Here is a 56630-nt window from a genome sequence, read left to right as displayed (position 1 = left end):
CCTGCCAACTTGCGGTTCTGGCCGCACTGGCTGCCCATCTGGCGGTGGTGAAGGGGAAGATGACTCGCGCGGAAGAACACGAGGTCGTCAAACATTTGACCGAAGCGCCCGCTGCGCTCAACGCCGCTCTCGCGCATGATGACGATATCGCTGATATGGCCCATCATATCGCGCCGGCGCGGGACGTTCTCTACCTCGGTCGCGGCCCTGATTATCCGCTGGCGCTGGAAGGTGCGCTCAAGCTCAAGGAAATCAGCTATATTCACGCAGAAGGCTATGCTTCGGGTGAAATGAAACATGGGCCGATCGCCCTGATCGACGAATCCGTGCCGGTGATCGTTCTGGCGCCATCGGGGCCGCTGTTTGAAAAAACCGTCTCCAATATGCAGGAAGTGCGCGCGCGCGGTGGCAAGGTGGTGCTTATTTCCGATGCAGAAGGTCTGGCTGAAGCCGGGGACGGCTGCCTTGCGACTATCGAAATGCCCAAGGTTCATCCACTGATAGCACCATTGGTCTATGCCGTCCCGGTGCAGCTGCTCGCCTATCATGTCGCGGTGGCCAAGGGGACCGATGTCGATCAACCCCGTAATCTCGCCAAATCGGTAACCGTGGAGTAGAATATGGCAAGCAATCCTTCCCTCGTCTCTGTCGAGACGGCCAACGGAAAATTCCAGCAGACGGTCAAGGTCGGCAAACATGTCTTTCTCGCCGATGAACCGGAATCTCTCGGTGGCATGGATAGTGGTCCATCGCCTTATGACCTCCTGCTGGCAGCCTTGGGAAGCTGTACGTCGATGACGATGAAAATGTACGCAGACCGCAAAAATATCCCGTTGGAAGCTGTGCATATTGTGCTGGAACATAGCCGCGAACATGTGGAAGATTGCCACACTTGCAACAATCAGGACAACCGGATTGATGTGATCGACCGGTCGATCGAGTTGCGCGGCGACCTTACCGAGGAGCACCGCAGAAAGCTTCTCGAAATCGCCGAAAAATGCCCTGTCCACCGGACATTGAAGAACCGCATCGATATTCACACGCTGGAAGTCCGCGAATGACGGTTGTTGCGGGTGGGTGCCATTGCGGCGCTGTCCGCTTCGAGGCGAATGTCGAGCCGGCGCCGGAACTGCTCGACTGCAATTGTTCGATGTGCGCTCGGACCGGATTTCTTCATCTGATCGTACCGCACGAAAATTTCACCTTGCAGTCTGGCAAGGACGATTTGCGCAGCTACAGGTTCGGCAGCAGGCGGGCGGAGCACTTGTTCTGTCAATGCTGTGGCGTCAAAAGCTTTTACCAGCCGCGTTCCCATCCAGATTGCTGGAGCATCAATTTCAATTGCCTCGATGGGGATCATGGACTGGAACCGCTGATACGGAAATTTGACGGTCAGAACTGGGAAGCGGCGAAAGCGAAATTGTAATAGGGCGGACGTTGACAGGCGCGATGACATGACCCGTCAGCGTCGCAGTTCGCTTAGTCTATTCTATCACGATTGACCGTCTCCATGAACCATCATATAAGAGCGGCCCAAAGCGAGAGGCGGCCAGTCGGGTCGCCTTTTCTGTTTTCCGCGAAAGGAAGCCGATCATGACGATTACCCCATTGATGCCTGTATACCCGCGTTGTGGTTTTCGTCCGGTCCGAGGCGAGGGGGCCTGGTTGATTTCCGAAGATGGATCGCGAGCGCTGGATTTCGCCAGCGGTATCGCCGTCAATCTGCTCGGCCATGGCCATCCGCATCTGACCAAGGCGATACAGGATCAGGCGGCGACCCTGATGCACGTCTCGAATCTTTACGGCAGCCCGCAGGGTGAAAAATTCGCGCAGCGTCTGGTTGATACGACCTTTGCCGACACCGCTTTCTTTACCAACAGCGGCGCTGAAGCGGTGGAATGCGCGATCAAGGCGGCCCGGGCCTATCATCAATCGGCAGGCAGCGACCGGTATGAGATTATCACGTTCAAAAATGCCTTCCATGGCCGGACGATGGCGACCATCTCCGCTTCCAATCAGGAAAAAATGCACCACGGTTTTTCGCCCTTGCTCGCCGGCTTCAAATATGTTGAATTTGACGATCTGGAAGGGGCCAGGGCCGCGATAAACGACAAGACCGCAGCGTTCATGGTCGAGCCGATTCAGGGTGAAGGCGGCGTACGACCCGCTTCGCAGGAATTTATGACCGGCTTGCGCGAATTGGCCGACGAGCACGGCATATTACTGCTACTCGACGAAGTGCAATGTGGCGTTGCCCGCACTGGCGCGCTTTATGCGCATGAGCTTTATGGGGTTACACCCGATATTATGGCGACGGCGAAGGGTATTGGCGGAGGCTTTCCGCTAGGTGCCTGTCTGGCCACCGAAGAGGCGGCCCGGGGAATGGTAATCGGCACCCACGGCTCGACATACGGCGGCAACCCGCTGGCGATGGCGGCTGGCAATGCGGTGTGGGACGTTGTCGCAAATGACGAATTTCTGGAAAATGTCCGGTCGACCGGCGACAAGTTGCGCGCAGCGATCGAGCAATTTATCGGCAATTATCCCGACCTGTTCCTCGGGGTGCGGGGCAAGGGGTTGATGCTCGGTATCATGATGACGCAGGAGACGCGATCCTTTGTCGCCCATCTTCGCGACAATCATGGACTTCTGACCGTGGCAGCCGGCGACAATACATTGCGGGTGTTGCCGCCCCTGAATATCGATGACAGCCATATCGCGGCATTCATCGAAAAACTGTCCGCCGGGGCGGCTGACTATGAGGCGCCAGAATCATGAGCAGAAATTTTCTCAATCTTTCCGACGCGGGTGGCGATGCGGTTGCCGCGATGATCGCCGATGCCATTGACCGGAAGGCCGCACGCGCTGGCTGGCCTAAAGGCAAGCCGGATGCCGACAGGCCGCTGGCCGATCACATTCTGGCCATGATCTTTGAAAAAAGCAGCACTCGGACCCGTGTCTCCTTCGATATTGCTATCCGTCAGCTGGGTGGGTCGAGTATCGTGATGGATAGCGGATCGACGCAATTGGGGCGCGGAGAATCCGTGGCGGATACCGCCAAGGTTCTGTCCCGGATGTGTGATGCGATCATGATCCGCACCGATGATCATGCGAAAATCGACGATATGGCGGACAATGCCGATGTGCCGGTTATCAACGGTCTCACCGACCTGTCTCACCCCTGTCAGATTGTCGCCGATCTGCTGACCTTGGTCGAGCATGGAAAGACGCTGCCGGGACTGGAAATTGCCTGGCTGGGTGACGGCAATAATGTGCTCAACAGCATTGTCGAAGGCGCTGGCCTGATGAAATACAACGTCCGGATCGGCTGTCCGCAGGGCTATGATCCCGACCCGAGCTTTATAGAAAAGGCGCAGGCCGCTGGGTCCAATATTACGATATATCGCGACGAAAATGAGGCGGTTGCGGATGCGGACGTCGTCGTGGCGGACACCTGGGTGTCGATGGGACAGGAACATGCCGACAACAAGCTTGCTGCGATGATGCCCTATCAGGTCAATGATGTGATCATGGAGCAAGCGAAGAAAGACGCCTTGTTCCTTCATTGCCTGCCAGCCCATCGTGGCGAGGAAGTCATGCCTTCGGTGATCGACGGTCCGCAATCGGTGGTCTGGGATGAAGCGGAAAACCGCATTCATGCACAGAAATCCGTGCTTCGCTGGTGTTTCGGCCAGATTTGATGGCGGAAGCTAAGCCGACCGACAATATATTGTCCTTTGCGATCCCCGCCAAAAATTGTCGGGGGCGGGTTGTCCGGCTTGGCTCTGTCATTGATGACATATTGGCTGCGCACGATTATCCGCTGGTCATCCGCAACGTTCTGACGGAGGCGGTGTGCCTGACTGCCATGTTGGGCGCGCTGCTGAAGGATGAAGACTCCCAATTGACATTACAAGCACAAACCGAGGTCGGAGTGATCAACCTTCTGGCTTGCGATTATAAAGACGGTGCCCTGCGCGGCTATGTTGATTTCGACCGCGAGCGATTGGCGGCCCAGCCGGTGGAACCCGGCCTGATGGCGCTGTTCGGCAAAGGCTATCTCGCGATCACCTTTGACCAGCCCGCGCCGCGGGGCCGCAATCAGGGTATTGTTCCGCTGGAAGGGGCCTGCCTTGCCGAAGCCGTGCAGAATTATTTCTTCCAGTCCGAGCAGATACCGACGCTGATCCGGGTCGCGATTGACGAGACCGGCGGCAAGGTCGTTGCCGGTGGATTGCTGGTGCAGCACCTGCCCGATGGCGAGGAAGGACGGGACCGAATCCATGTCCGGCTCGATCATCCCGAATGGGAGCATGTGGAGATCATGAGCGGGAGCATTCAGCCAGCAGAGCTCACCGCCAGCACGCTACCGCTCGACGAGATTCTATGGCGCCTTTTCAGCGAGAGCGACGAAGTGAGAGTTTTGAGCGGTAAACCGTGCGTTAAGGGCTGCCGGTGTAATGAAGACCATATCCGGGACGTGATTGCGCGTTTTCCGAAAGCAGATAAGAAAGACATGGTCGATGAAGACGGCAATATCGGCATAGATTGCGCCTTTTGCAGCAAGAAATTCCTAATTACGGGCGCCAGTTTGAACAACTGACTTTGGCTGCAAGGCGATGAAATTTAAGACTTTGTCCAATAATTCCTATCGTTTGCCGTAATTCGAAACAATAATTGCCGTAATTGATTTCTATAGTCGGAATCGGCCGAGACCATTAACCCACCCAACCGCACGGAGAAGATCGATGAAAGGCATGAAACTGATCAAAACAATCAGCACATTTGCCGCAATCCTGTCCGGATTTACGATGGCTGCACCCGCACAAACACCACGCTTGACGTTGTTGGACGGGCTGTCGCAGGGTGAATGGACATTGAAAGAACGGGGGTCTTCAGAGGCCGGGCAAAAAATATGTCTGGGTAATCCCGAAGTGTTGCTGCAAATCCAGCACAGCAACATGACCTGTAGACGCTACGTGATCGAAAATAACCCGAAGAAGCTGCGTGTAAGTTACAAATGCGGCAGTGCGGGGCACGGCGTTACCGAAATCAAGCTGGAATCCAGTACGTTGGTGCAGATATACTCTCAAGGCATCCGCAACAATGCGCCCTTTTCCTTCACGATGGAAGGTCGTCGTACGGGTCCCTGCTAGTCGCAACTTGCGCGCAAAACTTGCGCCGCGCGGGCAAGGCGATTAGCGGAGCGCGTTATGGCTTCCGAATCAAAAACAGCAATTATATTATTGTCCGGTGGACTGGACTCGATGGTTTCCGCAGCGATTGCAGCAGAGCAGGGCTATCGGCTGATTGCACTGACGGTAGATTATAACCAGCGGCACAAGATTGAGCTTCAGTCCGCTCAGAAAATTGCCGCCAGGCTGAATGTGGACGAACATATCATCTTGCCGCTTGATCTCAGTCGTTTTGGCGGATCGGCGCTGACCGCCGATATTGAAGTGCCAAAGGACGGTGTGGGTGATGACATTCCTGTCACTTATGTACCTGCGCGCAATCTGATCTTTCTGTCGCTGACCCTCGGGCTGGCCGAAGCAAGGGATGCGCGGGATATATTCATCGGCGTGAATGCGCTGGATTATTCGGGTTATCCGGATTGCCGGCCAGAATTTATAGAGGGATTTGAAAGATTGGCGGATCTCGCTACCAAGGCTGGCGATGAGGGCAAGGATTTTCATATCCGGACACCACTCCAACATATGACCAAGGCAGATATCGCAAGGGAAGCGATCCGGCTTGATCTCGATCCCGCCTGGAGCTGGTCCTGTTATGACCCGTCCCCAGCGGGTCTGGCTTGCGGCCTATGTGATAGCTGCCGTTTGCGGCAGAAGGGTTTCGAAGAAGCCGGGATTGTCGATCCGACGCGATATGTTGCGTCATGAGCTATGCGGTGAAGGAAATATTCCTGACGCTGCAGGGTGAAGGTGTGCACGCCGGTCGACGCGCGGTGTTTGTCCGTTTTGCGGGATGCAATCTCTGGTCTGGGCTGGAACGTGATCGTGCCAAGGCGATCTGCCAGTTTTGCGACACCGACTTTATCGGCATGGATGGGCAGGGCGGCGGACGCTTTGATACCGCTGGCGACCTTGCCCGTGCCGCTGCAGAGACATGGGGCAGCGGCATAGAAGCCCGATTCGTGGTTCTGACCGGTGGCGAGCCAATGCTTCAGGTCGACCAGATTCTGATCGATGCGCTCCACGCCGAAGGATTTTTCATTGCCATAGAATCGAACGGAACGCTCGCGGTGCCGCGCACGATCGACTGGATATGCATCAGCCCGAAAGCGCAAAGCGAGACGGTTCAGCGGTCGGGCGACGAACTGAAACTGGTCTGGCCCCAGAATGATAGCAACTGGCAGGAAATGGAAAGCTGGGCCTTCGCCAATCTGTTGTTGCAGCCGATGGATGCACGCGGCGATAGCGAGGCCAGCCAGTCCCATCTCGAACAGGCCATCGGGTTTGTCCAGGCCCATCCGAAATGGCGTTTATCCTTACAGAATCACAAGATTCTCGGACTGGCTTGATTTCAGTCTGCCGGTTGTTCGGCGGGTTCTGTTCCGGACGCTGTCTCTTCTGTCTTCTCCGCAGAATCGGTTGTTTCCTCGCCGGTAGCATCAACCGCCTGCATCGTGTCGACATCAACCATTTCGTCGCTGATCGTGCCGTCGATGACATCAACATCATCCATTTGGGTTTCGGTGACTTCATCGGGGTCAGGGGCTTCGTTTCCGGAGCAGGCCGAGATGGTCAGCGCAAACGCAGTTGCGGCGGCCAGTCTGGTGAATTTGGTCATGATCTTTTCCTCTCATCATCAATCGGTACACAAATCTAACATAGCCGCGGATCAGGCTCGATCAATTGCTTTCAAAAAGCCTCCAGCGGTTTTTTGTAACGCTTCGTCAAACTCCTGAAGCTTTATCACGATACCCAGTTGGGCAAGGCTTGTGACCGGATATTCGCTGATGCCGCACGGGACGATGCCGCCGAAATGGCTGAGATCGGGATCGATGTTGACCGAAAAGCCGTGCATCGTCACCCATTTGCGGATTCGGATACCGATCGCGCCGATCTTTGCTTCCTGCCCGTCCGGCGTATCGCACCAGATACCGACCCGGCCATCCACCGCCCGCGCTGCGAGGTCAAATTCTGCCAGGGCTGCAATCACCCAGGCTTCCAGAGCATGGACGAATCCGCGCACATCCGCGTTGCGTTTCTTCAGGTTGAGAATGACATAGCCGACTCGCTGGCCCGGTCCGTGATAAGTATGCCGGCCACCGCGGCCGGTGTCATATACCGGAAAGGATTCGGTCAGCAATTCGGCAGGATCGGAACTGGTCCCGGCAGTATAGAGCGGCGGATGTTCCAGCAGCCAGATCAGTTCCTTTGCATCACCAGTCTGAACCGCCGCGTTGCGTCGTTCCATTTCGTTCAAGGCTTCCGGATATGGGACCTTTTCCGGCGAAATACGCCATTCTATATCATCGAGATCATTCATAATATTTTCGTGCACTTTTGCCGACCGGGTGGCAAGGGTTGGTAATCGAGAAATGGATCCGGGAATGAAAATGAAGAAGCTTAACTATATGCAATGCTGGAACGGTGCGATGGCCCTGCTCGGCGCGCATAAAGAGGCAATCATGGCGATTGCAGGTGTATTTCTGTTTCTGCCCACTTTTCTGTTCAGTCAATTTGTCGACCAGCCCGTCATGAACGGTGACGAAGATATAAATGTTTTGATGGCGATTTATTCAGCCTATTTCAGCGAGAATGTTCTTCCGATCATGCTGTCCAATCTGGTCATCAGCTTTGGCGGTCTGGCAATTTATTTTGTTCTGGCACCCTCGCGTAACAACACCGTCGCCGACGATCTTGTCGCAGCGCTGAAAGTTTTTTTAATCTATCTGATCGCGAATTTCCTGACTGGAGTGCTGACTCTGGTCGGTTTTCTCCTGCTGATTATTCCCGGATTATATGTCGCCTGCCGATTCATTCTCGTGCCTGTGGTGATCGTCGATCAAGGCGAACGCAACCCGATTGAAGCACTCAAGGAAAGTTGGTCGCTGACCCGGAATAACGGCTTCGCGATCTTTCTGTTCATATTGATCATTGCGATTGTCGGCACGATAACCATTGGTGCCCTGCAGGCTGTCACCGGTATCGTGACCGGTCTGGCGACAAGTGGCGCTGGCTGGCCATTCATCGAAAATCTGGTGGCTTCACTAACCGGCACGGCCTTCCAGCTTGTGCTCGGTCTGGCTATAGTATCGATTTATATTCAACTGACGGGCAGGACGAGCGATGTCAGGGAAGTGGTCAAGTGAAGATTGGTACATGCGGTGCGGCTGTTTCCGGCAAATGGCCGGACAGGCGCGGATCGGCCATCATATCCAGTTCCTGCTTGAAAATGCGAAAGCCGCATTGCTGGTAAAAGGGCAGGGCGCGCGGGCTATCCTGCGTGCACGTATGTAGCCAGACCCGCTCGATCCCGTCTTTCCATGCGTTCTTCAGTGCCTGATTCATCATCCAGCGACCATGGCCCTTGCCGTTCATCTCGGTTACCAGACCGAAAAAAGCGATTTCACATTGGCCGGTTTTCCGAAAATCCAGTTCGATAAAACCGACGGCCATATTCTCATTGCGGACGATATGGATGTCGATCCCGGGGTGGTGAATAATGGACTGAACATCGTCTTCGCCGATTAACAGCCGCGAGGTCCACAGCCATGGCTCACCGACACTGCGAAACAGGGCCAGATATTCCGCAACCGCCGGGTCAATCCATTTTTCAAGCGAAAGAGCGGAGTTGATTGTAGCGAGAACCGGCCTTTCAAGCATCTCCAGATGGGTGATGACGGTTGGAACATGGCCTTTGGGAACCTCCAGAGGCAGGCCGTCCGGATTTTTTACACCCATTTTGCTTCGGGCGGCAGGCTCATCAAGATCGCGTCGACATTGCCGCCGGTTTTCAAACCGAATGTCGTCCCCCGGTCATAGACCAGATTAAACTCGGCATAACGCCCCCGCCATTCCAGTTGTAGCTGTTTATCTTCGGCGCTCCATTCGGTCGCCATCCGCTTGCGGACAAGTTTGGGGAAAATATCCAGAAAGGCGCGGCCGACATCCTGTGTAAAGGCGAAGTGGCGGTCAAAATCGGTCTCATTATCGAGTTCGATATGATCATAGAAAATGCCGCCGACGCCGCGATGAACCTTGCGGTGCGGGATATAGAAATAATCATCCGCCCATTTTTTGAAGCGCGGATAATATTCCGGATTATGCGGTGCGCAGGCGGAACGGAAGCGGGCGTGAAATTCCTCGGTATCTTCCTCATAGGGAATCGCCGGATTAAGATCTGCTCCGCCGCCAAACCAGCGTTTGGTCGTACACAGGAACCGCGTGTTCATGTGGACATTGGGCACATGGGGATTTGCCATATGGGCAACCAGACTGATTCCCGTGGCGAAAAACCGCGGATCCTCTTCCGCACCATTGATCTGGGCCTGGAATTCCTCGCTGAACACGCCGTCCACCGTCGAGATATTCACACCGACCTTTTCGAAAATCTTGCCCTTCATCAGACCCTGCGTACCGCCGCCGCCGGGGCTACCGTCGGGATTCTGCCGGTCCCACGGAATATATTCGAAGCTGGCATCGCTACCGGCCTCGGTTTCAATCTTTTCAAATTCCGCACAAATCTGGTCACGCAGCTCCTTGAACCAAGTCTGGGCAGTGCGCTGCTGGTCATCCAATCCTGAGGTCATTCCGGAAATTGTCCTGTTTGTCTAAGTGCTTCACCCAAAGCCATGCCAGCCGATACCGCTAGATTCAAGCTGCGCATGCCCGGTTTCATCGGGATAGTGATTCGACTATCACATTGATCATGTATAGTCCGGGGAACTCCTGATCCTTCCGATCCGAACAATAATATATCATTGTCGCGATAGGCGAATCCGTGATGCGGAGTAGTGGCCTTGCTGGAGAGCAGGATAATCCTCGCTTTTTGGGAATCGGTGGTCGCGCGAAATGCTTCCCAATCGGCATGGCGTATATATTCAACATGTTCGAAATAATCCATTCCAGCGCGTTTCAGGCTGCGGTCGCTGAACGGAAATCCACAAGGTTCTATGATATCGACCGCTACGCCAAAGCAGGCACAAGTCCTTAATATTGTTCCTAAATTTCCCGCAATCTCGGGTTGATACAATGCTATCCTCATGGGCCATCCACCATGAGCGGGAAGGGAATGTTAGGTCAATCGAAAATTCACTGTTGGCAAACCCTATCCTTCGCGGCTATCAGGCGCGCAATTCACTGTCTGTTCAAACTGTTGTTGAGCAGTATCGAACATTCGGGCAGTCAGGGGTCACAATTATTCTATAGGGCTTGTTTGCATGGCAACGGTTGAAACAGCTGATACGGCAGTCGCAGAAGAAGGCGGCGTTCGCCGCCGGGATTTTATCAATATAGCAGCAGTGAGCTTTGCTGGTGCCGGGGCAGTCGCTACGGTGATCCCGTTGGTAAACCAGATGAACCCGAGCGCGGATGTTCTCGCTCTTTCATCGATCGAAGTCGATATCTCGGCAATCGAAACCGGTCAGTCGATCAAGACTAGCTGGCGCAAGCAACCGATTTTTATCCGCAATCTGACAGAAGCGGAAATCGCCGAAGCCAAGGCTGTCGACGTGTCCGGTTTGCGCGATCCTGAAACTCTTGCCGATCGGACCACCGCCGGTAAAGAAAATTGGTTGATCACACTGGGCGTTTGCACCCATCTCGGTTGCGTGCCACTCGGTGCTGCACAAGGCGAAATTAAAGGTGAATTTGGCGGCTATTTCTGCCCGTGCCACGGATCGCATTATGATACGGCCGCCCGCATTCGCAAAGGTCCGGCTCCGACCAACCTCGTTGTGCCGGAACATGAATTCCTATCAGATACTGTCGTGAAAATCGGCTAAGGGGCAGAAGAAAAATGAGCTTTCCTTGGGCAAAACAATATACACCAACAACCGAATTCGGTCAGTGGATGGACAAGCAGCTTCCGCTGCCGCGTTTCGTCTATAACAGCGTTGGCGCGGGCTACCCTGCGCCACGCAATCTGAACTATATGTGGAACTTCGGTTCCCTGGCCGGTTTGTTTCTGGTCGTTCAGATCGTTACCGGCATCATCTTGGCCATGCATTATGCGGCCAATGCAAACATCGCCTTTGATTCTGTCGAACATATCATGCGCGACGTGAACAGTGGCTGGATGATCCGCTATGCGCATGCCAATGGTGCAAGCTTCTTCTTCATCGCCATCTATCTTCATATCGGCCGCGGGCTGTTCTACGGCTCCTACAAGGCGCCGCGCGAAATGCTGTGGTTGCTCGGTGTCGTTATCTATCTTCTCGCGATGGCCACCGCGTTCATGGGCTATGTCCTTCCTTGGGGACAGATGAGCTTCTGGGGAGCGAAGGTGATTACTGGCCTGTTCGAAGCCATCCCGCTTGTCGGCAAGCCGATCCAGGAACTGCTGCTCGGTGGTTTCGCTCCGGACAATGCCGCTCTGAACCGCTTTTTCTCGCTCCACTATCTGCTGCCATTTGTCATCGTCGGCGTTGTCATCATGCATATCTGGGCGCTGCACATTCCAGGATCGAACAATCCGACCGGCGTCGATGTGAAGGGGCCACAGGATACGGTTCCATTCCATCCCTATTATACCGCAAAGGACGGCTGGACGATTGGTCTCGCGTTGATTTTCTTCACCGCGCTGATGTTCTTCCTGCCAAATGCGCTGGGCCACGCCGATAACTATATTCCGGCCAACCCGCTGTCGACGCCGGCCCATATCGTTCCGGAATGGTATTTCTGGCCCTGGTATGCGATCCTGCGGGCCTTCACATTCGATTTCCTGTTCATTCCGGCGAAACTGCTTGGTGTGCTGGCGATGTTCTCAGCGATCCTAGTATGGTTCTTCCTGCCGTGGCTGGACAAATCACCAGTTCGTTCGGGCAGCTTCCGTCCCAAGTTCAAGATCTTCTTCGTCATCCTCGTGATTGATGTTCTGGTCCTTGGATATTGTGGCGGTGCACCGGCTGAGGAACCATTCGTGATGATCAGCCAATTGGCCGCAGCTTATTATTTCGCGCATTTCCTGATCATATTGCCGCTATTGTCGAGTTTGGAAAAACCTGAGCCGCTGCCGAACAGCATCACGGAATCGGTAACCGGCAAGCCACTCAAAACTGCCAGCTAAGTATTAGGGACCCGTCGCAATGGTAAGAATTATCGGAATCTTGATTGGCCTGTTTTTTTCAGGCTGGCTCTTGGTCTCATTTGGCATGGGGGCAAAAGAATATATCACGAACCCGCCAGCGGAAACCGCAGAGCATGAGTTCCACAAAGAAGCGAAGGACATATCCTTTACTTCTGATGGTCCGCTCGGCAAATTTGATCGCCAGCAACTGCAGCGTGGTTTTCAGGTCTACAAGGAAGTCTGTGCGGCCTGCCACTCTCTCCGTCACGTTGCTTTTCGCAATCTCGAGGAAATTGGCTATAACGAAGACGAAGTGAAGGCGATCGCTGCAAACTGGGCGATCCAGACACCGGATGTCGACCCGGCGACCGGCGAGATGTCTTCGCGTCCTTCGCTGCCTGCTGACAAATTTCCCAAGCCTTTTGCGAACAATGTCGCAGCGGCTGCCGCGAACAACAATGCAATCCCGCCAGACCTCTCCCTGATTACCAAGGCGCGTGAAGGTGGAGCACCATATGTGTATTCGCTGCTGAGCGGTTATCAGGAACCTCCAGCCAATTTGCCCGAAGCCAATCAGCCCGGACCCGGATTGCATTATAATCCCTATTTCGCGAACCTGAATCTGGCGATGGCACCACCGTTGGCAGCCGAGGATATGGTCAGCTATTCCGATGGGACCAAGGCGACCATTGAGCAGATGGCTGAAGATGTCTCGGCATTCCTGATCTGGACCGCTGAACCAAAGCTGGAAGAGCGGCATCAAACAGGCTGGGCTGTGCTCGCCTTCCTGCTGATCGCGACGATCCTCGCCTATCTGTCCTACCGGACGATCTGGGCCGATGTGAAAGCCGAGAAGAAAAAGAAAACCGCTGACGCCTGATCACGGTTATCAACAGAATATAAAAAGCCCGCTTCATGCGGGCTTTTTTATTGAAGGAGGCTATTGTGCCAGGACGGAATGGATCGCCTTCTGCCACCCGGCAATACGCCGTGTTCTGGTCTCAGGGTCGATATTTGGCACATGCACATCCAGACCCGATATCATTTCCGAAGCCGCTACGAGCGACGGATAGATTCCGCAACCCACCGCCGCGAGCATGGCCGCACCGAGCGCCGTGGTTTCGAAAAAACCCGGTCGTTCGACATTGATATCCAGTATGTCCGCCAAATCCTGGACCATCCAGTCATTCGCCACCATACCGCCATCGATCCGCAGGTTTTGCCAGTCAACACCATCGGCCGAAAATGCAGTTTTCAAATCGAAACACTGATAGGCCATCGATTCAAGCGCAGCGCGGGCAATATGGGCCTTTTTTGACGAAAAACTGAGACCCGAGATGCTCGCTGTCGCGTCCGCCCGCCAATGGGGGGCACCCAGCCCGGACAGGGCGGGAACGAGATAGACTCCGCCATTATCTTCAACCGACCGAGCCAGCTCCTCACTCTCCCCGGCGAATTTCAGCAAGCCGATATCGTCCCGCAGCCACTGCATCAGGCTGCCGGCCACGAAAACCGACCCTTCCAGCGCGTAAATCCGTTCACCCTGATGCTGATAGAGGATCGTGGACAACAAGCGATTCTCTGACCGCGGAGGGGTGTCGCCGCAATTTGTCAGGATGAAGGCACCGGTGCCAAAGGTGGCTTTTGTCTGACCAATTTCAAGACAGGCTTGACCGATGGTTGCCGCCTGTTGATCACCAGCCGCGCCGCAAATAGCGATAGGGCTGCCGAATAATTCCACCGCAGTGGTTCCGAGATGTCCGGCGCAGTCGACAATTTGCGGCAACGTCTTTCTGGGTATGTCGAAGAGCGCCAGAAGGTCATCATCCCAATCATCGCCATCCAGCGCCATCAGCATCGTCCTGCTGGCGTTGCTGGCATCGGTAACATGCTGACCACCGGTCAGGCGGTAAATGAGATAGGATTCAATGGTGCCGAACGCGAGATTGTCACCCGCTGCGCGCACCTCCGGCCAATTTTCCAGCATCCAGCCAATTTTGCTGCCCGAGAAATAAGGATCGAGCAGCAAGCCGGTCTTCGCCTGTACCATGGGCTCGAGCTGCTTGGCCTTCAGAGCTTCGCATTTGTCTGCCGTCCGGCGATCCTGCCAGACGATCGCTCTGGCAAGCGGTGCGCCATTTCTTTTGTCCCAGGCTACCACAGTTTCGCGTTGGTTGGTGATCCCGATCGCGGCAATTTTGTCAGCGCCACCTGCTTTTTCGATCATTTTCTGGCAGCAAGCCAGCGTTTTGTCCCAGATCTCGGCGGCGTCATGCTCGACCAGGCCCGGCGCGGGATAATATTGCGTGAGCGTTTCCTGCTGCGATCCGTGTAATTTGCCATCCATGCCAAACAGCATCGCGCGGGTCGATGTCGTTCCTTCGTCAATGACCAGAATATGCTGTGCAACCATGTCCGCTCCCTTTGCCGTCCACGCTATAAGCTGGCATCCAAAACGCAAGCAAAAGCAGGATATATTGCATTGCAGCATTGCGACATTGCACAAACCGCTGGTTTCTCTATGACTGGTGCGATGTATGATCTGGCCATCATTGGCGGCGGCATAAATGGCGTCGGAATTGCGCGTGATGCAGCGGGCAGGGGATTGAAGGTCCTGCTCGTCGAGCGCGACGATCTCGCCTCGCACACTTCGTCGGCGAGCACGAAGCTGGTCCATGGTGGTTTGCGCTATCTCGAGCATTATGAATTCAACCTTGTCCGGAAGGCGCTGAAAGAGCGCGAAGTCCTGCTTCGTGCAGCGCCGCATATCATCTGGCCGATGCGTTTTGTCCTGCCGGTCGATGAAGGGATGCGGCCCGCCTGGCTGCTCCGTCTTGGCCTGTTTCTCTATGACCATCTCGGCGGGCGTGATATTTTGCCGGGGACCAAAAGTCTCAATCTTCTCAAGGATCATCGCGGAGATCCGCTGCAAAAGCGGCTCAAAAAGGGATTTGCCTATTCCGATTGCTGGGTCGAGGATGCCCGGCTCGTTTCGCTCACCGCCCGCGATGCAGGTGACCGTGGCGCCGATATCCGGACCCGCGCCAATTGCGTCGGACTGGAGCGCGGACGGGAACACTGGACGCTGGAAATCGACCAGAAGGGCGTAAAAAGGAACGAACAGGCAAAGGTTCTGGTCAACGCCGCCGGTCCCTGGGTCGATCCGGTTACGGCTCTTTACGACCGAAGCAATCACGCGGCGAAACTGCGTCTGGTCAAGGGCAGCCATATCGTTGTGAAGCGCAAATATGACGGTGATCACAGCTATATTTTCCAAAATAAAGACGGTCGCATCATTTTTGCCATTCCCTATGAAAGCGATTACACGCTTATCGGAACCACCGACGAGCCGTGGAGCTATGCCGAAGGCCCCGCCAGAATAAGCGATGGAGAAATCGACTATCTGTGCGAGGCGGCGAGCGAATATTTTGAAACACCGGTCGTCCGGGAGGATATCGAATGGACATATTCCGGCGTGCGGCCGCTGTTTGATGATCACAGCCGGACCGCGGCCACGGTCACCCGGGATTTTGTTTTCGACTTTGACAATGATAACGGCGCACCGGTTCTGTCGATTTTTGGCGGCAAGATAACGACCTATCGGGTTCTGGCGCTGCAGGCGATCCGGACGCTCTCGGAGGCGTTAGATGTAGACGGTGATGACTGGACCAAAGAAGCGCATCTCCCTGGCGGCGACTTTCCTCCCAACGGTTTAGACGCACTGGTTGATCAATATGCACAGCGTTGGCCGATTATCGACCGGTCAGTCATTCACCGTCTGGTTCGGGCCTATGGCACCGATACTGCATCGATTCTCGCAGAGTGCAAAAGTCCCGCGGACCTGGGGCAGAAATTTGGTGCGGGTCTGTATGAAATCGAGATTAGGTGGCTGATCGACCGTGAATTTGCATGCACGGCAGAGGATGTTCTTTGGCGACGTTCGAAACTGGGACTGCATATGAACGACGCCGAGCAGCAGGCGGTGGCGCTATGGTTTGAACGAAGCGGTCCGAAGGTTAAGGAAAATCTCGATCTTTCGTGATTGACGCGTCACAAAAGCAATGGCAATAGCGGCGCATCCGGTCCGTCCGGTGTTGCGGGTGTAGCTCAATGGTAGAGCAGAAGCCTTCCAAGCTTACGACGAGGGTTCGATTCCCTTCACCCGCTCCAGCTTCCCGATGTTCAGTCACGACGTCGTCGATGATGGCTATGTCCAAGGCGATTTCGAACAGGTAGTGGCTATTATCGGTTGCTGGACGATTGAGAGCATTGGAGGCGTCGATCATTGTGAAAGGCTTCCATGTTCCGCGCTACCGCTGGGTTTTAGATTACAAAGCTAGACTGAACCGAACCCGTCGCCCGAACAAAGGCGTTGAACATACCATCATGCGTCGAATCTGCATATTGACACAATGAGTTGGTATATTATGTCGGGGCCAACTGCTTCGTATATTAAGAATTTTATTTAACTTCCGCAAATCGTATTATCAAGCCAACAGGAGACACATTTTGATTGCAGTAATTGCGAAATTGACGGCCAAAGACGGGCATGCGAACCAATTGGAAGAGGTTTTGAAGGACAGCGCTGACAAGGTGCTGGCAGGAGAGCCCGGGTGTCTGCTTTATCGCGTTACACGGTCGCAAACCGAAATTGGTGTTTTCAAGCTCATGGAGATTTACGAATCACAGTCGGCGCTTGATGCGCATCCTAATACTCCACATTTCAATGAAATTCGAACAGCGCTCGCTCCACTTTTGGGTGCGGCGCCTGAAGTGGAATATCTGGACGCACTAAATTAAACATTCATCAGGTTGTTGCGGCCTCCGCCTCTACGGACATGCGCGCCAGATCGCGCGCAAAAGCCTTGAATCCCAATGTTAAAATAATCGCGGCAATTGGTAGTGCAATCGTTGCAACAGTTGCGATTGAATATTGCAGGGCGTCATCGTTCTGGAAGAGTTTATCGGTGAGCAGAGCGATGCATATCGGCCCGAAACCCAGCCCGATAAGATTGACGACAAAGAAATAGAGTGCAGTCAGTCGGGCGCGATACTCGTTTGGAGTGATTAATTGAAGCGCAACTCCACCAACTCCATGCATTGTCATTGCCGGGAAAGCGATAGCAAGCATGATAAATGACAGCCATGCATTTGGCATAAGCACTGCGGCGAGCAGGGGTGGGCCGCCGAGAATGATCGATAGCCGCATGACCCGGAAATGAGCGTCGGCCACTCCCTTGCTAAATTGTCGGTCCGCGAGTGAGCCACCGGCAATCAGTCCGATAGTTCCGCCGATTGCCATAATAACGCCAAACCACATCCCAGCATGTGTGATTTCCATATCATAGGTTCGGGTAAAGAAAGTAGGGATCCACGCAATCACGCCATACATCACCAAACCAATCAAAGACATCCCGGCAAAAAGGGCACCGAGCGCCACCTTTTGTGTTAAAAGATGCGCGATGAGACCCGGGGCATCGACGTTAATAGTCGTCTTTTTTTCTGACGTGCGGCCGCGGCGAAACGGCTCGCGTACCGTGAGGAGCAGCAAGCAGATCAGTATCCCTGGTGCGGCTACCCATACGAAAATCAGACGCCAAGCTTCCATCTGACCGATCAAAGGCACTGCTATTATGGGCGCGGTCAGCAGAGCCTCGACAACAAAAGCTCCGAGAATGAGCGCAATACCGGCGCCCAAAGGCACGCCCATTGAATAGACGGCCATAGCTCTTGCCAATTTATGGCGCGGAAAATAGTCGCTGAGCATGGAATATGCGGCGGGCGACAAAGTCGCTTCTCCGACGCCCACCCCCATACGAGCCAGAAATAAGGTCACATAGCTTCCGGCAAGACCGCATCCGGCAGTCATTATGCTCCATGTTGCGACTCCGGCGACAATTAGATTGCGGCGATTATAGCGGTCAGCGATCCACGCAAGCGGCAGGCCGAGTAGCGTATAAAAAAGCGCAAAAGCGAGTCCGATGAGTAGGCTGACCTGCGTATCGGAGATTTCAAATGCAGCCCGAATCGGAGCCACCAGCAACGTGAGTATCATTCGGTCAACGAACGACAGCGTATAGGCGAATAGTAGAACCACGACCACATACCAACTGTAAGCAGGGCGCGGCCAAGGCGGAGTTCCGTCGTTTTCAGGGACATGATCGCTTTTTGTGTGACTCAAAATATGCTCTCCAATTTTTTTGTAGCCACTTGCATAGCGGAAAAAGCCACGATATGACCAAGTCCTTAGGAAACTAATTATAAACGTTAGCAATAGTCAAGCATGTTCAAGCGCATCGATTGCTAACAAACATTTGGGAGAGTGAAATGTCGAAGCGGGAATTGAGTCGGGTAGCGTCCTTGTTGGCCGGGGGAGCTTTGTTGGCAATACCGCAGTTCGCGGTTGCCCAGGAGTCCGACGAGGATTATGGTGAAATCATCGTTACAGCGCAACGACAGGAGCAAAAGCTTCAGGATGTTCCAGTCTCGGTAACCGCATTCAGTACCGAGCAACTGCGGCAGGGAAACATCGAAACAGTGCAGGATATCGCGGTTAGGACACCGGGTTTGAGTGTTAGCGCCGTTGATCCGATAAACACCAATTTTGCGATGCGCGGTATAGGCAGTGCGCCTGGAATTAGTCAGAACGCCGGCGGCGATCCATCGGTCGTGGTGTTTGTCGATGGTGTGTATGCCGGGCGTGGCGGCACCCCCGATCTCGATGCGCTCGATCTGGAAAGAGTCGAGGTGCTGCGCGGTCCGCAAGGAACGTTATTCGGTAAGAATGCCATTGGCGGACTTGTCCAGTTCATCAGTCGAAAGCCTTCCGATGATCCCTCCTTCGCTTTCGAAGGGACGGTAGGCAATTACAGCAAGTTCGGCGTATCAGCGCGCGGCAATATGCCTCTTACAGATAAGATATATCTCTCCGCGGGGCTGGCGATGAAGCGTCGGGACGGTTATGAATTCAATGAAACAACCGGCAATGATGTCAATGATCAACAGCTTATTACCGGCAGGGTCGCGTTGCGTTTCTTGCCGACCGATACGCTCGACATCATTCTGCGTGCAGACGTGTCGGATCAAGATCAAAAGGGCAATCCGCGGCACAATAACTGCGACACCAGCTTTAACGGGGGCGTCCATTGCGTCGGCATCAACCCTGATCCACGTGTTGTTAATGCCTATACCGACGGTTTGATTAAACGTAGAGTTGAGTCCTATTCAGCCGAGGTGAACTTGGACCTGGGCTTCGGCACTCTCACGTCGCTAACTGCCCTACGCAAGGTCGATTTCGAATTTGAAACAGCCTTTTTCAGCAATCCGATCAATCCACCCACCCAGATTGAATCGACGGATTTTGGTCAGGAAGATAACAGTCAGTTCAGTCAGGAATTGCGCCTCGCTTTTGATGCATTTGACGGTCGGCTCAGCGGGCAGACGGGTGTGTATTATCTGAAGGAGAACAATGAACGGATTCAGGGGCAGATTCAGCAATTCCCCAGTCCCGCCATTTCCGGGGTTGGTAGCTATCCACAATCGGTTAATGCGCGTAGCATTGCAGTGTTTGGGCAGTTGGATTTCGAAATAGTTCCGTCGCTCACTGTAACGGCGGGTGGGCGCATGACTTGGGAACGCAAAAGCGGTCGTTTTGCTGGCTTCAAGGTTGATAGCGGACCGGGAGTGCCGCCGCCGCTTGGTTCGGCCGCGGGTTATGATGTGACGGGTCGCGAAGACTGGAAGGCCTTTACTCCGCGCGTCGCACTCAACTGGAAAGCCACCGATGATATTCTGTTCTACGCCTCTGCTGCACGCGGATATAAGAGCGGTGGTTTTCAGGGTCTCTCTGGCACCGCCGCAGGAGCATCAACCCCGTATGATCCTGAATTTGCTTGGGGTTATGAGTTGGGCGCGAAAACCGAATGGCTTGACAGGGCGTTGCGTTTGAACGTGTCGCTTTTTCAGACTGACTACTCGGATTTGCAGATTTCACAACTTGTTCCTCTATGTTGTGTGGTTGTCAGCAATGCCGCCAAGGCCCGGATTCGAGGTGCCGAAGCTGAATTCGTGATACGTCCGGTTCGAGGACTGCAGTTTGACGGCAGCTATGCCTATCTTGACACAAAATTTACAGAATATGCAATTCCCGGACAGGATTACACCGGGAATGAACTGCCTCGTTCGCCAAAAAACAAGTTAAATATCGGTGGCTATTATGAAGTTCCGATCGGCAACCTGTTTGCCAAGCTACGGGTCGATTATAGCTGGGTTGACGACGCCTTTTTTGAAGCCTCCAATATCCCGCAGCAAATTTGGCCCAGCCATGATAATCTGGACGCGCGGTTCTCGATTGCGGGTGAAAACGAACAGTGGGAGCTGTCGGTGTGGGGTAAGAATTTGACCGATGAACTGGTGCCGACCTATGTAACTTATTTTGCTCCGTTCCAGCAGATATTGACGCCCTATGCGCCACCCCGCACCTACGGGATGACGCTGGCCTTCAAAATGTGAAACAAATGCGGCGGGACTCACTTTTCCCGTCGCAATTTTCTATTTGAGCGAAGGATTAAAGATGATTGAACCCGAATTTCGTTATTTATTTTCTTATCGTGCCGCTTTTACAGAACCGCAGCAACAGATCGGTAAAGCGCATTTTGGCCGTAGAATGATCGCCGCGTTGACCGGTGGAGAAGTCGAGGGAGAGCGATTACGAGGACGCGTGATGCCTGGCGGGGGCGACTGGGCAACAATTGATGAAAACGATACTTTGCGTCTCGATGCGCGGGTGACGATAGAAACGCACGATGGGGCATTAATCTTCGTTTCCTATCGTGGCGTGTTGCGACCATTGTCGGTTGCCCATAAACATGCTCGGAACGGCGGTCCGCAAAACGACAAGGAGCGTAGCGAAATCTACTTCCGGACAACGCCGATGTTTGAAACTGGTGATGAGCGTTATGCGTGGTTGAATGACATTGTTGCAGTCGGTTTGGGCGCTTCGGTGGGGGGCGCAGTCCAGTATAATGTATTTGAACTTCTATAATTGAGTAAATGCCAAAAATTTTTCATCCCTTCACTCCCACAACACGGTTGATATGGATGTTACCGGCCGGAATTCTGGCCGAATTCGGTTCGGCGCACGGACAGTGAATTTTGTATCCGGATTACTGCTCCATCCCGATCGGGTTATTTCACAATGAGATATGCTTGAGGTCCCGTTTGAGGTATTTTCCTGATACTGGGCTTCAGGCTTTCTTTGATAGTGACCATGGGAGGAATGGCCGCGCCAGCGCCGACCACGTAATTGTTATGGCACGCGCTAGATGCGCGGTGCTGCCGATTGCACGGACGTGAAGATTTGCTCTGGGCAGGCTCCTGAACCCTATATTGCGTCGATAGAGCGCTGATCAAGACAGGCAACCTGTCGCCTAAATGAACCATTGCTGCCTATTGATACAATTTGCGACAATTTTCGTCTGTTCTGACAAAGTTCAGCGACAAGTGGTCATTAGAACAGCATTCATGGCGGAACGATAAGACCGTTTCCCTGAATAGGAACATGAGGAATATGAAAATGAAAAAAGCAATTATGATCTCGAGCGCAACTGCACTTTTGATGGCTGGCGGAATCGCCGTTGCCGCTCCCGGTGACCGCGGTATGCGGGCCGATACCAATGCTGACGGTGCGATAAGCCGCGCTGAAATGACAGCATCGCTGAACACCCGCTTTACCAAAATGGATGTGAATGGCGATGGCTATCTCTCCAAGGAAGATCGGGACGCCAAACGCGCAGATCGTTCAGCCAAACGCGGCGAACGTTTTGCCAAGGCCGATACCAATGGCGATGGCGAATTGAGCCAGGCCGAAATCGAAGCGGCTCGTGCTGAACGCAAAGCCAGTAAATTTGCCCGCGCCGACAAGGACGGCAATGGCAAGCTCAGTCAGGAAGAAGCTCAGGCAATGATGGGCAAGCGCGGCGGTAAAGGCATGCGCGGCAAAGGCCACAAACGTGGTGGTCAGGGTATGGCGATGATGCGTAATGCTGACACAAATGGTGACCAGAAGATCAGCAAGGCTGAATTCACAACCGCGGCACTTGCTCGCTTCGACCAGGCCGATGCCAATAATGACGGCAAGCTCACCAAGGAAGAGCGTCAGGCTGCCCATAAGGGCCAGCGTGGCGAACGGAATAAAAGAGGCGGTTAATCCCTGAACCACTCTTTTCGCGAACGGATCGTCAGCCATCTCCCCCTTCTCCCCCAAACTGGCTGGCGGTCCGTTCCTTTTTGTTGATCCTGTGATAGAGCTATTTGATGACGAACAAGATTCACATATTGCTGGTTGATGACGAAGCCTCGCTGCGCGAGCCATTGGCAGAATATCTCATCAAGCAGGGCTATAAGGTCCAGCAGGCCAGTGATGCGAGCATCGCCAGATCTCTGCTCAACGCCTATGATTTTGACATAATCCTGCTCGATATCATGATGCCCGGCGAAGATGGGCTGAGCCTGTGCCGCTTCGTCACCGACAAGACCAGCATCCCGGTCATTTTCATCAGCGCGAAGACCGAAGAAACCGAGCGGATCATCGGGCTCGAGCTGGGAGCGGATGATTATATCACCAAACCGTTCAGTCCCCGGGAACTTGTCGCGCGGATCAAGGTCATATTGCGCCGGATTGAAAAAGGCGGCGCGAAACAGATGGAAACCGCGGGCGGGGCGTATCAGTTTTCGGGCTGGACCCTCAAATGTGACAAGCGCAGTCTGATCGATGCAGATGGCGTGAGCGTATCACTGTCCACCGGTGAATATCAGATGCTGCTGGCCTTGGTATCGCGCGCCGGAAAAGTACTCAACCGGGACCAGTTGCTGGATATTACCCAGGGCCGCGAGGCGCATGCGTTTGATCGCGCCGTAGACAATCAGATTAGCCGGCTGCGCCGCAAAATAGAATCAGACCCCAAAAACCCTGAAATCATCAAGACGGTATGGGGTGGCGGATATGTGCTGGCGGGCGAGGTGAAGTCCCTGTGAAACATTTATGGCCTAAGAGCCTGGTCGGACAACTCCTGCTTGTCGTTGCCCTTATGCTATTGCTGGCGCAGGGCATAAACAGTTTCCTGCTCTATCGCGGGGCCCAGAACCAGAATTTGGTAGAAGCGTCGACATCAGCCGTCTCCCGGATTGCTTTCGGTCTGGACAGACAAGCCAATGATCGGTCCGCCCTGCGCCACGGCACGGCGCGGGCCCGGCGCATGGGGCAGCTTCGCTATAGTTCCGATAGCACAGTGACCGCCGATATGCCACGGCTGCCGGAACTTGAAACAAGAGCCGGGCAGGCCTTTGCCAACATGGGTATCGGATTTTCCGAAATTCGGGTGACGTCTCTCAGAAACCTGACGCCAGAAATGACCGGTCACGTAATCGGCGCCAATCGCGGTCAATGGCGTGACAACCCGATAAACAGGTCCATGGGCGTACGGACATCGCCCGACGAAACCACGGGTTTTGTGATAATTTCGGTGAAGCAGATGGGTGGCCCTTGGGTCAGTATCGCTTCTGCCGTACGGGGGCGAACACCCGTATTGGTGCGCACCCTGCTGTTACAAACGATTACCATCTATCTGCTGATGCTGATTCCGCTGATCATTTTCGGGCGCTATATTTCGCGACCGTTGAAATCGCTCACCGCCAAAGCTCAGTTCTTTCAACCCGGCGAGACGGAGATGCTCGAAGAACAGGGTCCCCCCGACACGCGAGAATTGATCAGGGCTTTCAACGACATGAGCGGTCGTGTGAGCAGCATGATCAACGAAAAGGATGTCATGCTGGGGGCGATTGGACACGATCTCCGCACGCCGCTGGCCGCCCTGCGGGTCCGGGTTGAAAATGTGGAAGATGATGATGATCGTGAGCGCATGATCGCCGGCATTGAAGATATAGACCATATGCTAGACGATATCTTGTCGCTCGCTCGGCTTGGTCGATCCCGCGAGCAGACGGATATCGTCGATATCCGTTCGCTGATCGAGACGGTTGTCGATGAATTCACCGATCTGGGGCACGATGTCCGCTATCAGCGAGGCGCGAAACAGATCGCGAATATCCGCGAAACGCTTGTTCGCCGGGCTTTGCGGAATCTGATTGGAAATGCGACCCTTTATGGCGAAGTTGCGGACATCTCTGTGGAAAAGTCTGGCGATATGCTGATGATAAATGTCGATGATGACGGACCTGGAATCCCTGACGAGAAAATAGAGACGATGTTCGAGCCTTTTTTGCGGGGAGAGTCGTCGCGCAATCGTGCAACCGGTGGGTCGGGGCTGGGATTGACACTCGCGCGTGCCATTGCCCGCGAACATGGCGGTGATATTATCCTGAAAAATCGTGAAAATGGTGGATTGCGCGCGACTTTAAGCTTGCCGGTCGGTTGACGATATCCTCTGGCCCTGATGCTGGAAGAGCGCCGACATCAGCTCCGGCGGGCTAATTTTCGGTCATATCCGCATCTGTCACTGCCGCAGGGTCGGGAATACCATCGGCGGCCAGTTCTGCATCGATATCCTCCGCCAGTGCCTTGACCGCTTCATCGGCTGCTTCCTCCAGCGATTTCGCCTCTTCCTCAATCCGGGCTTCCATTTCGGCGATCGCCTCGTCGCCCTTTTCCTCGACCGGGGTTTCGGAACAGGCCGCGAGCAGCAGCGCGGTCAGGACAAGGAATGCGGTTTTTTTCATTGTTTTGCCGGCATGGTGAGGTCCGCATCGCTGTTGGCGATGATCGAAAGCACCGTGCTCCACGCCGCGACATTCTGACGCAATTGTTCCGGATCGACCTTGTCGAGCGTATCATCCGGCGTGTGGTGCAGATCGAAATAGCGTGTGCCGTCCTGCTGCAGATCGATGACCGCGAGATTATTATTGGCGATGATTGACTGCACATCCGCTCCGCCACTGGCTTTCTGCTGTCCGCGTCCGATACCGAGCGGTTGCAGCGCTGTCGCGACCTGATCAGCCAGAGCGGAAGCGCCGTCCGGCAGGTTGAATTCCACCCGCCAGATCCGGTCGGCGCCAAAGTCCGATTCCATCGCCAGCGCATGATTGTCGCCCTTATGCGCCTCGCCATAGGCTTTTCCGCCCCAGATGCCGACTTCCTCGGCTCCGGCCCAAAGCAGCCGGATTGTGCGTCTTGGCTGGCCTCCTGCCATGATATGCTTCGCAGCGGCTGTGGTGATGGCGCAGCCCGAAGCATCGTCAATCGCACCGGTACCGAGGTCCCAGCTGTCGAGATGACAGGCGATCACGATCATGCCGAGCGACGGATCGCTGCCCGGCAGTTCGGCAATCACATTGCCGGATTCCTGCTGCCCGATATTCTGCGGGGTCAATACGAGCTTCAGTTTCACCGCTTTGCCACGGGCAAATATTCTTTCGAGATTTTCCGCATCGGGAATGGACAGCGCACCAGCCGGTATCGGCGTCACGCCCGCCTCGAAATTGGTGTTTCCCGTGTGCGGGTTGCGGTGATGATCGGTTCCGGCCGAACGGATGACGATCGCCGCCGCCCCTTTCTTGGCGGCAATATTGGGTCCGACAAAGCGCGCAGGGCCAAAAGCCCCATAGCTGGACCCGTCCTGTGTTGGTTTCATCTTGTGGCTGACAAAGGCAATCTTGCCCTTCAGGCTGCCATCCGGTGCCGCAATCAGATCAGCCAGCGTCGGAAAATAGACGACTTCCGCAGTCAGTCCCTTGTCGCCGGTACTGCCGCTGTTGCCCAGCGCGGTAATCGCCAGCGCCTGCGGAAAAGGGCTGACAACAGTCGCCGTTTCCTTGCCCCTGATCCAGGTCGGCATCATATAGGATTCGCTGCGGACATTGCTGAACCCCAGCGCTTTCAGCTTGGCGACCGCCCAGATGCGCGCTCTTGCTTCGGCTTCTGTGCCCGCCTGTCGTGGCCCGATCTCGGTGGTCAGTCCTTCGACTATGTCCCAGGCGACATCATCCTGCAGAGCCTTGGCCTGCAGCGCGACCGGATCATGATTGCCCGCGAGAGCGGTGGTGGACAAAAGAAGCGCCGATGCGCCAGCGAGCAGGGTGGCTATTATTCTCATGGCTGCTGACTAACTCGCCTTTTGTGCTTTGCCAATGGTCTCTTGCGGGGGAGGGGCGGAATAGCTACATAAGCCCTGAAAATAATCTGTCATCCGGGCGAAAGCCGGGATCTCCTAAAACCGAGCGCCAAGCCGCCTGAGATTTCAGCATCTGCTGGGATGACGCGCAACATGTGAGAAAGCAAAACAGATGGCCGCCCAATATTCTTTCGTCATGAAGGGTCTGTCGAAGACCTACCAGAACAAACAAAAGCCGGTACTGGAAAATATCAGCCTGCAATTTTATCCCGATGCCAAGATCGGCATCGTCGGACCGAACGGTGTTGGTAAATCGACTCTGATGAAGATCATGGCTGGCAAGGATACAGAATTCACTGGCGAAGCCTGGGCAGGGGACGGGATTACCGTTGGCTATCTGGAGCAGGAGCCGGAGCTGGACGAGAGCAAAACGGTCAAGGAAAACGTGATGGACGGCGTCGGCGAGATTGCTGACCATATCCGCCGTTTCAACGAGATTACCGAAATCATGGGCGATCCGCCGGAAGACGCCGATTTCGACGCGCTGATGGAAGAAATGGGCGTGTTGCAGGAAAAAATCGATGCGGTCGATGGCTGGACGCTCGACAACCAGCTCGAAATCGCGATGGAGGCCTTGCGCTGCCCGCCCGGCGACAGTGCGGTGGACAATCTGTCCGGCGGTGAGAAGCGTCGCGTCGCGCTCTGCCGTCTACTGCTCGAAAAACCCAGCATATTGCTGCTCGATGAGCCGACCAACCATCTTGATGCGGAATCGGTCGCCTGGCTGGAAAACCATCTCCGCGAATATCCCGGCAATGTCATCATGGTCACCCATGATCGCTATTTCCTCGACAATGTCGTCAACTGGATGCTCGAGCTCGATCGCGGGCGCTATTATGTCTATGAGGGCAATTATTCGCTCTATCTGGAGAAGAAAGCCAAGCGCCTCGAACAGGAGGCTCGCGAGGACAAGGGCAAGCAGAAGGCAATCAGCGACGAGCTGGCCTGGATGCGGCAGAATCCCAAGGGTCGCCAGACCAAGTCCAAGGCGCGTATCAAAAGCTTTGATCAGTTGGTCGAGGCACAGGAAAACCGCGATCCCGGCAAGGCCCAGATCCTTATCCAGACCCCGGAACGGCTTGGCGGCAAGGTGATCGAGGTCGATCATATATCAAAAGGTTTTGGCGACAAGCTGCTGATCGACGATCTCAGCTTCACTCTGCCACCCGGCGGCATCGTCGGCGTGATCGGCCCCAACGGCGCCGGCAAATCGACTTTGTTCAAAATGCTGATCGGTCAGGAAGAACCGGACAATGGCAGCGTGTCGATTGGTGAAACAGTCAAGCTCGGCTATGTCGACCAGAGCCGCGACGATCTCGATCCGAACAAGAATGTCTGGGAAGCGATTTCCGACGGTCATGACTATATGACGCTCGGCAAGCATGAAATGTCGACCCGTGCCTATGTCGGCGCGTTCAACTTCAAGGGCACCGACCAGCAGAAAAAGGTCGGCCAGCTATCCGGCGGCGAACGCAACCGGGTGCATATGGCGCGGATGCTGAAAGAGGGCGGCAACGTGCTGCTGCTCGACGAACCGACCAACGATCTTGACGTCGAAACCCTGTCGGCGCTGGAAGAAGCCCTCGAAAGCTTCGCGGGCTGCGCCGTGGTCATCTCGCATGACCGCTTCTTCCTCGATCGGCTCGCGACGCATATCCTGGCGTTTGAAGGCGACAGCCATGTGGAATGGTTTGAAGGGAACTTTGAAGCTTATGAAGAAGACAAGATCCGGCGGCTTGGCGAGGACGCACTGAAGCCGAGCCGGGCGACGTACAAGAAATTGACACGGTAGTTCAAATTTTGACGAATTGAAAATTCGTGATATATATTCACCCTATGTTGAAGACGCTCAAGGATGCGCTTTTGGGTGCTGTTGCGACGGCTTCTGTCGCGGCCGTCGGTTTTTTAATCGTTGACTACGTCGAAGATCACGAATGCAAACAAGTTCAAGAGATTATTATGGATGATCAATGGAATCCTGCATTATCGTCAGCTCAAAAACAGATTATTGCCAAGTATGTTGTTAAGGAGCAAATATCGTGTTTGAACAGATAGAAGTACTTGAAATTATCGTCTTAGTTCTGGCTGTATTGGTAGGTTTTGCTACATTTTTTGTCTTGCAAAATAGAGCCAATTCCGATGATCATCTGTTAGACACATATCTTCATGAGCGAGATATGATGCTTCACAAAATATACTCCAAATCGGCAAACGATGAAGTGGAATTTGGGGAATATGAATCGTCAGTCCCGTCTTTCCGGGAATGGAAGCAAAAACACGACCTATAGTTTGGGGAGCAAGAAAGCGGCATGATTGGCCTATCAGAGGAGGAGTCTGACGCTTTCAAATCGAACCTAATGACCAGTGTCGGGGTTAGTATTTCGATTAGGCATTACAAAGTTTGAAAATTTGCCACTTCAACATTAGCAATCGGGCCATTGCAATCATCCTTGATTGTCTGGCGCATTCCCGATCAAACTAACTCCGACAATCGCCGCCATCGCTGTGACAAAGCCCGGAATAATCTCGTAGACCCCGGGACCACCGAGAAATTCCTTATTCCAACCCAGCGAAATCCACAGAATCACCACGCCAGCGCCAATCACCAGTCCCGCCACCGCGCCAGCCCCGGTCATCCGTTTCCAGGTCAGCGACAGCAGGATCAGCGGCCCGAACGCCGCGCCGAAGCCCGCCCAGGCATTGCTGACCAGTCCCAGAACCTTGCTGTCCGGATCGCGGGCGATATAGATGGCGACCAGCGCGACCAGCGCCACGAACACACGCCCAATATTGACCGTTTCCCGCTCGCTGGCATTCTTGCGCAGAAACAGGCGGTAGAAATCCTCGGTCAGCGAACTGGATGATACCAGTAGTTGCGAGCTGATCGTGCTCATGATCGCGGCTAGCAGGGCGGCTAGCAGGAAGCCGGTGATCAGCGGGTGGAACAATGTGTTGGCCAGCAGGATGAAGATGGTTTCCGGATCATCGAGCACCAGCCCGTTCATCTCGACATAGGCGCGTCCGGTGATGCCGACTCCGATGGCACCGAGCAGGGCCACGCCCATCCAGCTCATGCCGATATTGCGCGCGGTGGCCACCTGCGGCACCGAGCGGATCGCCATGAAGCGCACGATGATATGAGGCTGCCCGAAATAGCCGAGGCCCCATGTCACGGCCGACAAAAAGCCGATGAAGGAAAGGCCGGCGGTGAGGCTGAGGAAATCCGGATCAATCGCGTTGAGCTGGCTGGTGACCGCACTGATGCCGCCATCATTGCTCAATACCACGATCGGCATCAGCACCAGCGCGACGACCATGATGCAGCCTTGGACAAAATCGGTCAGGCTGACAGCAAGGAAGCCGCCAACCATCGTATAGGCGAGGACGACGCCCGCGGTCAGCCAGATGCCGGTCATATAATCGCTCATCCCGGTGTTGCCGAACAGGCCGGCGAAGCTGGTTTCGAACAATTTGCCGCCGCCGACCAGGCCTGCCGCAGTATAGACAGCAAAAAACAATACGATGATGATCGCCGACGTCACCCGCAGCGCGAGCGCCTTATCGGGGAAACGATTGGCGAGAAATTCGGGGATGGTGAGGGCGTTTCCGAGTCTTTCGGTCTGTTCGCGCAGACGCGGGGCGACCACGATCCAGTTGACAAGCGCGCCAAGAAAGAGGCCGATGCCGATCCATACCTCGACCAGCCCGGCAGCATATAGCGCGCCGGGCAGACCGAGCAACAACCAGCCAGACATGTCAGAAGCCCCGGCAGACAGGGCAGCAACCGCGGGGCTGAGTTGTCGCCCTCCAAGGAGATAGCCTTCACTGCTGTCGGTGGATTTGCGCCAGGCATAAAATCCGATGGCCAGCATCAGGATAAAATATAGGGCGAGTGAAAATAAGGCTCCGGTTTGCATCCGACGGTCATAACGATTTTGACCTCGATGTCACCACTTGCCTTTTTGGGAGGTCGTTTCGTCGGGACGGGGACGGGTCTTGTGTACCTTCTTCCTTACGGGAAAAGAAGGTCTCACCGCAGCCTTTTGACAAATAACTGCCCATTCTCATCCCGTTTTGTCTGAAAGTTCGGAACCGCTTCAAACATTTCGGAGAGTCGGGAAAAACCATAGTTGCGGACATCGAAACTCGATCGGTTGCCAGCGATCTTGCCCACTTCGCTAAGGCTGGCATAGCCTTCGGCGTCGCGTTTACTGGCCTGATAGGCGTCGATAAGAAGGTCGAGCAACTCCGGATCAACCTCGCCGTTGCTTTCGCTTGTGCTGCCCGGACCGTCCGATTTGGCTGGTGTCTTGACGTCACTTCTAGGAATGGCCCGATTGCGGCGGTCCGCCTTGATCAGCGCATCGACGTCGATAAACCGGCTGCACGCCTGCTTGAACGCTTCAGGCGTCTTGGCGCTGCCAAAACCGTAGACGGGCAGGCCGTCCTGCCGAATGCGCATCGCTAGCGGCATGAAGTCGCTGTCGCTGCTCATGATCCCGAAGCCGGTGACATTGCCGCGGAACAGCAGGTCCATGGCATCAATCGTCATCTTCATGTCGGTGGCATTCTTGCCCTTGGTCATGTCGAACTGCTGTTGCGGTTCGACGCCATATTTATGGAGGATATCAACCCAGCCCTTGAGCGACTGCTTGCGCCAATTGCCGTAGGCGCGGCGGATATTCACTGTTCCCAGCTCGGCCAGCGCGGTCAGCACCGGGTCGAGGCCATTGTGACTGGCATTATCGGAATCGATCAGCAGAGCGATATTGTCATGATGTTGGTTCATCATGTATAAATGGGCCGTGAGCGCAGGGCGTTCAAGCGGAAAAATGCTGTCCTACAACGGGGCGAATCGATTATGCTGGCCCCGGCTCTTTGACATGTCAGGTTGCAGGATCGCGCGAATCCCATTCGCGCGCACGGTCGTGTCTTGCCGAGGTCGGGCAGAGGCTTTTCATTTTATAACAGTGTAAAGTTTGTAAAGCTCACCTGCGGTAAAAGCCGCGATCCAGATGCAGCAATATCGCATTGATTTTGAAGTTATTTCGTCAATAGGCTGGAATATCGAAGAAACTTGTCACTCAACTGGTGAGAATTGATCCGTCTCGTCGTCCAGCACATGCAATCTGCCCTCGGCGATCGCGAACCATGCACCGATCAGACGAATCGATCCGTCCGCCTCTTTCTCCTGAATGCACGGAAAAGTCCGTAAATTGGCAAGGCTGGTCTTGATCCCTTCATGCTCCATCGCCAGCTGCGCGGCGCGGCTGCTCAAATCTCCATGATCGTGCGCGACTTTGGCCCGCGCATCGTCGAGCAGGGTGATCCAGTCGGCGATAAACCCGCCTTTGCCGGGGGGCATGTCTTTCATCTGCTCGGACAGGGCCGCTGCGCAGCCGCCACAGCTGCCATGACCCATGACCACCACTTCGTCGACGTTGAGAAACTGCACGGCAAATTCCAGTGCAGAGGAAACACCGTGATGACCAGGAGTCGTTTCAAACGGGGGGACCAATGCTGCCACATTGCGGACAACAAAGGTTTCGCCCGGATTGGTGTCGAAAATCTGCGTCGGATCAACCCGGCTGTCGCTGCAGGCGATGATCATGACTTTCGGGCTCTGGCCTTCTTTGAGCTCGTCCCAGCGATCACGCTGCGTCGCCCATTGTTGGGAACGGAAACGGCGATAGCCATCGAGCAGGTCTGAAAAATTTCTCATGTTTCGGTCCATATCACCGGTTTAGGGGGTGGCAAGAGTGGTTTTCTTCCCCTATTTGACAGAAATGAACGAAATCACCAAGATAACTTCGCCCGATGGCCCGCCAGAACGCCAGCGCAAACCCGACTGGATTCGCGTAAAAGCGCCGATGGGTGCCGAATTTGAAAAAACCCGCGCGTTGATGCGGGAGCATAAACTTAACACGGTATGTGAAGAAGCGGCTTGCCCGAATATCGGTGAATGCTGGACCAAGAAACACGCGACGGTCATGATCCTCGGCGACGTCTGCACCCGGGCCTGCGCCTTCTGCAATGTCAAGACGGGCATGCCGATGGCGGTAGACGCTCTGGAGCCGCAGCATACCGCCGATGCCGCAGCAAAGCTGGGGCTCGAACATATTGTGGTGACCTCGGTCGACCGTGACGATCTGCCGGATGGCGGTGCCAGCCAGTTCGTTAAGGTTATCGAGGCCCTGCGTCGGACAACACCACAAACCACGATTGAAATCCTGACGCCGGACTTCCGCAACAAATCGGAAGCGGCTGTGGAGGCGATCGTCACGGCCAGGCCCGATGTCTATAATCACAATCTCGAAACGGTGCCGCGGCTCTACCCGACGATCCGTCCGGGCGCGCGCTATTATGCCTCGCTGCGTCTGTTGGAACAGGTCAAGCGGCACGATCCGTCGATCTTCACCAAGTCGGGTGTGATGCTGGGTCTGAGCGAAGAGCGACTTGAAGTGCATCAGGTGATGGACGACATGCGCAGCGCCGATGTCGATTTCCTGACGATGGGGCAATATCTCCAGCCGACAACGAAACATGTGAAGGTCAGCGAATTCGTCAAGCCACAGGCATTTGACGCTTATGCCTCGGTTGCCCGGGCAAAAGGCTTTCTGCTGGTCGCTTCAAGCCCCTTGACCCGCTCAAGCTATCACGCGGGAGAGGATTTCGCCAAGATGCGCCAGGCACGGGAGGAAAAGCTGGCGCGTTCGGGTGCTCTAGATGCCGGCGCATAGGGAAACCCGCGATCTTCCGTACAGCGCAGGACAGATGTACGCGCTGGTCGCCGATGTCGGGCGCTATCAGGAATTTCTGCCCTGGGTGGTAGGAACGCGAATCAGGGCGGACAGCGAAACCGAGATGCTCGCCGATGTTCTGGTGGGATTCAAGGGTTTGCGGGAGCAATTTGCGTCACGGGTGATCAAGGTACAGAATCAGTCGATAGATGTCGACTATCTTGATGGTCCGCTAAAACAGCTTCACAATGAATGGCGGTTCCGGCCGCGCGATGGCGGCGGATGCCACGTCGATTTCTATGTCGAATTTACCTTCAAGAACCGCATGTTTGAAAAACTCGCGGGGCAGATGTTTGCAAAAGCCTTGCACCGGATGACCAGCGCCTTTGTCGAGCGCGCCGGGGAAATGTATGGCAGCAGCTACGCGCTGCCTTCGGGCAGCAACAGTTCCAGCGCGACGAGTACCGCCTGACAGCGGATATCGGCGCGGCTCTTGTCATCGCCGAACATCTTGCGGTCGGCAACGACATCATCCGTACTCTTGCCTTTTTCGGCTTTGGCAAAGACCACGGTGCCGACCGGCTTTTTCTCTGTGCCGCCGCCTGGTCCAGCAACGCCGGTAATGGCGACAGCGACGTCACACTCGGATCGTTCGAGAGCGCCCTTGGCCATTTCCCATGCCACTGCGATTGAAACCGCGCCGAATGTATCCAGCAAATCGTTGCTGACACCCAGCATTCTCTGCTTGGCCTCATTCGAATAAGTGTTGAAACCGCAATCGAACACGTCGCTGCTGCCCGGCACTTCCGTCAGCGCCGCAGCAACCAAACCGCCGGTGCAGCTTTCGGCAACGGTTATCCGCCGTCCGGCAGCCCGGTTTTTCTCGATGACCGTTGTCGCTAGCGTGACAAGCTCGGGAGGGAGGAGATTTTTCATAGACCGGCGCCGTTAGACCATCATGCCGGTGCTTTGCAAATGGGAATATTCTGTTTCTTGTCTTCCTTTGTCGCGGCCTGAACGATTGTTATCGCCAGACTGGCAAGGTTTGAGGACGGCATCGGTTCAAGATCGCCGTATATCTTGTCAATCAGGCTACAGTCTTTCGGTTTGATTTCCTCGGCAATCAACTGGGTGAACATCGCGTCGGCAATCGGTCGCAACAGTGTATCATCAATGTCCGCAGGCAGCTTCTCGCCCGCCAGTACTGATACAGCGCCCTTGGCTTGCGGCCACGCGCTTTCGGATGCTGCACGATATTTCGCGAGTTGCTCGGAATTTTCTTTCATCAGCGGCGCAGTTGCAGGCAGGGTTGCGGCACATTTGTTGCGGCTGGCCTGCACGGCAGTGGGCAAAATATAGGTGATCAGTGCCTCGGCTTGCGCCACGCTGAGACATTGTTCGACCTGAGCCGCCTGGGCCGATGCGCTGTGGGCGAGGCCCAGTATCGAAAGGCCGGTCATGAGAGTCTTTTTCATCAATTTTCCTCCAGTGAAATCGTAGCAATGGCTTGTGCGGCGATTCCTTCCCTGCGGCCCGCAAAGCCCAGTCCTTCAGTTGTGGTAGCCTTTACACTTATTTGGTCGGGCCCGAGTGACAATATTTCGGCAATATTGTGCCGGATCGCGTCGCGGTGTGGCTTGATTTTGGGAGCTTCGCAGATGATTGTCATGTCGACATTATGGATCACGCCGCCTTTCGCAGCGATGAGCGAGACGGCATGCTCGACAAACCGGGCGGATGCAGCACCGCGCCACTGCGGGTCGGTGGGAGGGAAATGGTCGCCGATATCGCCGGCACCGATCGTGCCGAGCAGTGCATCGGTGAGCGCGTGCAGCAAGACATCCGCATCGCTGTGACCGGAAAGTCCGGTGTCATGATCTATTTTTACGCCGCCCAGCCACAAGTCCTCGCCCGCGGCCAGACGGTGGACATCATAACCCATTCCCGTGCGAATTTCTCTCATATGCTGTTTTCTTTCTCCGCCAAAATCCGCCGGCCATGTGTATTTCTTCAATGCTTCGTCTCCTTCGACAACCGCAACGGCATGGCCTGCGGTCTTGAAAATTTGTGCGTCATCGCTGGCGTTCTGGTCGGCGGGAAATTGTTCATGGGCTGCGACAAGCTTCTGAAAGTCGAATGCTTGCGGGGTTTGGACGCGCCACAGGCTGCTGCGGTCCACGGCCCGGTCCAGACGGTCGTCTACCAGTCGCACCATGGTATCGACGCTGGGCAAGACCGGAATTGCCGCCGATAGGCTGTCCAATCGTTCGAGCAAGCGGTCGATTATATGATGAGGCAGAAAAGGACGCGCGGCATCGTGGATCAGGATATTTCCGGCGCCGCCATTCTCGCGGATCGCGATCAGACCGTTAAAAACCGATTGCTGGCGGGTCGCGCCACCGATCACGATCCTGTGGTTTGAACCGGTGCCAAGCGCCGTGTTCAGCAGCTCTTCCTGACCTTCTGCTATCACGATCCATATCTGGTCAATGGCGGGATGGGTGGAAAGACTCTCGACGCTGTGGCGCACCATGGGCTTCCCGTCTACCATCTCGAACTGCTTGGGAAGGGACAATCCGGATCGCGCACCGATGCCGGCGGCGACGATCAATGCATGGGTTTGCTGGGTAGAATTGTCGGTATCAATCATCAACCGCGATTTACGCCGAGAAGCAGCATGAAGCAATTCTTGCCTCAAAATAGATTTGTCGATAAGGGATGCTCAAATTTTAGGCAATATTAATGAAACTCAACCCCATCTCGATTGGCGATATTGAAATCGCAAGCCCGGTTTTGTTGGCGCCGATGACAGGTGTTACCGATTTGCCGTTTCGCAAACTGGTCCGGCGTTTCGGATCCGGACTCAATGTCACGGAAATGATCGCCAGTCAGGCGATGATCCGCGAAACCCGCCAATCGTTGCAGAAATGTGCCTGGGATCCGATCGAGGAGCCGGTTTCGATGCAGCTTGCCGGCTGTGATCCGGGAGCAATGTCCGAAGCAGCCAAGCTGAACGAGGATCGCGGCGCGCAGATTATCGATATCAACATGGGGTGTCCGGTCAAAAAAGTCGTCAATGGCGATGCGGGTTCGGCGCTGATGCGCGACCTTCCGCTGGCCGCATCCCTGATCAAGGCGACCGTCGCCGCAGTCAAGGTGCCGGTGACCGTCAAGATGCGGATGGGCTGGGACCATCAAAGTTTGAATGCACCTGAACTGGCCCATATTGCGGAAGACCTCGGTGCAAAAATGATTGTTGTACACGGCAGAACCCGCTGCCAGATGTACCGGGACAGTGCCGACTGGGCCTTTGTCAGAAAAGTCAAAGAAGCTGTTTCCGTGCCGGTCATCGTCAATGGAGACATTTGCACTATCGAAGACGGGCAGGCTGCGCTGGAACAAAGCGGCGCGGACGGTTTGATGATTGGCCGGGGCGCCTATGGCAAGCCGTGGTTGCTCGGACAGTTCATGCACTGGTTTAAAACCGGAGAAAGTCTGCCGGACCCGGATATCCGGGCGCAATATGCGATACTCGACGAACATTATCGCGACATGCTGAAACTCTACGGAGAAGATGTCGGCGTCAAGGTCGCGCGCAAGCATGTTGGCTGGTACACCAAGGGATTGCCCGGATCGGCAGAATTCCGGAACCGCGCGAACAGCGTGGCCGATCCGCACCTGGTGCTGGAAATGCTGGAAGAATTCTACGCGCCCTGGCTGGATAAAGCGGCAGCCTGATGGACATTGATCCGTCGGTCGAACAAATTCTGGCCGGGCTCAAACACGCATTGATTGTTGTGGATTCGAATCACATTATAACCCGGATCAACCCAGCAGGCGAAGCCTTGTTTGGAACCAGTGCGAAACATTTGATCGGCCGCCCGGTACAGAAGATACTGCATTTTCCCGACGAGAGACTCAACACTGCCTTGACCGAACGGGAAATCAGTCTGACCGCGCGCGGCGTGATGATTTCGAGCGAAGAACGCAAATTGGGTATCGTCGATTTTGATATTCATCCACTGGCTTCGGATTCTTCCTGGCGGCTGATTTCTCTGTCGCTGATGCCGCAGGACGGGCCGATATTGGAGAATGACAGCAGCGATCCATCCAATCTTGCTATCCGCGCACCCGATATCTTGAGTCACGAGATCAAAAATCCACTGGCTGCGATAAAAGGAGCCGCGCAGCTTCTGGAACGGCAGCTTGATACATCGCAAAAAAAACTGACGCAGATGATTACCGGCGAAGTGGAACGCGTGGTCAATCTGCTCAACCGGATGCAGACACTGTCCTCCAACCAGCCGGCCCAGACCACTGCCGTCAATATTCATTCGTTGATCGACCGCGCACGACGGTCGATCGAGGCCGCAACCGGCCAGGCCGTGAAAATCAAAGACAAATTCGATCCGTCCTTGCCGGATGCTCTGGTCGATCCGGATGCCATGATGCAGGTGCTGACCAATTTGCTGGCCAATGCTGTTGACGCCACAAAACATCTGTCCGATCCGGAAATCCACATCATCACCCGCTACAGTTTCGGCGCATCCCTGTCCGCCCAGGGAGCCAAGGCGGCGGTACGCTTGCCGATCCAGATAATGGTATGCGACAATGGGCCCGGGGTTCCAGCCGATCTGGAACAGGAAATATTCTCGGCTTTCGTCTCGACCAAGAAGGAAGGGCAGGGGCTGGGTTTAGCTCTGGTGAAGAAGCTGATGCGCGATATGAACGGCCGCATTCGCTATGATCGCGAAAATCATGACGAATTGAGCAGGTTTACGCTGTTCATTCCCGTCGCACCGAAAAACTGACGTCAGGATAATCTATGGCCAACGAAAAAATCCTATTAGTCGAAGACGATCTGTCGGTCAGCCATGTCATCATCACCGCTTTGCGGGCCGATGGCTATGAAGTCGAAAGCTGCAAGTCGATTGCCGAGCGCGACGCGCTGATGGGGAGCAGTTCCTATGATCTGTTACTCACGGATGTTGGACTGGGAGAGGGCGACGGAATTTCTTCTCTCGACAGCGTGAAGGCGAGCCATCCCGATATTCCGATCATCATCATCTCGGCGCAGAATACGCTCAATACCGCGGTGCGCGCTTCTGAAACCGGCGCGTTTGAATATCTGCCCAAGCCATTTGATCTCGACGAGTTGGTACAGGTCGTCGGGCAGGCGTTGAAACCGAAGAATATACCGGCCGACGAACCGTCGATGGAAGAAGAAAGTCTTCCGCTGGTCGGACGAAGCCCGGCGATGCAGGAAGTCTATCGGATGATTGCCAGATTGTTGAAAAACGATCTGTCGGTTCTAGTCCTAGGGGAATCGGGAACCGGCAAGGAACTGGTTGCAGAAGCGATCCATGGCCTGGGGCATCGGAAGTCAGGACCGTTCATAGCCGTGAACATGGCCGCAATTCCATCGGAGTTGATTGAGGCCGAACTTTTTGGACATGAAAAAGGCGCGTTTACCGGTGCCGTGGCCAGCGCTTCCGGCAAATTTGAACAGGCACAGGGGGGTACCCTGTTCCTTGACGAGATCGGCGATATGCCAATGCATGCCCAGACTCGCCTGCTGCGAGCGCTCCAGTCTGGCGAAATCAACCGGGTCGGCGGCAAGGGGCTGGTGAAGCTCGACGTCCGGATTATTGCTGCCACCAATCATAATTTCCTCGAATTGATCGAACAGGGAAAATTCCGCGAAGATCTCTATTACCGGATCAACGTGGTGCCGATTGAACTGCCACCGCTGCGGGAACGCGCCAGTGATATTCCGGCGCTGGCGTCCCATTTTCTCAAGCTAGCGGTAACCGAAGGGCTACCCCAAAAGCAGATTTCCCAAGAGGGAATGAACCTGCTCTGTCATCATTATTGGCGCGGGAATGTCCGCGAACTCAAAAATGTTATCTATCGCCTTGTGGTGACTGGCAGGGAAGACACGCTTTCCGAGGACGCGATCCGCCAAATCCTCTCCGCGGACAAGGGCGAGGATCGGATCGAAGCCGAGAATCTCGAATTTGAAAGCCATATCAAATCGATCGTGCTGGGTTTGATGGCTCATCCGGAAAAGGAAAATCTCTATGCCATGGCGCTGGAGAAATTTGAAAGGCCGTTGCTGATCGAGATGATGCACCACGCGCATGGCAACCAGATAAAGGCCGCAAAAATTCTCGGGATAAATCGAAATACCTTGCGCAAGAAGCTGAACGAATATCAGATTGACCCGAGCGAATCCAAATAGCCATCCACGACGAGCTGACGGATTGCTTCGTCGAACCGTGATATATTTGCAATATTAGTGCTTTTCCCGCAACGAAACTGTTGTATTGAAAGCACAATGAGGCTTTCCAACCATAATCTGGTCCAGCGGGTACCCAACTGGCTACGGCGTTTGTCGCTGATGGTCGAGCGAGAGACATTGGTAAGACGGATCGAATGGATTGCGTTGCTCGTTTTTGGAGCAATAATGGTTGGCACATATTTTCTGCTCAGCAGACAGTCGGACCAGACGGATTTTATTTCGCCGCCACTGACCGCCGCATTGCTTGTGGCGAACTTGCTTCCTGCGATGACCTTGCTGGTCCTGTTCGGTCGGCGGATTGCAAAGGGCAGGGCGGCCAAGTCCTCAATCGGTAGTAAAGGCCGATTGCATGTTCGACTGGTTGCCTTATTCTCTCTGGTCGCCAGCATTCCGATGTTGCTGGTGGTCATTTTTGCCTCATTGCTGTTTCAATATGGCGTCGAATTCTGGTTCTCCGACCGGGCCAGGGGGATGCTGGAAAACGCCAATGATCTGGCGCGCGGCTATTATGAGCAAAATCAGCGTGAAGTTGGCGAAGAGACGATCACCATGGCCAATGATTTGCGCAATTATTTGGAACAGGCCAATCTCGAGAGTCCCGAATTTGCAGAAGGCTATGTCTTCCAGGTGCTGTCCCGCAAGCTCAATGAATCGGCGATTATAGAAATCGGACCGGATGGCCTGGCGCGCACAGCTGCAGCGGTGGACCCGGATGACGGTGACAAACAGCCCAAGATAACCGACGAGGTTATGAAGCAGCTCGAACAAGGCAAAAACTACGTCGTGACTGCACGGCCGAACAAGATTGAAGCAGTGACGGCGCTCGATCTGAAATCGCGGATATTCCTCTACGCCGCACGAGATTCCGACATGCTCGCGTTGAGCCAGTGGGAAAGGGCGCAGGCGGTTCTTGCCGATTATGACGAGCTGTTTTCTCGGTCGAGAAGCCTGCAATTACAGTTTAATATCGCGCTGTTTGTCATCTCGCTGCTCATTGTCGGTCTGGTCTTGTGGATTGCACTGATGGTTGCGGATCGGATGGTCAAACCGGTCAGCGATCTGGTTCATGCAGCAAAGCGGGTCACCGAAGGGGATCTTGCGACGCGGGTGCCAGGAACGTTCGAGAATGACGAAATTGGCACATTGGGACGGGCATTCAACCGCATGACCGAACGGCTTGAAACGCAAACAACCGCCCTGATGACAGCAAACGAGCAATTGGGAAGCCGCCGGGCGTTTATCGAGGCGGTGCTGGAATCGGTCACCGCTGGAATTATCAGTCTTGATGAGAAAGGGGAAATCAAGCTCGTCAATTCGCAGGCCCAGTCGCTGCTTTCAAAATCCGCCGAGGATTTGCTCGATGTCGATATCCGCAAAGCGGCTCCGCAATTTGCCGAACTCATTCAGGAAGGCGTCGAAAACAGCATCATCGAATTCGCATCAGATTCGGACATGCGAACGCTGGCGGTAAAAATCGTTGGTGGCCCGACGGGCCACGTCATCACCTTTGAAGACATAACCCAGCAATTGCTCGATCAACGGCGAGCCGCATGGTCCGATGTCGCAAGACGGATCGCTCATGAAATCAAGAATCCTTTGACACCCATCCAGTTGGCGGCGGAGCGCCTGCAACGCAGATTCGGCCCGCATATCGGCGAAGATGCTGCCGTATTTGATAATCTCACCAAGACAATTATCCGGCAGGTCGGAGATCTTAGAAATATCGTCGATGAATTTTCGTCGTTCGCACGCATGCCCAAACCGGTGTTCCGTGAGGAAAACCTCGATGATATCCTCAAGCAGGCGTTGTTCTTGCAGGATGTGGCGCATTCCTCCATCGCATTTAATTTTGTTGCCGAGGATGAGCCGATCACCCTTGTGTGCGATCGTCGGCAACTGGGTCAGGCATTGACCAATATTATCAAAAATGCGGCTGAAGCCATTCAGCAAAAGGCTGAAACCAACAAAGATTTTACGCTGTCCGACGGCAAAATAGAATTGGCAGTTCGAACCGAAAATCAATTGGTCGTCATTGACCTGACGGATAATGGCATTGGCTTGCCAATCGAACGCGACAGGATCGTCGAACCCTATATGACGACACGGGCCAGCGGTACCGGGTTGGGTCTGGCGATCGTCAAGAAGATCGTCGAAGAACATTTCGGCGAAATGAAATTCTGCGATGCACCAGAGGGCGGCACCCAGGTTACGATCCGGTTCAGTCCGTCAAAACTGGCAAGATTATCTCCTGCCAGGGATGATGCGTCTGCTGCGACAACGACTGATTTCGATGACAGTGATGGTCAACTGATTGAAATTGAGAAATAGGATTAGAGGCTTCATATGGCGTTAGATATTTTGGTTGTCGATGACGAACCTGATATTCGTGATTTGATATCCGGTGTGCTGGAAGACGAGGGATATAGCACCCGTGTAGCGGCAGACAGTGATGCCGCGCTTGCTGCGGTCAACGAGCGTCGACCTTCTCTGGTTCTGCTCGATGTCTGGCTGAGGGGATCGCGAATGGATGGCCTGGAGTTGCTATCCGAATTGAAGCAACTGGATGCAAAACTGCCAATCATCGTTATTTCAGGCCATGGCAATATTGATACAGCAGTCGCAGCCGTAGGACAGGGCGCGGTCGATTTCATTGAAAAGCCCTTTGAAGCCGAGACTCTGCTGCATCTGGTATCCAGAGCAACCGAGACCGAACGTCTTCGCCGGGAAAACGAAATATTGAAGGCACGTGTGGGATTCTCCGATGAATTGACCGGAAATTCGGCGGCGGTGAATAATGTCCGAGCCACATTGAAACGTGTAGCCGGCACGGGAAGTCGGCTATTAATCTCCGGGCCCGCAGGTGTCGGCAAAGAAGTCGCGGCACGTCTGATGCACAACTGGAGCACTCGTGCGGACGCTTCGTTTGTAACGATCAGCGCCGCCCGCCTGTCACCCGAAAGTGTGGAAGAAGAGCTTTTCGGTACCGAAAAGAACGGGAAAATCGAAAAAACCGGATTGATGGAAGAGGCCCATGGCGGAACTTTGTTCATCGATGAAGTTGCCGATATGCCGCTCGACACCCAGGGCAAGATATTACGGGTGCTGACCGAGCAAAGCTTTAACCGGCTCGGCGGTTCCCAGAAGGTGAATGTCGATGTACGGGTGGTCTCCGCAACGTCCCGTGACCTTGACGTTGAAATTCGTGAGAAGCGATTCCGGGAGGATCTGTTCTACCGTCTCAACGTGGTACCGGTCGTATTGCCGCCGCTCAATCAGCGACGGGAAGATATCCCGGTCCTTGTCGAACATTATGCCGCGCGCTTTGCCGCCGATCAACGCTTGCTTCCACCGGAAATTTCGGACGAAGCCATGGCGGCGCTACAGGCTTGCGACTGGCCTGGTAATGTCCGGCAATTGCGCAATGTCATCGAACGGACGATCATTCTGGCACCCAAGGACAAATTCACAAAAATCGAGGTGGATATGTTGCCTCCCGAAATTCTCGGCAATGACGACGATCTCGACCAGAGCGTTGCCTCTTTGATGGGTTCGCCGTTGCGAGAAGCGCGGGAAAGCTTCGAGCGGGAATATCTGAAAGTACAGATCAGGCGATTTTCTGGCAATATTTCCAAAACCGCAAATTTCATCGGCATGGAACGCTCCGCCCTGCATCGAAAATTGAAAATATTGGGGCTGGCGTCGCGCAAGAAGCCGGACTCCGAGTGAGGCTAACGGTTATGCGGTTGTCGTGAACGTGCTAATCTCATATATGGGGGGTGGCGAACCCTGCAATATGGAGGAAATCGTCACATAAATCATAAAATGTCATCGCAAAGATGGCCAATAATTGGAGTCAAAAATGACCGATAAATCAAATAACTTACAGGATTTGTTCCTAAACTCCCTTAGAAAATCCAAAACCCCGGTGACCATGTTTCTGGTCAAAGGTGTCAAACTACAGGGCATCGTGACCTGGTTTGATAATTTTTCTGTACTGCTGCGCCGCGACGGGCAATCCCAGCTGGTGTACAAGCACGCGATTTCCACGATCATGCCTTCCGAAGCGATCGACACCCAGGTTTTTTCCGACATGATGGAGAATGCCAAATTTCGGGCAGGGGTGTTGCAGGAAGTGTTTCTGACAGCGGTCCGCGACAGCACGGATCCGGTGACCATGTTTCTTGTCAATGGCGTGATGTTGCAGGGCAAGGTTTCCGCCTATGACCTCTTCTGTATCCTGCTGGAACGCGAAGGCCTTTCACAACTGGTGTATAAGCATGCCATTTCCACCGTTCAGCCGGGCGGACCGCTGAATCTGGCAGACTATAACCAAGCAGCTGATGGTGCAGATTGATCCCATTTGAGAAGGAAAGTCTCGACAGCAAGAGCCGCCGGGCTCTTATCGTACATCCTGACATGGTGTCTCTGAGCCAATCGGCGCTCGAGTATCGGCTGGATGAAGCGGTCGGTCTGGCTCTTGCGATCGGACTGGTGGCGACGGCTTCGCATTATTTTTCGGTTCGCAAAGCCAAGCCCGCAACCCTGTTCGGTTCCGGTCAGGTCGACCAGATCCGTACGATGATGGCTGAAAACGAAGCCACGATATTGATTGTCGATGGCAGTTTAAGTGCGATTCAGCAGCGTAATCTGGAAGAGAAGCTCGACGTTAAGGTAATCGACCGAACTGGTCTGATTCTCGAAATATTCGGAGCCCGGGCGGCTACGGCAGAAGGTCGTTTGCAGGTCGAGCTGGCGCATCTCGATTATCAGGCTGGCCGGCTTGTCCGCAGCTGGACCCATCTCGAGCGGCAGCGGGGTGGTTTCGGCTTTCTTGGTGGTCCCGGAGAAACCCAGATCGAATCGGATCGCCGCATGATCCGGGACCGCATGGCGAAGCTGCGCAAGGATCTCGCTCATTTGCGCAAGACTCGCGCGCTTCACCGGGATCGCCGCCAACGTGCACCGTGGCCGGTTATTGCGCTGGTCGGTTATACCAACGCCGGAAAATCGACCCTGTTCAACCGCTTGACCGGTGCCGATGTCTTTGCAGAGGATTTGTTGTTTGCGACCCTCGATCCGACAATGCGGGAATTTCCGCTACCTGGCTATGACAAGGCGATTTTATCGGACACTGTCGGCTTCGTATCCGACCTCCCCACGCAACTGGTAGCGGCCTTCCGGGCAACGCTCGAAGAAGTCAGCGCGGCTGATATTGTGGTGCATGTCCGCGATATCTCGCACGAGGCAAGCGATGCTCAGGCGCGCGATGTCCGGCAGATACTGGCTGATCTTGGCGTGTCCGAGGACGCGGGCGAGGGGCCTCCGGTGATTGAAGCATGGAATAAGATTGACCGGATTACCGAAGATGATCCGCTATATTCCCGAATTTCGGCTTCGCTGCCGCCAAATGTCTGCACGATTTCGGCGCAAACCGGCGAGGGCGTTGAAAGGCTTGTCGACCTGATCGCAAAAACCCTGTCCGAAGGCTATATTTCGGAAAAGGTAACAGTGGCCGTGTCCGATGGCAAGAAACTTGCCTGGCTGCACGAAAATGGGCGGATTTTAAGCAGTGAGCAGGATGCCGGCAATCTGGTGCTGGCTGTGGAAATGTCACCGCGCAACTGGGGGCGCTTTCAGGCGTTATAAGCGGTCAGTCATCGGCTAGGCTGGTTTTCGCTTTTTGCCATTCCGCTTCCAGATCCTCGAGCGGCATATCGTCCATTGATTCGGTAACATTAGCTTCTACTATATTGAATCTCCGGATAAATTTCTCGGTTGCATCAGCGAGGGCACGCTCGGCATCGACCTTGTAATGCCGGGCCAGATTGACCGCAGAAAAGAGCAGGTCACCGATTTCCTCGTGCACTTCCTCATCAGTACGGGCCGCCGCCACTTCTTCGAGCTCTTCGAGCAGTTTTTCCTTCACCGGTTCTTTGTCGGGCCAGTCGAATCCCACCCGAGCGGCCCGTTTCTGGATTTTTTGAGCGCGTAACAGCGCGGGCAGGGCCAAGGCGACGCCGTCCAGCGCGCTGCTCTGACCGGATCGTTCGCGTTCATCGGCCTTGATTTGTTCCCAACCCGGGCTCTGCTCCGCTTCGCCGAAAATATGCGGATGCCGCCTTGTCATTTTGTTGCAGATCGTCGTGACCACATCGTCAAAATCAAATTGCTTGGCATCGGCCGCAATCTGGCTGTGAAATACAACCTGGAGGAGGAGGTCGCCCAATTCATCTTTCAATCCCGCCATATCATCGCGCTCGATGGCATCGGCGACTTCATAGGCTTCCTCGATCGTATAAGGCGCGATGGTCTTGAACGTCTGCACCTTGTCCCATTCGCACCCGTCTGCCGGGTCGCGCAAACGGCGCATGATTTCAAGCAGGGGATCGATCAAATTGGCTTCCGTTCTATCCATCATTAAGGTTGATAATATATATTATGTTAAATTAAATATCGGTGGGGGGAGAGGTGCCAGGTGGCTCCATTATCATTTCATTGCCCTCAACCCGCCAACTTTTAAGCTTTGACAGAAAATTCATGCCGATGACATTGGAGTCGCCGAATTCTTCCGCGACGACAACTGGCAGATCATGTGCTTCCATTGGTCCAATCTGCAAAGACTGGATTGTACCCCGCTGCGCCGCGACAGATCCGTTCGCCGTACTCAATACCACCGGAAACGGACTGTCGCTGATGTCTACACCGGCGCTTTGTGCGGTCCGCAACGTCATAGCAGTTGTGGTTGCCCCGCTATCGATCAGGAATCGCACGGACTGAGCGTTAACCTTTGCGTCGACCCAGAAATGGCCGTCGGGCGATTGGCGGATTCGCAAACTGTTTCCGACGACGGTCTGTTCATTGGTGCCGGTAACTTCGCCGGATACCCGGTTCCAGACCGCCAGTATTTCATCCTGATAGGAAAAGCCGACGATGAAAACCACGAAGATAGCAATCCATGCCAGCGCCGTCCTGACGATCTCGCCAAATCCTATCCGGCGGGAGAATAAGGCGCTTGCGACAAGCACCAGTGCGCCGATAGCAAACACAAGATTGAGATTTTGGTCCTCGGTCACGAGTCAGATTTCTTTCATCAAACCATCATAGGCAGGCCGGATATGTTCCGGCAATATGCTCACAAGATGGTTATAGTCCATCGACTTGTCCATATGCGTTAACAGGCTGAGTTCCGGTTTCACCGCTTCAATCAATGCCAATGTCATGTCGAGGTGGGCGTGGGTGGGGTGCGGTTTGTCACGCAAGGCGTCGACGACCAGCAGATCGCAACCACTGTATAAAGCCTCCATTTCCGCCGTTACTTCACCAAAATCGGTGGCATAGACGATTGATTTCTCCTGATGCTCAAAGCGCAAGCCTGCAGAGGTTATACCGCCATGCGGCTGATCAACAAAGCGCACCTTGATATCGCCGATCTCGCGATCCCTCTCCAGTGCGATAGCTTTGCAAATTGAAGGGTAATAATCGTGGTCTTGAAAGACATAGGCGAAACGTTCCTTCAAACTGTTCAATGCATATGGCCGGGCATATGCGGCGATTGGTTCGCGGGTTGTCTGGAATATAGAGCGCAAATCGTCGATGCCATGGCAATGGTCTGCATGATCATGGGTCCAGACTACGGCGTCAATCCGGTCGAGATCATTGTCGAGAAACTGGTTGCGCAGGTCGGGCGAAGTATCGACCAAAATCCGAGTGGTTGCGCTTTCCACCAGGATGGAAACACGCGTCCTGCGATTTTTTGGTTCATTCGGGTCGCAATCACCCCAGTCATTGCCGATACGGGGCACGCCAGACGATGTTCCGCATCCCAATATGGTAAGTTTTAAAGCCACATTCAGGGTCGCGCCTTGGTGAACAGCTGGTAGAAATTGGCGCTAGTCCTTTCGCAAAGCTCGCCAAAATCCTCTTGCCGCAATGCAGCGAGAAAGCGGGCAGTGTCGGCAACAAAGGCCGGCTCACCGGTCTTGCCGCGATGCGGAACAGGGGCAAGAAAGGGCGCATCGGTTTCGACGAGCAGTTTGTCGGCAGGCAGTTGGGCCGCGCTTTCCTGCAGGTCCTTCGCATTTTTAAAGGTCACGATCCCGGAAATCGAAATATAGAGCCCCATCGTCAACGCTTTTTGGGCGAAATCATCGCTGGCGGTGAAACAATGGATAACACCGGTATAGGCGCCCTGCTCCATTTCTTCGGCCATGATATCCGCAGTGTCATCTTCGGCATCGCGGGTATGGACGATGATCGGCAATCCGGTTTCGCGCGCCGCATGAATATGGGTGCGAAAGCTTTGCTTCTGACGTTCGCGGTCGCTGTGTTCATAATAATAGTCGAGACCTGTCTCGCCGATGGCGACAACCCGAGGATGCGCGGCTTCGCTTACCAGTTTTGCAAGGTCGATATCGGGATGGGCATCGGCTTCGTGCGGATGGATGCCGATGCTCGCCCAGACATCCGGCTCCCGTTCGGAGGTCGCGACAATATCCCGCCATTCGCTCTCGCGTGTGGAGATATTGAGCATTGCGGTAACTCCGCTTTGCCGGGCGCGATCAAGGACAGCCCCCTGCTCTTCCACGAGGCCCTTATAGTTTAGATGACAGTGGCTATCGACCAGCATTTCAAGCCTCCGCTTCCCCTTTTGGCAATTCCAGTCGCGGGAAAACACCCTGTGGAGCCGGCAGCTCTATTCCCGTCTCGATCGCTGTTGCGAGATGCTCGAAATCGCGCGCATCTTCAGCCTGTGACAAGAGATCGAGAATCTTGTCACAGCTTTCCGGTATCGCCCAGCGCAGCATGATTGCCAGTCTACGGATTGCTTCCGCCGTATAGTAGAGCACCGTATCGGCCCGCGCCGGATCGGTTTTACGTAACGCCCATGGTGCCTGATCGGCAAAATAGGTGTTGGTCGCACTCAACCGCTCGCGGATGGTATCTAGCGCTGCGTCAATCTTGAACAGACCGCCGGTCATTGCCGCCGCGACGTCATCAAAACACTGGTCCAGCTGGTTGAGTAACTCTTGCTCCGCCGTTGTCGCCTCTCCGGGGGAGGGAACCTTTCCGTCGCAATTTTTGGCGATCATTGACAGACTGCGCTGGGCCAGATTGCCGAAATTATTCGCCAGGTCGGCGTTGGTCTTGGTGACAATCGCATCGGCCGAATAAGTCCCGTCCTTGCCGAACACGACATCCGCGAGCAGAAAATAGCGGAGTTGGTCGACACCGAAATGCTCGGCCAGCGCCATCGGATCGACGACATTGCCTACTGATTTAGACATTTTCTCGCCGCGATTGAGCAGGAAGCCATGCCCGAAAATCTGTTTTGGCAGCGGCAGACCGGCACTCATCAGGAAAGCGGGCCAGTAAACCGCGTGGAAACGGACGATATCCTTGCCGATCAGATGCAGGTCCGCCGGCCAATATTTCGCGAACATGCCCTCAGTATCGGGATAGCCAACGCCGGTCATATAGGTGGTCAACGCGTCAACCCAGACATACATGACGTGGCCTGGCGATCCGGGCACCGGAACACCCCAGTCAAAACTGGTCCGCGAAACACTGAGATCCCGCAATCCACCTTCAACGAAGCGCAAGACTTCATTACGACGGCTTTCCGGCTGAATAAATTCGGGATGCTCTTCATAAAGTTTCAGCAACTTGTCCTGATATTTTGACAATTTGAAAAACCATGTTTCCTCGGCGGTCCATTCAACCGGTGTGCCTTGCGGCGAAAGTTTTTCACCCCCCTCGCCCATCACCAGTTCGTCTTCTGCGTAAAAGCCTTCGTCACGGACTGAATACCAGCCTTCATAACGGTCAAGATAGAGGTCGCCACTTGCCTCCATCGCCGTCCACAAAGCCTTGCTGGCATCGTGGTGGGCGGGCTCAGTCGTGCGCCGAAATCCATCATATTGAATATTAAGTTTATCACACATATCTATGAAATAGGAAGACATTTCATCCGCCAGATCGATAGTCGACTTGCCAGCATCGCGCGCTGTCTGGACCATTTTCAGTCCGTGTTCGTCGGTTCCGGTGATCAGACGGACATCGCGGCCAGTCAGCCGGTGAAAGCGTGCGATGGCATCGGCGGCAATTGCCTCATAGGCGTGGCCAATGTGCGGGCGACCATTGGGATAGCTGATCGCGGTGGTAATATAAAAAGGTTTGGACATAACCATCTCTCTTGATGGATTGGCGGCCGTTGTAAACAGCCAAAATCTCTATTTTACGCGTCCAGCCTGAGCAAGCTCGCCCATCAGACTGCCGAGGCGGAAGATGACGGCCTGATTATCCAGCGCTTTCGGTAGCGCAGCGGTAGCCAGATCGCTGGCTTCCCGCCATTTTTCGATGGCCGGTAATGAACAGGACATGTTCGCAGACTTTATCTGCTCGGCGATCAGGCTGGGAGCCCGTTCGAGAAAGGCGCGATAGCGCGGGGTTGCGGCCTTCAGCGACAGTTTCCGTGCGAGATCGCTCTTCAGTCTATTGTCGCGGTCACCGGTTTTGATGATTTCGCGGGCAATTCCTTCCAGTTCTGCCAGCCCAGCCTCGATATATTGCAAAGCGCGACCCGGCGAGCCCTCGCCGGCAACCACAAGGGCGTCGATATCGGCGTCGGTCAATGTGGCCCCGGCATTCTTTAAAATAATCCGCATGTCGGCATCGCTGAGCGGGTCAAATCGCAGCATCTGGCACCGCGAACGGATGGTTGGCAGCAGCCGGTCAGGCATATGGCTGATCAGGAAGAATATCGTATTTTTTGGCGGTTCCTCAAGATTTTTAAGAATCGCATTGCCCCCTGCCCGTTCGAGATCATCGGCTGCGTCGATAACCACAACCCGATACTCGGAAATGGAGGCCTGATTCTGGAACAGCGGCTGCAACGCGCGTATCTGGTCGACCTTGATATTGCGCGCCAACTCGTGCTCTTCCAGCGAATCAAGCCCGTTGTCCCTCGCCTTTTTCTCTTCCTTGTCGCCTTTGGCCCCACGGCGGAGCAAGCGAAAATCAGGATGGGATCCCGCAGCAAGAAGATGCCCGGCCTCATCATCCTGAATATGGGAAAAATCCGTAGGCCGATTGCGGGAATTGAGAAGGAAATGAGCGGCTTGCTGCGCAAAGCCAGCCTTGCCCAGGCCCTTGTCTCCGGCCAAAATCCAGGCATGGTGGAGCTTGTTGTTGGCAAGCGACTGACAGAATGTCTGCCGGACCTTATCGTGACCCAGAAATGACGTCATGACATCATACCATCAAATCACTCATATTCTTCATGAGGGTTTCGGTAACGACATTCGGTGCCTGTGCGGCATCGATCAGTTTGATCCGTTCACGAGAATTCGCCGCCATTTTACGAAAATTTGTCATCACGGCGCGATGATATTCGCTATTTCGGCGTCCGATACGGTCGCTGCCGCCGCGATCTCTGGCCGCCGCTCTTTTAGCCGACACTTCTTCGGGGACATCGAGAATGAACGTACGGTCGGGCATTAGATTGCCGCTTCCGATCCGGTGCAGATCGAGAATGTCGTCGTCGGTTAGTTCCCCGTTCACCGTCTGATAGGCGCGGTTGCTATCGACAAAGCGGTCGCTGATCACCCATTCTCCCCGAGCCAGTGCGGGCCGGATCAATTTTGCGCAATGCTCGGCGCGCGATGCAGCGAACAGCAGGGCCTCTGTGCGAATATGCCATTTTTCCTCGGCACCGCTCAAAAGCAGATCGCGGATGATTTCCGCACTCGTCGTACCCCCTGGCTCCCGTGTCAATGTGACTGCAAAGCCTTTTGATTCAAGAGCGAAGGCCAGTGCCTTTGCCTGAGTAGACTTTCCAGCCCCCTCGCCGCCTTCAAGGCTGATAAAACGACCGACCCCCCTGCCCATAGTTTACCCCATTCCTACTAGTGATTTGAATCCTGCCCAGACGCGATCGAAAAACCCGGCTTCGCCGACATCTTCTCCGGCGACCAGCGGGACTGACTGCTGGCCGGCATCGGCTATCGTAACGATCAGGGTGGCAACAGCCTGGCCCTTGGCAATCGGTGCCTTGATCGGGCCGTCATAGGTGACTTTCATCGCCATCTCGCCGTCAGAACCCTTCGGCAGGGTGGCAAAGATATCCTTTTCCGCGACCAGAGATACGCTGGAACTGTCGCCCAGCTGTACTTCGGCCGTCTGGACTTTCGTGCCCTTGTCGAAAAGTTTCTTCGGTTCCCAGGCGTTGAAGCCCCAGTTCATGAATTTAACCGATTCCTCTACACGCCCGCCATAGCTGTCGAGCCCGGCGAGGACCGATATCAGGCGCCTGCCTTTCTGTTCGGCGGAACCGGTGAAGCCATATCCCGCTTCTTCGGTATGACCGGTCTTCAATCCGTCAGATCCGGCCACTTTCCCCATCAGCGGGTTGCGGTTGCTTTGGGTGATGCCGTTCCACGAAAACTCGTCCTGGCCGTAGAACGCATCATATAATTTGGGGAAATTATTGACCGTTGCAGAGCCGAGTTTTGCAAGGTCCCGTGCCGTAACTTTGGTCCGGCCTTCATCGGGCCAGCCGTTGCTGTTGCCGAATTGACTCTTCGACATGCCCAGTTCCTTCGCCCGCTTGTTCATCAGTCCGACAAAAGCCTCTTCCGAACCGGCAATGCCTTCTGCGAGAACGACACAGGCGTCGTTGCCCGACAGGGTCACGATTCCATGCAGCAAATCGCTCACGCTAACCTGATCGCCCACGCCCAGAAACATCGTGGAACCCTGATTGTTCCACTTTTTCCAGGTTTCTTCATTAACGCGAAACTTGTCATCCAGCTTGAGCTTGCCTTTGTTGATCAGATCGAATGCTACATATACGGTCATCATCTTGGCCATTGAAGCCGGGGGGATTTGTTTATCTGCATTTTTTTCGTACAGGACCGCGCCCGAGGACAGATCCGTCATATAGGCAATGGGTGCCTCGGTCTCAAAACCGGGTGCAGCAACAACGATTGATGACAGCGCGATAAGTGGCAAAGATGCCAGAAGATATTTTTTCATTTAGACAGGATTCCTGATCAATATTCAGCGACCGACAGCTATTTGTCCGCGCGCAAGACTCGTGCTCCGCTATAACCCCGCTGCTGTGCCTGTGCGAGTCCGACCTGCGCATCTTTCTCGCTCGAATAAGGTCCGTATCGCACCCGCCATATCGACCGCGTTCCGTCAGACATGACTTTGGCACCGATTTTTGTGGCTAGGGCGTCCGCGCGCGCTTTGCTGCTGAACGCAGCGACTTGCACGACATAGGATCCCGGCAAGCCGCCGACATAATTGTTGCCAACACTATTTTCAACGGGACCCGGACGCCCGCCGCCTTCGATGATGAATCGGCCGTCCCGATTTGTTGCTGTCTGTGGAGGCGTCGACGTGGGACTAGTCGTCGGTACAGAAGCTGACGCGGCTGCTTGTCGAACCGGTGTGACCGGGGTTGGGAGCTTGGCCAGGTTTTTCCGCAATATCGATAGAAGCGAATCGGGCGTAGGGATACGTTCCTTCGCGGCCCCGCCTGCGCGCAGCACTGCACGCTCCTGTTCATTGGGATTGACCTTGCGGACCCGAACCCCGGCGGTCCCCTGTTGATCGATACCCAGTTGCTTTGCGGCGCCGTGGGACAGGTCGATGAGCCGATCATTGGCAAAAGGTCCGCGATCATTGACCCGAACCAATATTGTCCGCCCTGTATCAAGAGCCGTAACCTCGACGTAGGTAGGGAGCGGAAGTGTCTTGTGGGCTGCCGAAATTCCCTGTGGGTTGAACGCTTCGCCATTGGCGGTCTGGTTACCGGAAAGCTCTTCGCCATACCAGCTGGCATAGCCGACTTCATCGTAGCTCGCGACTTCTTCTGGCGTATAGGTTTTGCCGCCGACCTGATATGGTTCGCCGATCTTTTGCGGATAATCGGCAACCGCTCCACCGATCTGACCCGCGCCGCCCGGAGCGGGCACGCCCTCCGGGAAATTTCCAAAATCGCGAGATCCGCTGCAACTGGCCAATGCCAAAGTCGCAGACGACAATATCCCAAATTTAACTGCGTATTTCATCCGCTAATAACCCCACTGCTAGCCCGTAAAAATTTGAACAATTATAATCCAGAATGACGCGGTAATTGCCGGTCAACAAATAGGCCCTGTTGCCGCGCCCATCGGGTTCGAGCAAGGTCGCCATGATATTGTCGTCAAGACGATGTCCGGTCGCCGGTGTGACGCCCAGCGCCCGCCATTCAGCCATGCTTTTCCACTGGCTGTGACGATTGAACACGCGCGGACAGCGGGTCGGCACAATCTTGCTTTCGATCGCCGCTCGATCCAGCGAAGACGGAACATTGACAGCAATGCCCCACGGTTCGCCCCTGCGCCAGCCTGCATTGACAAAATAATTGGCAATCGAGGCGACCGCGTCATATTCGTTGTTCCAGATATCAGCATAGCCATCGCCGCTGCCATCCTTGGCCAGTCGCAAATAGACCGAGGGCAGAAATTGCGGCATGCCCATGGCTCCGGCCCAGCTTCCCTTAAGAGCGGATTGAGGGACGCCGTTGTCGATAAGTGTCAGTACAGCGAGCAGTTCGGGTTCAAAAAGGCTACGCCGCCGGCCTTCATAAGCCAGGGTTGCCAGCGAGCGAGGAATATTGAAGTCGCCCATGTAGGAACCATAGTTTGTTTCTTTGCCATAAATTGCCATGATGATCGGCCCCGGCACGCCGGTTTCGCGTTCGACATCAATCAGTTTGGTCATCAGCCGGCGATAGGCCGCCTTCCCGTTCGCGATCCTCTGGCTGGTGATATGTCGCCGCTGATAGGGTGCAAAGGGCGGGATCGCACTGTTGAAACTGCCACCGGGCTGCGACTGGTCGAGTTCGATCACCCGCGGATTATAGGTCAGCCCTGGCAAGACCTGATCCAGCGTTTCGGCGCGGACCCCTTCAAGCAAGGATTTCTGCCGGACTTCCTGCAGGTAGGATTCAAAGCTGGAATTGCTGCTTTGAGCTTTGGCGTCTTCCATCGGTGGTGCAACGCTGATACTCAAAAGTGCGATGGCGGTCATGATACGCATGAATACTTCCTTTTTGTCAGGTCGTTGTCGCACAAAGCCCGTGCGAGGGGAATCCCTAAATATCTCACAGACGCAACCGCTCGCCGCGAAACCCCAATTCCGGCCTGATTTCGATTCCTTATACGGTCGCTTGCAAAATGTTTTGCGCTTTTGAATCGAGAACGCTAGGACGCGTGCGACCCGGCCCTATCGGTTGTGCGGACAGGTGGCAGAGTGGTCGAATGCAGCGGTCTTGAAAACCGCCGAGGGTGCAAGCTCTCCGTGGGTTCGAATCCCACCCTGTCCGCCACTCATCATTGTTTAATTATGTCAGTTCGACAAAACAGCGGAAAAGTTGCATATCAAGTTCGTTCAATAGAAGACTGCAATAAATTTACGATCTTCTTGAACCACAGAACTATTCTCGATCCCATTTTTTGTTGATTATTTCTGGCGGATTTTGCCATCCACCGCCCAGAGCCTTGAATAGACTAATTTGCGCGGCCAAACGGTCGGCGCCGGCAGCAGCAGCGGAAGCACGGGCTTGCGCTCTTTCGCTTTCGGAATCGAGCAGTTGAAACAGACTGTCTGCGCCATAATCATAGCGGAGCCTTGAAATTTTAGCGGCGCTTTCGCTGGCAGCCACCGCCTTGTCGAGGGCATTTTCTCTTTCTATTGCGCCGGTCAAACGTGCCAACGCCTGTTCGGTCTCTTGCAACGCGGTCAACAGGATTTTATCAAATTGTGCCAGCGAACCATCGGCAATCGCTTCCGATTGTTTCACTCTGGCGCGAGCAGCGTTGTTGAACGGGAAATTCCAGCTGATCAACGGCCCGATGGAATAGCCAAAGGAATCATCCTTGAGCAGATCACCGACGTCGGTCGAACCAAGCGATAACCCGCCGAGCAACGTGATTGAAGGATAAAGCTGCGATGTCGTCACCCCTATTTGCGCGACGTCACTTGCAAGTTGGCGTTCAGCCTGACGAACGTCAGGACGTCGGGCGAGGAGATCGCGGCCATTGCCAACCGGAAGAGGTGCTTCGATTCGCGGCAATGCCGCGCATTCCGCGGCTTCACTATCCGCGTTGGCCGGAGGATCGCCGGTCAATACGGCAAGTGCATATAGCGCCGCACGGCGTTCGGATTCAAACTGGGGCACTTGCGCACGCGCCTGCTCCAATAATAAAGTTGCACGATCGACATCGCGGCGATTGGCGCGTCCACCAAGCAAGAGGCGCTGGGTAAGATCGAGTGTCCGTTCCTGTAAAGTGGCAGTGTCTCGCGCCACCACTGCCTGCACGGCAAATGAACATATCAGTGCGTAGGTCCGCGCGGTTTCAGCCACAACAGATACCCGGGTTGCATCCAATATCGCCTGTATCGCTTGGGTATCGGCTCGGGCTGACTCAATCGAACGGCTGACGCCACCGAAAACGTCCACTTCGTAAGACGCATCAAATCCGACCGAAAAGAAATCGACCGTTACTGGACTAAGTCCACCTGATGCAGAATTGGTAGCACCCGTTGCGCTCGAGCTACGCTGACGCGTCGCCGATCCACTGGCAGTTGTTACCGGCAAGCGCCCTGCCCCCGCTTCAACCAGCAATGCGCGCGATCGTTGTAAATTAGCCGAGGAGATACGCAAATCATTGTTATTGCGCAGCGCCTTGTCGATCAATCGGTCGAGCACGGGATCATCAAACAATTGCCACCATTTTTCGGGCAGCTCGGCCAAGACAATATTGGAATTATCCTTCGTTTCGGTCAACGTCAAGGAGCCGTCCGGCAGTGCTGACGGTGGCCGATAATCTGGCCCTACAGTACAAGCCGAAAGCCCCATCACCGCAAGCGCTATTCCAGCGAATTTTCTCACGATCCTGTCTCCTCAGCGGTATCCAGGGGGATTTCAGTTGCAGGTTTTTTCCGGGCTAGTTTATCACCCAACTTTCGCGCGATGACATAAAAGCTCGGCGTGAACAAAAGTCCAAAAAATGTGACACCGAGCATGCCGAAGAACACCGCTACGCCCAGGGCCTGTCGCATTTCCGACCCGGGACCGGATCCGATCACCAGCGGCAA

The 56630-nt window shown here is 54.7% G+C and carries 58 protein-coding genes and 2 tRNA genes (2 of these 60 running past the window's edge); 33 read left to right on the top strand and 27 right to left on the bottom strand.

Translation table 11 applies throughout. The features are described from left to right. The 9 genes from glmS to queE all read left to right on the top strand — a co-directional run. Positions 1-617: the 3' portion of a glutamine--fructose-6-phosphate transaminase (isomerizing) gene (gene glmS / locus ACN0VD_RS00800; RefSeq protein WP_417590595.1), read on the top strand. 1207 nt of this gene lie to the left of the window's left edge; the window shows 617 of its 1824 coding nt (coding positions 1208-1824); its start codon lies off the left edge, out of view; it ends in the stop codon at positions 615-617. Between the two features lie 3 nt (positions 618-620). Next, positions 621-1061 carry an OsmC family protein gene (locus ACN0VD_RS00795; protein ID WP_417590593.1) on the top strand — a complete coding sequence of 147 codons (441 nt, stop codon included), beginning with the start codon at positions 621-623 and terminating at the stop codon, positions 1059-1061. Then, positions 1058-1426, top strand: a complete 369-nt coding sequence (locus ACN0VD_RS00790) for a GFA family protein (protein WP_417590591.1) — start codon at positions 1058-1060, stop codon at positions 1424-1426. The genes ACN0VD_RS00795 and ACN0VD_RS00790 overlap by 4 nt, the downstream gene beginning before the upstream one ends. Before the next feature lie 167 nt (positions 1427-1593). Beyond that, entirely contained in the window at positions 1594-2778 is a 1185-nt protein-coding gene (locus ACN0VD_RS00785) for an aspartate aminotransferase family protein (protein ID WP_417590589.1), read from the top strand. After that, entirely contained in the window at positions 2775-3701 is a 927-nt protein-coding gene (gene argF, locus ACN0VD_RS00780) for an ornithine carbamoyltransferase (protein ID WP_417590587.1), read from the top strand. Before ACN0VD_RS00785 ends, argF begins: the two co-directional genes overlap by 4 nt. Then, entirely contained in the window at positions 3701-4603 is a 903-nt protein-coding gene (locus ACN0VD_RS00775; RefSeq protein ID WP_417590585.1) for an Hsp33 family molecular chaperone HslO, read from the top strand. The genes argF and ACN0VD_RS00775 overlap by 1 nt, the downstream gene beginning before the upstream one ends. 145 nt (positions 4604-4748) lie before the next feature. Next, a complete protein-coding gene (locus ACN0VD_RS00770) occupies positions 4749-5156 on the top strand; it encodes a hypothetical protein (protein ID WP_417590583.1) in 408 nt (135 codons plus the stop codon). 57 nt (positions 5157-5213) lie between these two features. Continuing rightward, a complete protein-coding gene (gene queC / locus ACN0VD_RS00765; protein ID WP_417590581.1) occupies positions 5214-5900 on the top strand; it encodes a 7-cyano-7-deazaguanine synthase QueC in 687 nt (228 codons plus the stop codon). Further along, on the top strand, positions 5897-6541 hold the full coding sequence (queE, locus tag ACN0VD_RS00760) for a 7-carboxy-7-deazaguanine synthase (RefSeq protein ID WP_417590579.1): 645 nt from the start codon (positions 5897-5899) through the stop codon (positions 6539-6541). Before queC ends, queE begins: the two co-directional genes overlap by 4 nt. Before the next feature lie 2 nt (positions 6542-6543). Here queE and ACN0VD_RS00755 read toward each other — a convergent pair whose 3' ends face one another. Then, a complete protein-coding gene (locus tag ACN0VD_RS00755) occupies positions 6544-6810 on the bottom strand; it encodes a hypothetical protein (protein WP_417590577.1) in 267 nt (88 codons plus the stop codon). A 51-nt stretch (positions 6811-6861) separates the two neighbouring features. Next, a complete protein-coding gene (gene lipB / locus ACN0VD_RS00750; protein ID WP_417590575.1) occupies positions 6862-7512 on the bottom strand; it encodes a lipoyl(octanoyl) transferase LipB in 651 nt (216 codons plus the stop codon). A gap of 64 nt (positions 7513-7576) precedes the next feature. Between lipB and ACN0VD_RS00745 the strand changes: the two genes are divergently transcribed. After that, entirely contained in the window at positions 7577-8338 is a 762-nt protein-coding gene (locus ACN0VD_RS00745; protein WP_417590573.1) for a hypothetical protein, read from the top strand. On the opposite strand, the gene ACN0VD_RS00740 is transcribed toward ACN0VD_RS00745, so the two are convergent. From ACN0VD_RS00740 to ACN0VD_RS00730, 3 genes are read right to left on the bottom strand one after another with little or no spacing between them, the layout of a single operon-like run. Beyond that, positions 8331-8930 (bottom strand): GNAT family N-acetyltransferase, encoded by a 600-nt coding sequence (locus tag ACN0VD_RS00740; protein ID WP_417590571.1) that lies wholly within the window; start codon positions 8928-8930, stop codon positions 8331-8333. The two genes, ACN0VD_RS00745 and ACN0VD_RS00740, sit on opposite strands and share 8 nt — an antisense overlap. After that, positions 8921-9778 carry an oxygen-dependent coproporphyrinogen oxidase gene (hemF, locus tag ACN0VD_RS00735; protein WP_417590569.1) on the bottom strand — a complete coding sequence of 286 codons (858 nt, stop codon included), beginning with the start codon at positions 9776-9778 and terminating at the stop codon, positions 8921-8923. Before hemF ends, ACN0VD_RS00740 begins: the two co-directional genes overlap by 10 nt. Further along, entirely contained in the window at positions 9775-10233 is a 459-nt protein-coding gene (locus ACN0VD_RS00730; RefSeq protein ID WP_417590567.1) for a tRNA (cytidine(34)-2'-O)-methyltransferase, read from the bottom strand. The genes hemF and ACN0VD_RS00730 overlap by 4 nt, the downstream gene beginning before the upstream one ends. Positions 10234-10408: 175 nt before the next feature. On the opposite strand from ACN0VD_RS00730, the gene petA reads away from it, so the two are divergent. From petA to ACN0VD_RS00715, 3 genes are read left to right on the top strand one after another with little or no spacing between them, the layout of a single operon-like run. Continuing rightward, entirely contained in the window at positions 10409-10972 is a 564-nt protein-coding gene (gene petA, locus ACN0VD_RS00725; RefSeq protein ID WP_417590565.1) for a ubiquinol-cytochrome c reductase iron-sulfur subunit, read from the top strand. 14 nt (positions 10973-10986) lie between these two features. Further along, complete coding sequence (locus ACN0VD_RS00720) at positions 10987-12255, top strand: cytochrome b (RefSeq protein WP_417590563.1); 1269 nt, start codon at positions 10987-10989, stop codon at positions 12253-12255. A 19-nt stretch (positions 12256-12274) separates the two neighbouring features. Next, complete coding sequence (locus ACN0VD_RS00715) at positions 12275-13135, top strand: cytochrome c1 (RefSeq protein WP_417590561.1); 861 nt, start codon at positions 12275-12277, stop codon at positions 13133-13135. A gap of 60 nt (positions 13136-13195) precedes the next feature. On the opposite strand, the gene ACN0VD_RS00710 is transcribed toward ACN0VD_RS00715, so the two are convergent. After that, positions 13196-14668, bottom strand: a complete 1473-nt coding sequence (locus tag ACN0VD_RS00710) for an FGGY family carbohydrate kinase (protein ID WP_417590559.1) — start codon at positions 14666-14668, stop codon at positions 13196-13198. Between ACN0VD_RS00710 and glpD the strand changes: the two genes are divergently transcribed. From glpD to ACN0VD_RS00695, 3 genes are all read left to right on the top strand, one after another. Beyond that, positions 14654-16297: a glycerol-3-phosphate dehydrogenase gene (glpD, locus tag ACN0VD_RS00705; protein ID WP_417590557.1), complete on the top strand. Its 1644-nt coding sequence runs from the start codon at positions 14654-14656 to the stop codon at positions 16295-16297. The two genes, ACN0VD_RS00710 and glpD, sit on opposite strands and share 15 nt — an antisense overlap. Positions 16298-16351: 54 nt before the next feature. Continuing rightward, positions 16352-16425, top strand: a tRNA-Gly gene (locus ACN0VD_RS00700). 339 nt (positions 16426-16764) lie between these two features. After that, positions 16765-17055, top strand: a complete 291-nt coding sequence (locus ACN0VD_RS00695; RefSeq protein ID WP_417590555.1) for a putative quinol monooxygenase — start codon at positions 16765-16767, stop codon at positions 17053-17055. A gap of 7 nt (positions 17056-17062) precedes the next feature. Here the strand turns inward: ACN0VD_RS00695 and ACN0VD_RS00690 are convergent, their stop codons facing one another. Further along, positions 17063-18436, bottom strand: coding sequence for a spinster family MFS transporter (locus ACN0VD_RS00690; RefSeq protein ID WP_417590553.1), 1374 nt, complete (start codon positions 18434-18436; stop codon positions 17063-17065). 146 nt (positions 18437-18582) lie between these two features. Between ACN0VD_RS00690 and ACN0VD_RS00685 the strand changes: the two genes are divergently transcribed. The 5 genes from ACN0VD_RS00685 to ACN0VD_RS00665 all read left to right on the top strand — a co-directional run bounded on the left by ACN0VD_RS00685 (position 18583) and on the right by ACN0VD_RS00665 (position 24689). Next, positions 18583-20766, top strand: coding sequence for a TonB-dependent receptor (locus tag ACN0VD_RS00685; RefSeq protein ID WP_417590551.1), 2184 nt, complete (start codon positions 18583-18585; stop codon positions 20764-20766). Positions 20767-20827: 61 nt separating this feature from the next. Then, positions 20828-21298, top strand: coding sequence for a DUF3237 domain-containing protein (locus tag ACN0VD_RS00680; RefSeq protein WP_417590549.1), 471 nt, complete (start codon positions 20828-20830; stop codon positions 21296-21298). Positions 21299-21829: 531 nt separating this feature from the next. Further along, positions 21830-22462, top strand: coding sequence for a hypothetical protein (locus tag ACN0VD_RS00675; RefSeq protein WP_417590547.1), 633 nt, complete (start codon positions 21830-21832; stop codon positions 22460-22462). Between the two features lie 107 nt (positions 22463-22569). Beyond that, the gene (locus ACN0VD_RS00670) at positions 22570-23289 is read left to right on the top strand and encodes a response regulator (protein ID WP_417590545.1); all 720 of its coding nucleotides are present in this window, start codon (positions 22570-22572) and stop codon (positions 23287-23289) included. Then, complete coding sequence (locus tag ACN0VD_RS00665) at positions 23286-24689, top strand: ATP-binding protein (RefSeq protein ID WP_417590543.1); 1404 nt, start codon at positions 23286-23288, stop codon at positions 24687-24689. The genes ACN0VD_RS00670 and ACN0VD_RS00665 overlap by 4 nt, the downstream gene beginning before the upstream one ends. A gap of 52 nt (positions 24690-24741) precedes the next feature. Here the strand turns inward: ACN0VD_RS00665 and ACN0VD_RS00660 are convergent, their stop codons facing one another. Further along, positions 24742-24990, bottom strand: a complete 249-nt coding sequence (locus tag ACN0VD_RS00660) for a hypothetical protein (RefSeq protein ID WP_417590541.1) — start codon at positions 24988-24990, stop codon at positions 24742-24744. Further along, positions 24987-26363 (bottom strand): M28 family peptidase, encoded by a 1377-nt coding sequence (locus tag ACN0VD_RS00655; protein WP_417590539.1) that lies wholly within the window; start codon positions 26361-26363, stop codon positions 24987-24989. The genes ACN0VD_RS00660 and ACN0VD_RS00655 overlap by 4 nt, the downstream gene beginning before the upstream one ends. 190 nt (positions 26364-26553) lie before the next feature. Between ACN0VD_RS00655 and ettA the strand changes: the two genes are divergently transcribed. Both ettA and ACN0VD_RS00645 read left to right on the top strand, forming a co-directional pair. Continuing rightward, positions 26554-28233, top strand: coding sequence for an energy-dependent translational throttle protein EttA (gene ettA / locus ACN0VD_RS00650; RefSeq protein ID WP_417590537.1), 1680 nt, complete (start codon positions 26554-26556; stop codon positions 28231-28233). A 247-nt stretch (positions 28234-28480) separates the two neighbouring features. Continuing rightward, complete coding sequence (locus ACN0VD_RS00645; protein WP_417590535.1) at positions 28481-28729, top strand: hypothetical protein; 249 nt, start codon at positions 28481-28483, stop codon at positions 28727-28729. Between the two features lie 156 nt (positions 28730-28885). Here the strand turns inward: ACN0VD_RS00645 and putP are convergent, their stop codons facing one another. The 3 genes from putP to ACN0VD_RS00630 all read right to left on the bottom strand — a co-directional run bounded on the left by putP (position 28886) and on the right by ACN0VD_RS00630 (position 32163). After that, positions 28886-30358 (bottom strand): sodium/proline symporter PutP, encoded by a 1473-nt coding sequence (putP, locus tag ACN0VD_RS00640; protein ID WP_417590533.1) that lies wholly within the window; start codon positions 30356-30358, stop codon positions 28886-28888. A 113-nt stretch (positions 30359-30471) separates the two neighbouring features. Continuing rightward, entirely contained in the window at positions 30472-31230 is a 759-nt protein-coding gene (locus ACN0VD_RS00635) for an NYN domain-containing protein (RefSeq protein ID WP_417591065.1), read from the bottom strand. Positions 31231-31521: 291 nt separating this feature from the next. Continuing rightward, positions 31522-32163, bottom strand: coding sequence for a carbonic anhydrase (locus ACN0VD_RS00630; RefSeq protein ID WP_417590531.1), 642 nt, complete (start codon positions 32161-32163; stop codon positions 31522-31524). Positions 32164-32227: 64 nt separating this feature from the next. Here ACN0VD_RS00630 and lipA point away from each other — a divergent pair, with 64 nt between their 5' ends. Both lipA and ACN0VD_RS00620 read left to right on the top strand, forming a co-directional pair. Continuing rightward, on the top strand, positions 32228-33181 hold the full coding sequence (gene lipA / locus ACN0VD_RS00625; protein WP_417590529.1) for a lipoyl synthase: 954 nt from the start codon (positions 32228-32230) through the stop codon (positions 33179-33181). Continuing rightward, the gene (locus ACN0VD_RS00620; protein WP_417590527.1) at positions 33168-33653 is read left to right on the top strand and encodes a type II toxin-antitoxin system RatA family toxin; all 486 of its coding nucleotides are present in this window, start codon (positions 33168-33170) and stop codon (positions 33651-33653) included. The genes lipA and ACN0VD_RS00620 overlap by 14 nt, the downstream gene beginning before the upstream one ends. On the opposite strand, the gene ACN0VD_RS00615 is transcribed toward ACN0VD_RS00620, so the two are convergent. The 3 genes from ACN0VD_RS00615 to ACN0VD_RS00605 are packed head-to-tail and all read right to left on the bottom strand — an operon-like array spanning position 33602 to position 35831. After that, positions 33602-34117 (bottom strand): CinA family protein, encoded by a 516-nt coding sequence (locus ACN0VD_RS00615; protein WP_417590525.1) that lies wholly within the window; start codon positions 34115-34117, stop codon positions 33602-33604. The two genes, ACN0VD_RS00620 and ACN0VD_RS00615, sit on opposite strands and share 52 nt — an antisense overlap. A gap of 20 nt (positions 34118-34137) precedes the next feature. Next, on the bottom strand, positions 34138-34656 hold the full coding sequence (locus ACN0VD_RS00610; protein WP_417590523.1) for a hypothetical protein: 519 nt from the start codon (positions 34654-34656) through the stop codon (positions 34138-34140). Next, the gene (locus ACN0VD_RS00605; RefSeq protein ID WP_417590521.1) at positions 34656-35831 is read right to left on the bottom strand and encodes a bifunctional 2-C-methyl-D-erythritol 4-phosphate cytidylyltransferase/2-C-methyl-D-erythritol 2,4-cyclodiphosphate synthase; all 1176 of its coding nucleotides are present in this window, start codon (positions 35829-35831) and stop codon (positions 34656-34658) included. The genes ACN0VD_RS00610 and ACN0VD_RS00605 overlap by 1 nt, the downstream gene beginning before the upstream one ends. A 92-nt stretch (positions 35832-35923) precedes the next feature. Between ACN0VD_RS00605 and dusB the strand changes: the two genes are divergently transcribed. The 7 genes from dusB (at position 35924) to hflX (ending at position 45128) form a co-directional block, all read left to right on the top strand. Continuing rightward, positions 35924-36919 carry a tRNA dihydrouridine synthase DusB gene (gene dusB / locus ACN0VD_RS00600; RefSeq protein ID WP_417590519.1) on the top strand — a complete coding sequence of 332 codons (996 nt, stop codon included), beginning with the start codon at positions 35924-35926 and terminating at the stop codon, positions 36917-36919. Further along, positions 36919-37992, top strand: coding sequence for a two-component system sensor histidine kinase NtrB (locus tag ACN0VD_RS00595; protein ID WP_417590517.1), 1074 nt, complete (start codon positions 36919-36921; stop codon positions 37990-37992). Before dusB ends, ACN0VD_RS00595 begins: the two co-directional genes overlap by 1 nt. A 14-nt stretch (positions 37993-38006) precedes the next feature. Further along, positions 38007-39422, top strand: a complete 1416-nt coding sequence (locus tag ACN0VD_RS00590; protein ID WP_417590515.1) for a sigma 54-interacting transcriptional regulator — start codon at positions 38007-38009, stop codon at positions 39420-39422. A gap of 96 nt (positions 39423-39518) precedes the next feature. Continuing rightward, positions 39519-41810: an ATP-binding protein gene (locus ACN0VD_RS00585; protein WP_417590513.1), complete on the top strand. Its 2292-nt coding sequence runs from the start codon at positions 39519-39521 to the stop codon at positions 41808-41810. A gap of 15 nt (positions 41811-41825) precedes the next feature. Further along, on the top strand, positions 41826-43208 hold the full coding sequence (locus tag ACN0VD_RS00580; RefSeq protein WP_417590511.1) for a sigma-54-dependent transcriptional regulator: 1383 nt from the start codon (positions 41826-41828) through the stop codon (positions 43206-43208). 133 nt (positions 43209-43341) lie between these two features. Beyond that, positions 43342-43836 (top strand): RNA chaperone Hfq, encoded by a 495-nt coding sequence (gene hfq, locus ACN0VD_RS00575; protein WP_417590509.1) that lies wholly within the window; start codon positions 43342-43344, stop codon positions 43834-43836. Beyond that, on the top strand, positions 43833-45128 hold the full coding sequence (gene hflX / locus ACN0VD_RS00570) for a GTPase HflX (RefSeq protein ID WP_417590507.1): 1296 nt from the start codon (positions 43833-43835) through the stop codon (positions 45126-45128). The genes hfq and hflX overlap by 4 nt, the downstream gene beginning before the upstream one ends. 4 nt (positions 45129-45132) lie before the next feature. Here hflX and mazG read toward each other — a convergent pair whose 3' ends face one another. Genes mazG through ACN0VD_RS00520 form a run of 10 tightly spaced genes read right to left on the bottom strand, consistent with a single transcriptional unit; the run spans position 45133 to position 54569 of the window. Continuing rightward, a complete protein-coding gene (gene mazG, locus ACN0VD_RS00565; RefSeq protein ID WP_417590505.1) occupies positions 45133-45876 on the bottom strand; it encodes a nucleoside triphosphate pyrophosphohydrolase in 744 nt (247 codons plus the stop codon). Between the two features lie 52 nt (positions 45877-45928). Then, positions 45929-46555 carry a retropepsin-like aspartic protease family protein gene (locus ACN0VD_RS00560; protein WP_417590503.1) on the bottom strand — a complete coding sequence of 209 codons (627 nt, stop codon included), beginning with the start codon at positions 46553-46555 and terminating at the stop codon, positions 45929-45931. A 3-nt stretch (positions 46556-46558) separates the two neighbouring features. Next, complete coding sequence (locus ACN0VD_RS00555; RefSeq protein WP_417590501.1) at positions 46559-47329, bottom strand: MBL fold metallo-hydrolase; 771 nt, start codon at positions 47327-47329, stop codon at positions 46559-46561. 2 nt (positions 47330-47331) lie between these two features. Continuing rightward, a complete protein-coding gene (locus tag ACN0VD_RS00550; protein WP_417590499.1) occupies positions 47332-48108 on the bottom strand; it encodes a TatD family hydrolase in 777 nt (258 codons plus the stop codon). Between the two features lies 1 nt (position 48109). Continuing rightward, complete coding sequence (gene metG, locus ACN0VD_RS00545; protein WP_417590497.1) at positions 48110-49663, bottom strand: methionine--tRNA ligase; 1554 nt, start codon at positions 49661-49663, stop codon at positions 48110-48112. Between the two features lie 48 nt (positions 49664-49711). Continuing rightward, the gene (locus ACN0VD_RS00540) at positions 49712-50728 is read right to left on the bottom strand and encodes a DNA polymerase III subunit delta' (RefSeq protein WP_417590495.1); all 1017 of its coding nucleotides are present in this window, start codon (positions 50726-50728) and stop codon (positions 49712-49714) included. A gap of 4 nt (positions 50729-50732) precedes the next feature. Then, complete coding sequence (tmk, locus tag ACN0VD_RS00535; RefSeq protein ID WP_417590493.1) at positions 50733-51368, bottom strand: dTMP kinase; 636 nt, start codon at positions 51366-51368, stop codon at positions 50733-50735. Positions 51369-51371: 3 nt separating this feature from the next. After that, complete coding sequence (locus tag ACN0VD_RS00530) at positions 51372-52514, bottom strand: D-alanyl-D-alanine carboxypeptidase family protein (RefSeq protein ID WP_417590491.1); 1143 nt, start codon at positions 52512-52514, stop codon at positions 51372-51374. A gap of 38 nt (positions 52515-52552) precedes the next feature. Further along, on the bottom strand, positions 52553-53557 hold the full coding sequence (locus tag ACN0VD_RS00525; RefSeq protein WP_417590489.1) for a septal ring lytic transglycosylase RlpA family protein: 1005 nt from the start codon (positions 53555-53557) through the stop codon (positions 52553-52555). After that, on the bottom strand, positions 53541-54569 hold the full coding sequence (locus tag ACN0VD_RS00520) for a lytic murein transglycosylase (RefSeq protein ID WP_417590487.1): 1029 nt from the start codon (positions 54567-54569) through the stop codon (positions 53541-53543). Before ACN0VD_RS00520 ends, ACN0VD_RS00525 begins: the two co-directional genes overlap by 17 nt. Positions 54570-54768: 199 nt before the next feature. On the opposite strand from ACN0VD_RS00520, the gene ACN0VD_RS00515 reads away from it, so the two are divergent. After that, a tRNA-Ser gene (locus tag ACN0VD_RS00515) sits at positions 54769-54858 on the top strand. Between the two features lie 108 nt (positions 54859-54966). Here the strand turns inward: ACN0VD_RS00515 and ACN0VD_RS00510 are convergent. Further along, on the bottom strand, positions 54967-56424 hold the full coding sequence (locus tag ACN0VD_RS00510) for an efflux transporter outer membrane subunit (protein WP_417590485.1): 1458 nt from the start codon (positions 56422-56424) through the stop codon (positions 54967-54969). Continuing rightward, positions 56421-56630: the 3' portion of an efflux RND transporter permease subunit gene (locus ACN0VD_RS00505; protein ID WP_417590483.1), read on the bottom strand. 2967 nt of this gene lie beyond the right edge of the window; the window shows 210 of its 3177 coding nt (coding positions 2968-3177); its start codon lies off the right edge, out of view; the stop codon is at positions 56421-56423. The genes ACN0VD_RS00510 and ACN0VD_RS00505 overlap by 4 nt, the downstream gene beginning before the upstream one ends.

The organism is Parasphingorhabdus sp. (assembly GCF_048267785.1).
GTDB lineage: Bacteria > Pseudomonadota > Alphaproteobacteria > Sphingomonadales > Sphingomonadaceae > Parasphingorhabdus.
The sequence above is the reverse complement of the archived record's forward strand: the minus strand, read 5'-3'. Positions and strand labels throughout refer to the sequence as shown.

What these genes read in the sequence shown, in the direction of transcription:
- ACN0VD_RS00610 (WP_417590523.1), bottom strand. Translation starts at nt 34,656, where the DNA reads ATGAAAAAGACTCTCATGACCGGCCTTTCGATACTGGGCCTCGCCCAC.
- ACN0VD_RS00755 (WP_417590577.1), bottom strand. Translation starts at nt 6,810, where the DNA reads ATGACCAAATTCACCAGACTGGCCGCCGCAACTGCGTTTGCGCTGACC.
- ACN0VD_RS00720 (WP_417590563.1), top strand. Translation starts at nt 10,987, where the DNA reads ATGAGCTTTCCTTGGGCAAAACAATATACACCAACAACCGAATTCGGT.
- ACN0VD_RS00785 (WP_417590589.1), top strand. Translation starts at nt 1,594, where the DNA reads ATGACGATTACCCCATTGATGCCTGTATACCCGCGTTGTGGTTTTCGT.
- ACN0VD_RS00740 (WP_417590571.1), bottom strand. Translation starts at nt 8,930, where the DNA reads ATGGGTGTAAAAAATCCGGACGGCCTGCCTCTGGAGGTTCCCAAAGGC.
- lipA (WP_417590529.1), top strand. Translation starts at nt 32,228, where the DNA reads ATGAACGAAATCACCAAGATAACTTCGCCCGATGGCCCGCCAGAACGC.
- ACN0VD_RS00775 (WP_417590585.1), top strand. Translation starts at nt 3,701, where the DNA reads ATGGCGGAAGCTAAGCCGACCGACAATATATTGTCCTTTGCGATCCCC.
- queC (WP_417590581.1), top strand. Translation starts at nt 5,214, where the DNA reads ATGGCTTCCGAATCAAAAACAGCAATTATATTATTGTCCGGTGGACTG.
- ACN0VD_RS00685 (WP_417590551.1), top strand. Translation starts at nt 18,583, where the DNA reads ATGTCGAAGCGGGAATTGAGTCGGGTAGCGTCCTTGTTGGCCGGGGGA.
- queE (WP_417590579.1), top strand. Translation starts at nt 5,897, where the DNA reads ATGAGCTATGCGGTGAAGGAAATATTCCTGACGCTGCAGGGTGAAGGT.
- ACN0VD_RS00670 (WP_417590545.1), top strand. Translation starts at nt 22,570, where the DNA reads ATGACGAACAAGATTCACATATTGCTGGTTGATGACGAAGCCTCGCTG.
- ACN0VD_RS00745 (WP_417590573.1), top strand. Translation starts at nt 7,577, where the DNA reads ATGAAAATGAAGAAGCTTAACTATATGCAATGCTGGAACGGTGCGATG.
- ACN0VD_RS00585 (WP_417590513.1), top strand. Translation starts at nt 39,519, where the DNA reads ATGAGGCTTTCCAACCATAATCTGGTCCAGCGGGTACCCAACTGGCTA.
- ettA (WP_417590537.1), top strand. Translation starts at nt 26,554, where the DNA reads ATGGCCGCCCAATATTCTTTCGTCATGAAGGGTCTGTCGAAGACCTAC.
- ACN0VD_RS00730 (WP_417590567.1), bottom strand. Translation starts at nt 10,233, where the DNA reads ATGAGGATAGCATTGTATCAACCCGAGATTGCGGGAAATTTAGGAACA.
- ACN0VD_RS00525 (WP_417590489.1), bottom strand. Translation starts at nt 53,557, where the DNA reads ATGAAATACGCAGTTAAATTTGGGATATTGTCGTCTGCGACTTTGGCA.
- petA (WP_417590565.1), top strand. Translation starts at nt 10,409, where the DNA reads ATGGCAACGGTTGAAACAGCTGATACGGCAGTCGCAGAAGAAGGCGGC.
- ACN0VD_RS00530 (WP_417590491.1), bottom strand. Translation starts at nt 52,514, where the DNA reads ATGAAAAAATATCTTCTGGCATCTTTGCCACTTATCGCGCTGTCATCA.
- ACN0VD_RS00595 (WP_417590517.1), top strand. Translation starts at nt 36,919, where the DNA reads ATGGACATTGATCCGTCGGTCGAACAAATTCTGGCCGGGCTCAAACAC.
- ACN0VD_RS00520 (WP_417590487.1), bottom strand. Translation starts at nt 54,569, where the DNA reads ATGCGTATCATGACCGCCATCGCACTTTTGAGTATCAGCGTTGCACCA.
- ACN0VD_RS00615 (WP_417590525.1), bottom strand. Translation starts at nt 34,117, where the DNA reads ATGAAAAATCTCCTCCCTCCCGAGCTTGTCACGCTAGCGACAACGGTC.
- ACN0VD_RS00550 (WP_417590499.1), bottom strand. Translation starts at nt 48,108, where the DNA reads ATGCTGGTCGATAGCCACTGTCATCTAAACTATAAGGGCCTCGTGGAA.
- ACN0VD_RS00540 (WP_417590495.1), bottom strand. Translation starts at nt 50,728, where the DNA reads ATGACGTCATTTCTGGGTCACGATAAGGTCCGGCAGACATTCTGTCAG.
- glpD (WP_417590557.1), top strand. Translation starts at nt 14,654, where the DNA reads ATGCTGTGCAACCATGTCCGCTCCCTTTGCCGTCCACGCTATAAGCTG.
- ACN0VD_RS00605 (WP_417590521.1), bottom strand. Translation starts at nt 35,831, where the DNA reads ATGATTGATACCGACAATTCTACCCAGCAAACCCATGCATTGATCGTC.
- ACN0VD_RS00790 (WP_417590591.1), top strand. Translation starts at nt 1,058, where the DNA reads ATGACGGTTGTTGCGGGTGGGTGCCATTGCGGCGCTGTCCGCTTCGAG.
- ACN0VD_RS00715 (WP_417590561.1), top strand. Translation starts at nt 12,275, where the DNA reads ATGGTAAGAATTATCGGAATCTTGATTGGCCTGTTTTTTTCAGGCTGG.
- lipB (WP_417590575.1), bottom strand. Translation starts at nt 7,512, where the DNA reads ATGAATGATCTCGATGATATAGAATGGCGTATTTCGCCGGAAAAGGTC.
- ACN0VD_RS00620 (WP_417590527.1), top strand. Translation starts at nt 33,168, where the DNA reads ATGCCGGCGCATAGGGAAACCCGCGATCTTCCGTACAGCGCAGGACAG.
- ACN0VD_RS00795 (WP_417590593.1), top strand. Translation starts at nt 621, where the DNA reads ATGGCAAGCAATCCTTCCCTCGTCTCTGTCGAGACGGCCAACGGAAAA.
- metG (WP_417590497.1), bottom strand. Translation starts at nt 49,663, where the DNA reads ATGTCCAAACCTTTTTATATTACCACCGCGATCAGCTATCCCAATGGT.
- ACN0VD_RS00770 (WP_417590583.1), top strand. Translation starts at nt 4,749, where the DNA reads ATGAAAGGCATGAAACTGATCAAAACAATCAGCACATTTGCCGCAATC.
- dusB (WP_417590519.1), top strand. Translation starts at nt 35,924, where the DNA reads ATGAAACTCAACCCCATCTCGATTGGCGATATTGAAATCGCAAGCCCG.
- tmk (WP_417590493.1), bottom strand. Translation starts at nt 51,368, where the DNA reads ATGGGCAGGGGGGTCGGTCGTTTTATCAGCCTTGAAGGCGGCGAGGGG.
- hfq (WP_417590509.1), top strand. Translation starts at nt 43,342, where the DNA reads ATGACCGATAAATCAAATAACTTACAGGATTTGTTCCTAAACTCCCTT.
- ACN0VD_RS00655 (WP_417590539.1), bottom strand. Translation starts at nt 26,363, where the DNA reads ATGAGAATAATAGCCACCCTGCTCGCTGGCGCATCGGCGCTTCTTTTG.
- putP (WP_417590533.1), bottom strand. Translation starts at nt 30,358, where the DNA reads ATGCAAACCGGAGCCTTATTTTCACTCGCCCTATATTTTATCCTGATG.
- hemF (WP_417590569.1), bottom strand. Translation starts at nt 9,778, where the DNA reads ATGACCTCAGGATTGGATGACCAGCAGCGCACTGCCCAGACTTGGTTC.
- ACN0VD_RS00630 (WP_417590531.1), bottom strand. Translation starts at nt 32,163, where the DNA reads ATGAGAAATTTTTCAGACCTGCTCGATGGCTATCGCCGTTTCCGTTCC.
- ACN0VD_RS00635 (WP_417591065.1), bottom strand. Translation starts at nt 31,230, where the DNA reads ATGAACCAACATCATGACAATATCGCTCTGCTGATCGATTCCGATAAT.
- ACN0VD_RS00660 (WP_417590541.1), bottom strand. Translation starts at nt 24,990, where the DNA reads ATGAAAAAAACCGCATTCCTTGTCCTGACCGCGCTGCTGCTCGCGGCC.
- ACN0VD_RS00580 (WP_417590511.1), top strand. Translation starts at nt 41,826, where the DNA reads ATGGCGTTAGATATTTTGGTTGTCGATGACGAACCTGATATTCGTGAT.
- ACN0VD_RS00590 (WP_417590515.1), top strand. Translation starts at nt 38,007, where the DNA reads ATGGCCAACGAAAAAATCCTATTAGTCGAAGACGATCTGTCGGTCAGC.
- ACN0VD_RS00675 (WP_417590547.1), top strand. Translation starts at nt 21,830, where the DNA reads ATGAAAAAAGCAATTATGATCTCGAGCGCAACTGCACTTTTGATGGCT.
- ACN0VD_RS00680 (WP_417590549.1), top strand. Translation starts at nt 20,828, where the DNA reads ATGATTGAACCCGAATTTCGTTATTTATTTTCTTATCGTGCCGCTTTT.
- ACN0VD_RS00710 (WP_417590559.1), bottom strand. Translation starts at nt 14,668, where the DNA reads ATGGTTGCACAGCATATTCTGGTCATTGACGAAGGAACGACATCGACC.
- argF (WP_417590587.1), top strand. Translation starts at nt 2,775, where the DNA reads ATGAGCAGAAATTTTCTCAATCTTTCCGACGCGGGTGGCGATGCGGTT.